45 protein-coding genes, 1 tRNA gene and 1 pseudogene (1 of these 47 running past the window's edge) are annotated in these 57,671 nt (G+C 37.6%); 35 read left to right on the forward strand and 12 right to left on the reverse strand.

From position 1 onward, the window contains the following. The 13 genes and pseudogenes from ACFIJ0_RS01805 to ACFIJ0_RS01865 all read left to right on the forward strand — a co-directional run. A pseudogene (locus ACFIJ0_RS01805) lies at positions 1 to 67 on the forward strand (elongation factor Tu); the annotation flags it as partial. A 47-nt stretch (positions 68 to 114) separates the two neighbouring features. Continuing rightward, positions 115 to 190: transfer RNA gene (locus tag ACFIJ0_RS01810), tRNA-Trp, on the forward strand. A gap of 204 nt (positions 191 to 394) precedes the next feature. Next, positions 395 to 607, forward strand: coding sequence for a preprotein translocase subunit SecE (secE, locus tag ACFIJ0_RS01815; protein WP_375622764.1), 213 nt, complete (start codon positions 395 to 397; stop codon positions 605 to 607). Between the two features lie 20 nt (positions 608 to 627). Beyond that, positions 628 to 1,158, forward strand: coding sequence for a transcription termination/antitermination protein NusG (gene nusG / locus ACFIJ0_RS01820; RefSeq protein WP_375622762.1), 531 nt, complete (start codon positions 628 to 630; stop codon positions 1,156 to 1,158). Between the two features lie 149 nt (positions 1,159 to 1,307). Next, complete coding sequence (gene rplK, locus ACFIJ0_RS01825; protein WP_375616770.1) at positions 1,308 to 1,736, forward strand: 50S ribosomal protein L11; 429 nt, start codon at positions 1,308 to 1,310, stop codon at positions 1,734 to 1,736. A gap of 4 nt (positions 1,737 to 1,740) precedes the next feature. After that, positions 1,741 to 2,445 (forward strand): 50S ribosomal protein L1, encoded by a 705-nt coding sequence (rplA, locus tag ACFIJ0_RS01830; protein WP_375622759.1) that lies wholly within the window; start codon positions 1,741 to 1,743, stop codon positions 2,443 to 2,445. A 357-nt stretch (positions 2,446 to 2,802) separates the two neighbouring features. Further along, on the forward strand, positions 2,803 to 3,321 hold the full coding sequence (gene rplJ / locus ACFIJ0_RS01835) for a 50S ribosomal protein L10 (RefSeq protein ID WP_375622757.1): 519 nt from the start codon (positions 2,803 to 2,805) through the stop codon (positions 3,319 to 3,321). A 101-nt stretch (positions 3,322 to 3,422) separates the two neighbouring features. Next, positions 3,423 to 3,794, forward strand: coding sequence for a 50S ribosomal protein L7/L12 (gene rplL / locus ACFIJ0_RS01840; protein ID WP_012755028.1), 372 nt, complete (start codon positions 3,423 to 3,425; stop codon positions 3,792 to 3,794). Between the two features lie 291 nt (positions 3,795 to 4,085). Then, on the forward strand, positions 4,086 to 8,234 hold the full coding sequence (gene rpoB / locus ACFIJ0_RS01845; RefSeq protein ID WP_375622756.1) for a DNA-directed RNA polymerase subunit beta: 4,149 nt from the start codon (positions 4,086 to 4,088) through the stop codon (positions 8,232 to 8,234). 172 nt (positions 8,235 to 8,406) lie between these two features. After that, on the forward strand, positions 8,407 to 12,618 hold the full coding sequence (rpoC, locus tag ACFIJ0_RS01850) for a DNA-directed RNA polymerase subunit beta' (protein ID WP_375622754.1): 4,212 nt from the start codon (positions 8,407 to 8,409) through the stop codon (positions 12,616 to 12,618). Between the two features lie 544 nt (positions 12,619 to 13,162). After that, the gene (locus ACFIJ0_RS01855; RefSeq protein WP_012755031.1) at positions 13,163 to 13,549 is read left to right on the forward strand and encodes a MerR family DNA-binding transcriptional regulator; all 387 of its coding nucleotides are present in this window, start codon (positions 13,163 to 13,165) and stop codon (positions 13,547 to 13,549) included. Positions 13,550 to 13,757: 208 nt separating this feature from the next. Further along, positions 13,758 to 14,447 (forward strand): nitroreductase, encoded by a 690-nt coding sequence (locus ACFIJ0_RS01860; RefSeq protein ID WP_375622752.1) that lies wholly within the window; start codon positions 13,758 to 13,760, stop codon positions 14,445 to 14,447. A gap of 344 nt (positions 14,448 to 14,791) precedes the next feature. Further along, complete coding sequence (locus tag ACFIJ0_RS01865; protein ID WP_375622750.1) at positions 14,792 to 16,183, forward strand: L-serine ammonia-lyase; 1,392 nt, start codon at positions 14,792 to 14,794, stop codon at positions 16,181 to 16,183. Between the two features lie 1,825 nt (positions 16,184 to 18,008). On the opposite strand, the gene ACFIJ0_RS01870 is transcribed toward ACFIJ0_RS01865, so the two are convergent. Both ACFIJ0_RS01870 and ACFIJ0_RS01875 read right to left on the reverse strand, forming a co-directional pair. Then, entirely contained in the window at positions 18,009 to 18,287 is a 279-nt protein-coding gene (locus ACFIJ0_RS01870; protein WP_375622749.1) for a hypothetical protein, read from the reverse strand. 32 nt (positions 18,288 to 18,319) lie between these two features. Next, complete coding sequence (locus ACFIJ0_RS01875) at positions 18,320 to 19,669, reverse strand: D-alanyl-D-alanine carboxypeptidase (protein WP_375622747.1); 1,350 nt, start codon at positions 19,667 to 19,669, stop codon at positions 18,320 to 18,322. A gap of 235 nt (positions 19,670 to 19,904) precedes the next feature. Between ACFIJ0_RS01875 and clpS the strand changes: the two genes are divergently transcribed. Both clpS and clpA read left to right on the forward strand, forming a co-directional pair. Then, the gene (gene clpS, locus ACFIJ0_RS01880) at positions 19,905 to 20,276 is read left to right on the forward strand and encodes an ATP-dependent Clp protease adapter ClpS (RefSeq protein ID WP_375622745.1); all 372 of its coding nucleotides are present in this window, start codon (positions 19,905 to 19,907) and stop codon (positions 20,274 to 20,276) included. Between the two features lie 6 nt (positions 20,277 to 20,282). Continuing rightward, entirely contained in the window at positions 20,283 to 22,634 is a 2,352-nt protein-coding gene (clpA, locus tag ACFIJ0_RS01885; RefSeq protein ID WP_375622743.1) for an ATP-dependent Clp protease ATP-binding subunit ClpA, read from the forward strand. A gap of 7 nt (positions 22,635 to 22,641) precedes the next feature. Here the strand turns inward: clpA and ACFIJ0_RS01890 are convergent, their stop codons facing one another. Further along, positions 22,642 to 23,064: an HIT family protein gene (locus ACFIJ0_RS01890; protein WP_375622741.1), complete on the reverse strand. Its 423-nt coding sequence runs from the start codon at positions 23,062 to 23,064 to the stop codon at positions 22,642 to 22,644. A gap of 134 nt (positions 23,065 to 23,198) precedes the next feature. Then, positions 23,199 to 23,660: a RidA family protein gene (locus tag ACFIJ0_RS01895; protein ID WP_375622739.1), complete on the reverse strand. Its 462-nt coding sequence runs from the start codon at positions 23,658 to 23,660 to the stop codon at positions 23,199 to 23,201. 143 nt (positions 23,661 to 23,803) lie between these two features. On the opposite strand from ACFIJ0_RS01895, the gene ACFIJ0_RS01900 reads away from it, so the two are divergent. The 13 genes from ACFIJ0_RS01900 (at position 23,804) to lpxB (ending at position 37,811) form a co-directional block, all read left to right on the forward strand. Continuing rightward, complete coding sequence (locus ACFIJ0_RS01900) at positions 23,804 to 24,640, forward strand: cell envelope integrity EipB family protein (RefSeq protein ID WP_375622737.1); 837 nt, start codon at positions 23,804 to 23,806, stop codon at positions 24,638 to 24,640. A 167-nt stretch (positions 24,641 to 24,807) separates the two neighbouring features. Next, complete coding sequence (rpsB, locus tag ACFIJ0_RS01905; protein WP_375622735.1) at positions 24,808 to 25,587, forward strand: 30S ribosomal protein S2; 780 nt, start codon at positions 24,808 to 24,810, stop codon at positions 25,585 to 25,587. A 102-nt stretch (positions 25,588 to 25,689) separates the two neighbouring features. Beyond that, entirely contained in the window at positions 25,690 to 26,613 is a 924-nt protein-coding gene (gene tsf, locus ACFIJ0_RS01910; RefSeq protein ID WP_375622733.1) for a translation elongation factor Ts, read from the forward strand. A 157-nt stretch (positions 26,614 to 26,770) separates the two neighbouring features. Further along, positions 26,771 to 27,490 (forward strand): UMP kinase, encoded by a 720-nt coding sequence (pyrH, locus tag ACFIJ0_RS01915; RefSeq protein ID WP_012755043.1) that lies wholly within the window; start codon positions 26,771 to 26,773, stop codon positions 27,488 to 27,490. A gap of 37 nt (positions 27,491 to 27,527) precedes the next feature. After that, on the forward strand, positions 27,528 to 28,088 hold the full coding sequence (gene frr, locus ACFIJ0_RS01920) for a ribosome recycling factor (protein WP_375622731.1): 561 nt from the start codon (positions 27,528 to 27,530) through the stop codon (positions 28,086 to 28,088). A gap of 654 nt (positions 28,089 to 28,742) precedes the next feature. After that, the gene (locus tag ACFIJ0_RS01925; protein WP_375644175.1) at positions 28,743 to 29,558 is read left to right on the forward strand and encodes a phosphatidate cytidylyltransferase; all 816 of its coding nucleotides are present in this window, start codon (positions 28,743 to 28,745) and stop codon (positions 29,556 to 29,558) included. Between the two features lie 15 nt (positions 29,559 to 29,573). Beyond that, on the forward strand, positions 29,574 to 30,722 hold the full coding sequence (locus ACFIJ0_RS01930) for an RIP metalloprotease (protein ID WP_375622727.1): 1,149 nt from the start codon (positions 29,574 to 29,576) through the stop codon (positions 30,720 to 30,722). Positions 30,723 to 30,920: 198 nt separating this feature from the next. Further along, entirely contained in the window at positions 30,921 to 33,317 is a 2,397-nt protein-coding gene (gene bamA, locus ACFIJ0_RS01935; protein ID WP_375622725.1) for an outer membrane protein assembly factor BamA, read from the forward strand. A 65-nt stretch (positions 33,318 to 33,382) separates the two neighbouring features. Then, entirely contained in the window at positions 33,383 to 34,429 is a 1,047-nt protein-coding gene (lpxD, locus tag ACFIJ0_RS01940; RefSeq protein WP_375622723.1) for a UDP-3-O-(3-hydroxymyristoyl)glucosamine N-acyltransferase, read from the forward strand. Position 34,430: 1 nt separating this feature from the next. Continuing rightward, entirely contained in the window at positions 34,431 to 34,898 is a 468-nt protein-coding gene (fabZ, locus tag ACFIJ0_RS01945; RefSeq protein WP_375622721.1) for a 3-hydroxyacyl-ACP dehydratase FabZ, read from the forward strand. 24 nt (positions 34,899 to 34,922) lie between these two features. After that, positions 34,923 to 35,747 (forward strand): acyl-ACP--UDP-N-acetylglucosamine O-acyltransferase, encoded by an 825-nt coding sequence (lpxA, locus tag ACFIJ0_RS01950; protein WP_375622719.1) that lies wholly within the window; start codon positions 34,923 to 34,925, stop codon positions 35,745 to 35,747. A gap of 2 nt (positions 35,748 to 35,749) precedes the next feature. Beyond that, a complete protein-coding gene (locus ACFIJ0_RS01955; RefSeq protein ID WP_375622717.1) occupies positions 35,750 to 36,622 on the forward strand; it encodes an LpxI family protein in 873 nt (290 codons plus the stop codon). Continuing rightward, positions 36,615 to 37,811 (forward strand): lipid-A-disaccharide synthase, encoded by a 1,197-nt coding sequence (lpxB, locus tag ACFIJ0_RS01960; RefSeq protein WP_375622715.1) that lies wholly within the window; start codon positions 36,615 to 36,617, stop codon positions 37,809 to 37,811. Before ACFIJ0_RS01955 ends, lpxB begins: the two co-directional genes overlap by 8 nt. Before the next feature lie 20 nt (positions 37,812 to 37,831). Here lpxB and ACFIJ0_RS01965 read toward each other — a convergent pair whose 3' ends face one another. The 7 genes from ACFIJ0_RS01965 to gltX (ACFIJ0_RS01995) all read right to left on the reverse strand — a co-directional run bounded on the left by ACFIJ0_RS01965 (position 37,832) and on the right by gltX (ACFIJ0_RS01995) (position 45,894). After that, on the reverse strand, positions 37,832 to 38,605 hold the full coding sequence (locus ACFIJ0_RS01965) for an amino acid ABC transporter ATP-binding protein (RefSeq protein ID WP_375622713.1): 774 nt from the start codon (positions 38,603 to 38,605) through the stop codon (positions 37,832 to 37,834). A 79-nt stretch (positions 38,606 to 38,684) separates the two neighbouring features. After that, complete coding sequence (locus ACFIJ0_RS01970; RefSeq protein WP_375622711.1) at positions 38,685 to 39,392, reverse strand: ABC transporter permease; 708 nt, start codon at positions 39,390 to 39,392, stop codon at positions 38,685 to 38,687. Further along, complete coding sequence (locus tag ACFIJ0_RS01975) at positions 39,389 to 40,111, reverse strand: ABC transporter permease (RefSeq protein ID WP_375622709.1); 723 nt, start codon at positions 40,109 to 40,111, stop codon at positions 39,389 to 39,391. Before ACFIJ0_RS01975 ends, ACFIJ0_RS01970 begins: the two co-directional genes overlap by 4 nt. Positions 40,112 to 40,191: 80 nt before the next feature. Continuing rightward, positions 40,192 to 40,944: a transporter substrate-binding domain-containing protein gene (locus ACFIJ0_RS01980; protein ID WP_375622707.1), complete on the reverse strand. Its 753-nt coding sequence runs from the start codon at positions 40,942 to 40,944 to the stop codon at positions 40,192 to 40,194. Positions 40,945 to 41,416: 472 nt separating this feature from the next. Continuing rightward, complete coding sequence (locus ACFIJ0_RS01985) at positions 41,417 to 42,169, reverse strand: transporter substrate-binding domain-containing protein (RefSeq protein ID WP_375622705.1); 753 nt, start codon at positions 42,167 to 42,169, stop codon at positions 41,417 to 41,419. Positions 42,170 to 42,906: 737 nt separating this feature from the next. Beyond that, positions 42,907 to 44,202 (reverse strand): citrate synthase, encoded by a 1,296-nt coding sequence (gene gltA / locus ACFIJ0_RS01990; RefSeq protein WP_375622703.1) that lies wholly within the window; start codon positions 44,200 to 44,202, stop codon positions 42,907 to 42,909. A 261-nt stretch (positions 44,203 to 44,463) separates the two neighbouring features. Continuing rightward, positions 44,464 to 45,894, reverse strand: a complete 1,431-nt coding sequence (gene gltX, locus ACFIJ0_RS01995) for a glutamate--tRNA ligase (protein ID WP_375622701.1) — start codon at positions 45,892 to 45,894, stop codon at positions 44,464 to 44,466. 113 nt (positions 45,895 to 46,007) lie between these two features. On the opposite strand from gltX (ACFIJ0_RS01995), the gene ACFIJ0_RS02000 reads away from it, so the two are divergent. From ACFIJ0_RS02000 to gltX (ACFIJ0_RS02030), 7 genes are all read left to right on the forward strand, one after another. After that, complete coding sequence (locus ACFIJ0_RS02000; RefSeq protein WP_375622699.1) at positions 46,008 to 48,272, forward strand: ComEC/Rec2 family competence protein; 2,265 nt, start codon at positions 46,008 to 46,010, stop codon at positions 48,270 to 48,272. A 482-nt stretch (positions 48,273 to 48,754) separates the two neighbouring features. After that, positions 48,755 to 49,459 (forward strand): ribose-5-phosphate isomerase RpiA, encoded by a 705-nt coding sequence (rpiA, locus tag ACFIJ0_RS02005; RefSeq protein WP_375622697.1) that lies wholly within the window; start codon positions 48,755 to 48,757, stop codon positions 49,457 to 49,459. Between the two features lie 111 nt (positions 49,460 to 49,570). Then, on the forward strand, positions 49,571 to 50,140 hold the full coding sequence (locus tag ACFIJ0_RS02010; protein WP_375622695.1) for a DUF2059 domain-containing protein: 570 nt from the start codon (positions 49,571 to 49,573) through the stop codon (positions 50,138 to 50,140). Between the two features lie 205 nt (positions 50,141 to 50,345). Further along, the gene (gene gor, locus ACFIJ0_RS02015) at positions 50,346 to 51,737 is read left to right on the forward strand and encodes a glutathione-disulfide reductase (protein WP_375622693.1); all 1,392 of its coding nucleotides are present in this window, start codon (positions 50,346 to 50,348) and stop codon (positions 51,735 to 51,737) included. A gap of 68 nt (positions 51,738 to 51,805) precedes the next feature. Further along, entirely contained in the window at positions 51,806 to 53,185 is a 1,380-nt protein-coding gene (locus ACFIJ0_RS02020; protein ID WP_375622691.1) for a class II 3-deoxy-7-phosphoheptulonate synthase, read from the forward strand. Positions 53,186 to 53,308: 123 nt separating this feature from the next. Further along, complete coding sequence (locus ACFIJ0_RS02025; RefSeq protein WP_375622689.1) at positions 53,309 to 54,970, forward strand: NAD+ synthase; 1,662 nt, start codon at positions 53,309 to 53,311, stop codon at positions 54,968 to 54,970. Positions 54,971 to 54,980: 10 nt separating this feature from the next. Further along, positions 54,981 to 56,354, forward strand: coding sequence for a glutamate--tRNA ligase (gene gltX / locus ACFIJ0_RS02030; RefSeq protein WP_375622687.1), 1,374 nt, complete (start codon positions 54,981 to 54,983; stop codon positions 56,352 to 56,354). 59 nt (positions 56,355 to 56,413) lie between these two features. Here the strand turns inward: gltX (ACFIJ0_RS02030) and ACFIJ0_RS02035 are convergent, their stop codons facing one another. Then, positions 56,414 to 57,671 carry the 3' portion of a DEAD/DEAH box helicase gene (locus ACFIJ0_RS02035; RefSeq protein WP_375644176.1) on the reverse strand. Its footprint extends 146 nt past the window's final position, so only the last 1,258 of its 1,404 coding nucleotides appear in the window; the start codon falls outside the window, past its right edge; it ends in the stop codon at positions 56,414 to 56,416.

Genomic DNA, 57,671 nt, shown 5'->3' on the forward strand with positions numbered 1-57,671 from the left:
TCGTTTTGCTATTCGTGAAGGTGGTCGTACTGTTGGTGCCGGTATCGTCTCTAAGATCATTGAATAAATAATGCTTGTTGAAGGGATGTTAAAAGTGTTTTAGTTTTGAGAGTTAGGGGTATAGCTCAGTTGGTAGAGCGGCGGTCTCCAAAACCGCAGGTCGCGGGTTCAAGTCCTGCTGCCCCTGCCAAAGGGGAATAGAATTTTACGTATAGGGGAGTGGGTTTTGCTGCCTTTTTCGCTTTTTTTGATATGGGGCTTGTTTTTTTATGTGTGAAACGGTATTGAATAGGAAGTAAGGAAATTGCATAAGTCTAAAAGTTGGCTTTTGCATTTTATCCTGTTCATTTTGTTGTATAAAACACAATAGGGCTAGAGAGAGTATAGTGTGACGATGGCATCTAAAACCAATCCGATTATCTTTTTGAAGCAGGTTTATGCAGAAACAATTAAAGTGAAATGGCCTACACGTCGTGAGACGGTTATTTCTACTGTTATGGTTTTATTGGTAACTGCATTGGCTTCAGCTTTCTTTTTTATTGTAGATCAGGTTATGCATTTTGGTGTTTGGCGGGTTATTGATCTTCTGAAATATCTTTTTAGTTGAGAATGTAAGGAAGTGTGACTGTGGCAGCTCGTTGGTATATTGTTCAGGCGTATTCAAATTTTGAAAAGAAAGTAGCGGAAGCTATTGATAAGGAGGTAAAGCAAAAAGGACTTGATCATCTTTTTGAAAAGATTTTTGTTCCAACAGAGCGTGTTGTAGAGGTTCGTCGTGGACGCAAAGTTGATACTGAGCGAAAATTTTTTCCTGGTTACGTTCTTGTTCGTGCTGAGTTAACGGATGAAGTTTATCATCTTATTAAGAATACGCCTAAAGTGACAGGTTTTTTAGGATCAGATGCGCGTCCTGTTCCCATTTCTGATCGAGAGGTTGAGCAAATTCTCAAACAAGTTCAGGAAAGGGTTGAGTCTCCAAAGTCCTCTGTATTGTTTGAGATTGGAGAGCAAGTTCGCGTTGCTGATGGTCCTTTTGTCTCATTTAATGGAATTGTTCAAGAGGTTGAAGAAGAGCGTTCTCGTCTTAAGGTTGAAGTGCTTATTTTTGGGCGTCCTACGCCTGTTGATTTGGAATTTGGTCAGGTTGAAAAACTCTGATTGAGCTTAGAGTATTTTTAATTACTTTAAGGAAGGAGTGGGAGGTGATTTATGGCTTTTGTCGGCTTAATGATCCGAACCACGTGACTGCAGCGGGTGGCGGGCAAGATAAATTGTCAGTATACCAGTGAAATTAAAGGCAGATTGTTATGGCAAAAAAAAGTATAGGTCAGCTTAAGTTGCAGGTTCCTGCAGGAGCTGCTACTCCATCTCCACCGATTGGTCCAGCTCTTGGGCAACGTGGTATTAATATCATGGAATTTTGTAAGGCGTTTAATGCAGCTACACAAGAAATGGAAAAGGGAGCACCGATTCCAGTTGTTATTACGTATTACCAAGATAAGTCTTTCACATTTTCTCTCAAAACGCCTCCTGTATCATTCTTTTTAAAGAAGGAAGCAAAACTGAAGTCTGGTTCAAAAGAGCCTGGTAAAGTGTCTGTAGGAAGCATTTCTCGTGATAAAATTCGTTCGATTGCGGAATCAAAGATGAAAGATCTTAATGCGAATGATATTGAGGCAGCAATGCGTATGGTTGAAGGTTCTGCTCGCTCGATGGGCTTGGAAGTGGTGGGCTAATATTATGGCAAAAGTAGCAAAAAGAATAAAAAATATCCGAAAAGATATTGATTTTAATGAACTTTACGCTTTAAAAGATGCGGTTTCAATGGTTAAGGAGCGTGCAGTTGCTAAGTTTGATGAAACAATCGAAATTTCAATGAATTTGGGTGTTGATCCTCGTCATGCTGATCAAATGGTTCGAGGAGTTGCTCATTTGCCTAATGGAACAGGAAGAAATATTCGTGTTGCCGTTTTTGCTCGTGGAGATAAGGCTGAGGAAGCTAAGGCGGCAGGAGCTGATATTGTGGGAGCCGAAGATTTATTTGAAAGCATTAATGGAGGGACTATAGACTTTGATCGTTGTATTGCAACACCAGACATGATGCCTCTTGTTGGTCGTCTTGGTAAGATTCTTGGTCCACGGAGTTTGATGCCGAATCCGAAAGTTGGTACTGTAACACTTGATGTCGCCAGTGCTGTCAAAGCTTCTAAAGGTGGTGCTGTTGAGTTTCGTGTGGAAAAAGCTGGTATTGTGCATGCTGGTATTGGTAAAGCTTCTTTTGGTGTTGAAAAAATCGTAGAAAATATAAAAGCCTTTGCAAGTGCAGTTATTAAAGCTAAACCGCAAGGTGCAAAAGGTGAGTATATTAAGCGCGTTGCTGTTTCTTCGACTATGGGAATTGGTGTTAAAGTTGATCCAACAACGGTTCGTTCAGAGCTAGTATAAGCTGATTTATAATTTTGTTTTGGGGTATGTGAATATCAAAATTGTATTTAAAATGCTGGTTTTGATTAGCATTTAGTTATCTAAGCTTTAGAGGGCTTAGGTTATACCGGAGAAATTCCGGAATATCCTGTCCGAGATTGTAGGTGATGCTTTTAAGTATCTTAATCAAAAAAAACCTGCATGAGACTGGGGTAAAAACTGAGAGTTAAAAGACTTAAAGGGTTTGAGCCAAGGTTGCCTTTGAACGCTGTGCGTGAAAAAGGGGACAGGATCTTCATCGGTGACATAAAGTATTTTATGTTATCAAAGGTAACCAACAGGTTTGTTTTAAGCAAATCTGTTAAATGGAGAGAGACAGTGAATAGAGCGGAAAAACGCGAATTTGTTACATGGCTTAACGAGGCTTTTCGGAAGTCTGGTTCTGTTATTGTTGCACATTATTCCGGTCTGACAGTTTCACAGATGAATGATCTGCGTTCGAAAATGGGTGAAGCTGGCGGTGCCGTTAAAGTCGCCAAAAACCGTCTTGCTAAAATCGCTCTTCAGGGCACGGAATCTGAATCGATAGTGGGTTTGTTTACTGGACAAACACTTATTGCTTATTCAGAAGATCCAATCACAGCACCAAAAGTTGCTGTTGATTTTGCGAAAAGCAATGACAAATTTGTCATCCTTGGCGGTTCAATGGGTGCAACAAGTTTAACTGTAGATGCTGTGAAGTCATTGGCTTCATTGCCTTCATTAAACGAGTTGCGTGCAAAACTTGTGGGTATGATTTCTACCCCTGCGACCCGTATTGCACAGGTTGTTAATGCCCCTGCTGGTCAGGTTGCACGTGTCATTGGAGCATATGCTCAGGAGGATAAGGCGGCTTAAGGCTGTTTGTATTCACGTTTATGGAAGAGCTTTAATGCTTTTCTGTTTTTTTAAATAAGATTGAATAATGGTTCAAATCTTTTAATTGAAGGAATTTTAAAATGGCTGATCTAGAGAAGATCGTAGAAGACCTTTCTAATCTAACCCTTTTGGAGGCCGCTGAGCTTTCTAAGTTACTTGAAGAAAAGTGGGGAGTTTCGGCTGCTGCTCCTGTAGCTGTTGCTGCTGTTGCTGGTGCTGCTGCTCCAGCTGCTGAAGAAAAAACAGAATTTGATGTTATTCTTGTTGAAGGTGGTGCACAAAAAATTAATGTTATTAAGGAAGTTCGTGCTCTTACTGGACTTGGTCTTAAAGAAGCTAAAGATCTGGTTGAAGGAGCACCTAAGCCTATTAAAGAGGGTGCTTCTAAAGAAGAAGCAGAAAAAATTAAATCTCAACTTGAAGCTGCTGGTGCTAAAGTGGAACTTAAGTAAATTTAATTTTATCGGCGGGCTTTTATGTTCGCCGATTTTCTTTCTCTTAATACAAAGAGGAAAAATAATGAGTAAAAAACCTTTTCCCAATGGTTTTGTAACAGTAATAGGATAGGTTTAGATTACTCGTCCCTTCATCATAGAGTCAAAGAGATAAATGGCTTATGTTGGTGGGGAAAGTTAATGGTGCTCATTATTTGAGTGTCAAGTGAACTGGTCTGCATATGCAGGTTAATGATATAAGGCTTTCAAGGTTGGTCTACCTTGAAGAGTAAAGATCAAGGAGCGACGATGGCTCAGACTCACGCAATGATGTCTCAATTCAATGGTCGTAAGCGCGTACGCAAATTTTTTGGTAAGATTCCTGAAGTAGCAGAAATGCCGAATCTTATTGAAGTTCAAAAAGCGTCATATGATCAGTTTCTCATGGTTGAGGAACCGAAAGGTGGACGACCAGATGAAGGTTTGCAAGCTGTTTTTAAATCGGTTTTTCCTATTTCAGATTTTTCCGGTACAGCTATGCTTGAGTTTGTAGGTTATGAATTTGATTTACCAAAATTTGATGTTGAAGAGTGCCGTCAACGTGATTTAACTTATGCTGCCCCATTAAAGGTCATATTGCGTTTGATTGTTTTTGATGTTGATGAGGATACTGGCTCCAAAGATATCAAAGACATTAAAGAGCAAGGCGTTTATATGGGCGATATGCCTTTAATGACGACGAATGGTACCTTTATTATTAATGGTACGGAACGTGTTATTGTTTCTCAGATGCATCGTTCTCCTGGTGTCTTTTTTGACCATGATAAAGGAAAGTCCCATTCATCAGGAAAGCTTCTTTTTGCTGCTCGTGTTATTCCGTATCGTGGTTCTTGGCTTGATATTGAGTTTGATGCTAAGGACATCATTTATGCACGTATTGATCGACGGCGCAAGATTCCTGTTACTAGTCTTTTAATGGCATTAGGTATGGATGCGTCGGATATTTTATCGACGTTTTATGATAAAGTGACTTATGAGCGTGATGGAGAAGGATGGCGAGTTCCTTATTCTGTTGATCGCTTTAAAGGAATGAAGCTCATTTCTGACCTTATAGATGCAGATAGTGGTGAAGTCGTTGCGGAGGCTGGTAAAAAATTAACAGTTCGTACTGCAAAATCTTTGGCAGAAAAAGGGCTTAAAGCGGTTAAAGTTAGTGAAGATGATTTGTTAGGTTGTTATCTAGCTGAAGATATCGTCAATTATGAAACAGGTGAAATCTACCTTGAAGCTGGTGATGAAATTGACGAAAAAGTATTAAAAGTTTTTCTTGATGTTAGTGCTGATCAGATCAATATCCTTGATATTGATCACATGAATATTGGCGCTTATATCCGCAATACTTTAAAGGTGGATAAAAATGAAAGTCGGCAGGATGCGTTATTTGATATTTACCGAGTGATGCGTCCAGGTGAGCCCCCAACAATCGATACAGCAGAAGCAATGTTCCATTCATTGTTTTTTGATCCAGAGCGTTATGATCTTTCGGCTGTTGGGCGTGTTAAGATGAATTTGCGTATGGATCTTGATTGTCCAGATACAGTTCGCATTTTACGCCAAGAGGATATTCTGGCTGTTGTTAAGATGTTAGTTGAATTGCGTGATGGTCGTGGTGAAATTGATGATATTGATAATCTTGGAAACCGTCGCGTTCGTTCCGTTGGGGAGTTGATGGAAAATCAATATCGCATTGGTCTTCTTCGTATGGAGCGTGCGATAAAAGAGCGTATGTCATCGGTTGAAATTGATACAGTTATGCCACAGGATTTGATCAATGCAAAGCCTGCAGCAGCAGCAGTTCGTGAGTTTTTTGGGTCTTCACAATTGTCGCAGTTTATGGATCAAACCAATCCATTGTCAGAAATTACCCATAAGCGCCGTCTTTCTGCTCTTGGTCCAGGTGGTTTGACTCGTGAACGTGCGGGTTTTGAGGTCCGTGACGTACATCCTACGCATTATGGTCGTATTTGTCCGATTGAAACACCAGAAGGTCCCAACATTGGTCTCATTAACTCCTTAGCAACATTTGCGCGAGTTAACAAATACGGCTTTATTGAAAGCCCATATCGAAAAATTATTGATGGAAAAGTTACAAAAGAAGTTATTTATCTTTCAGCGATGGAAGAAGCGAAGCATTATGTTGCTCAGGCTAATTCTTCATTAGATAGTGAAGGTCATTTTATAGAAGAGTTTGTTGTTTGCCGTCATGCTGGTGAAGTTTTAATGGCGCCGCGTGATCATGTTGATTTGATGGATGTTTCACCAAAACAGTTGGTTTCAGTTGCAGCAGCGCTTATTCCTTTTTTGGAAAATGATGATGCAAATCGTGCGCTTATGGGATCGAATATGCAGCGTCAGGCCGTTCCTCTTGTACGCGCTGAGGCGCCATTTGTTGGGACGGGAATGGAATCCATTGTTGCACGCGATTCAGGAGCTGCTGTGAGTGCAAAACGTAGTGGTGTTGTTGATCAAGTCGATGCTACCCGTATTGTTATCCGTGCAACAGAAGATTTAGATCCTTCAAAATCAGGCGTTGATATTTACCGCTTACAGAAATTTCAGCGTTCTAATCAGTCCACTTGTATTAATCAGCGTCCTCTTGTACATGTCGGTGATAGGGTAGAGAAAGGTGATATCATTGCAGATGGTCCATCCACGGATCTTGGTGATTTAGCTCTTGGGCGGAATGTTCTCGTAGCCTTTATGCCTTGGAATGGATACAATTATGAAGATTCTATTTTGTTATCCGAGCGCATTGTTGCTGATGATGTGTTTACTTCAATTCATATTGAAGAATTTGAAGTTGCAGCACGCGATACAAAACTTGGGCCTGAGGAAATTACGCGCGATATTCCTAATGTTGCAGAAGAAGCGTTAAGAAATCTTGATGAAGCTGGCATTATTTATATTGGTGCTGAAGTTCAACCAGGTGATATTTTAGTTGGAAAGATTACCCCAAAAGGTGAGAGTCCCATGACGCCGGAAGAAAAGCTTCTGCGTGCAATTTTTGGGGAAAAGGCATCCGATGTGCGTGATACTTCTATGCGTATGCCTCCTGGAACTTTTGGTACTGTTGTTGAAGTTCGCGTTTTTAATCGCCATGGCGTGGAAAAAGATGAACGTGCGATGGCAATTGAGCGAGAAGAAATTGAGCGTTTAGCAAAAGACCGTGATGATGAACAGTCTATTCTTGATCGCAATGTTTATGCGCGCCTTACCGATATGTTGACAGGTAAAATTGCTGTAGAAGGTCCGAAAGGATTTTCGGGCAGCAAAAAGCTTGATAGTACAGTAATGGGGCATTATCCACGATCCCAGTGGTGGCAATTTGCTGTTGAGGATGAAAAGCTTCAAAATGAAATTGAAGCCTTGCGCAAGCAATACGATGAATCAAAAGAAGCATTACAACGTCGCTTTATGGATAAAGTTGAAAAGGTCCAAAGAGGTGATGAAATGCCTCCTGGTGTCATGAAAATGGTGAAGGTTTTTGTGGCTGTGAAGCGCAAAATCCAACCAGGTGATAAGATGGCGGGACGTCACGGGAATAAGGGGGTTGTTTCACGTATTCTTCCCGTAGAAGATATGCCATTTCTTGAAGATGGGACCCATGCTGATATCGTCTTGAACCCGCTTGGTGTGCCTAGTCGTATGAATGTTGGACAAATTCTTGAGACGCATCTTGGTTGGGCATGTGCGGGGATGGGCAAGAAGATTGGTGATTTGTTAGAGTTGTATCAAGAGACTGGGGATATATTACCGTTGCGTCAGCGTATTGAAAATCTTATGCCTGATGATAATCATAATGAACCAGTTCGTCAGTATGATAATGAAAGCCTTTACAAATTGGCATTACAGATGAAGAAAGGGGTTTCAATTGCAACGCCTGTTTTTGATGGAGCACATGAGTCTGATATTAACATGATGCTGGAAGACGCAGGCTTAGATAGTTCAGGGCAGGTTACACTTTATGATGGTCGTACTGGGGAGCCTTTTGATCGTCCAGTAACGGTGGGATATATTTACATGTTGAAATTGCATCACCTTGTTGATGATAAGATTCATGCACGTTCTATAGGTCCCTATTCACTTGTTACGCAGCAGCCATTAGGAGGTAAGGCACAGTTTGGTGGTCAGCGTTTTGGTGAAATGGAGGTTTGGGCACTTGAAGCTTATGGTGCTGCATACACTTTGCAGGAGATGCTAACAGTAAAATCAGATGATGTGGCTGGTCGAACGAAAGTCTATGAGGCGATTGTGCGTGGTGATGATACATTTGAGGCGGGTATACCCGAAAGCTTTAATGTGTTGGTAAAAGAAATGCGCTCCCTTGCTCTTAATGTGGAGCTTGATGATGCGCGTGAGCTTATTGCACAGCGAGCATTATCTGATATCGCAGAATAATAATTCAAGGAGCGCACTAGAAAAAGGCTGCGCTCTGATTACTTTAAGAGGCTCAATAACCTTATTAAGGTTATACAGGTCATTTTTAAAAGTAAATGTGTTTTAAAGAAGATCTGTTATAAAATAAATGAGATATTACAACAGGTTCTAAGAATCTTTGAAGGAGAACAGCATGAACCACGAGGTCATGAATCTTTTCAATCCTCAAGCGCCAGCGCAGACATTTGACTCTATTCGTATTTCTATTGCGAGTCCTGAGAAAATTTTGTCCTGGTCGTATGGTGAGATTAAGAAGCCTGAGACTATTAATTATAGGACTTTTAAACCAGAGCGTGATGGTCTTTTTTGTGCACGTATATTTGGCCCTATTAAAGACTATGAATGTCTATGTGGCAAATATAAACGCATGAAGTATAAGGGCATTATTTGTGAAAAATGTGGTGTAGAGGTTACTCTTTCGCGTGTGCGTCGTGAGCGTATGGGGCATATTGAGCTTGCGGCTCCTGTTGCGCATATATGGTTTCTTAAATCATTACCAGGTCGTATTTCTACACTTTTAGATTTAACTTTAAAAGATATTGAGCGGGTTCTTTATTTTGAGAATTATATTGTAACCGAACCGGGATTGACATCTCTTAAGCTCCATCAGCTTCTTTCTGAAGAAGAATATATGCTTGCTATTGATGAGTTTGGAGAAGATCAGTTTACAGCTATGATTGGCGCTGAAGCTATTTACGAGCTTTTAGCTGGTATGGAGTTAAATAAAATCGCCAATGATTTGCGTCTCGAATTAGCTGAAACAACTTCAGAGTTAAAGCAGAAAAAATTGATTAAACGACTTAAAATCGTTGAAAATTTTCTTGAATCTGGAAATAAGCCAGAGTGGATGATTATGAAAACAATTCCGGTTATTCCACCGGATTTGCGTCCATTGGTTCCACTTGATGGTGGGCGTTTTGCAACATCAGATCTGAATGATCTTTATCGGCGTGTTATTAATCGTAATAACCGCTTGAAACGGCTGATTGAATTGCGTGCTCCTGGAATTATCGTGCGCAATGAAAAGCGTATGGTACAAGAAGCTGTTGATGCATTGTTTGATAATGGACGGCGTGGGCGTGTGATTACTGGAGCCAATAAACGTCCTCTCAAATCTCTATCAGATATGTTGAAGGGCAAGCAAGGACGTTTTCGTCAGAACTTACTTGGGAAGCGTGTTGATTACTCAGGGCGTTCTGTTATCGTGACGGGTCCTGAATTAAAATTGCATCAATGTGGTCTTCCCAAAAAAATGGCTCTTGAATTATTTAAGCCTTTTATTTATGCGCGGCTTGATGCAAAAGGCTATTCATCAACGGTAAAGCAGGCGAAGAAGCTTGTTGAAAAAGAACATCCAGAAGTTTGGGATATCTTGGATGAGGTTATTCGTGAACACCCTGTTTTACTCAACCGTGCGCCGACATTGCATCGTTTGGGGATTCAGGCTTTTGAACCTATCTTAATTGAAGGCAAAGCTATTCAACTTCATCCACTGGTGTGTACTGCTTTTAATGCGGATTTTGATGGAGATCAGATGGCGGTTCACGTTCCACTTTCTCTTGAAGCACAGCTTGAAGCCCGTGTTTTGATGATGTCGACCAATAATATTCTTCATCCGGCCAATGGTGCCCCCATTATTGTTCCCTCACAGGATATGGTTCTTGGTCTTTATTATCTTTCAATTGTTTCTGAAAAAGAACCAGGTGAAGGAATGGCTTTTTCTGATATAGGTGAGCTTCATTATGCCTTGGAAAATAAGGTCGTAACGCTTCATACGAAGATTAAAGGCCGTGTTAAGAATATCGGTAAGGATGGAAAAGAAGTTTCTAAACTTTATGATACGACACCTGGTCGTTTGATTATCGGTGAGCTTTTGCCAAGAAATTCGGATATCTCATTTGATATTGTCAATCAAGAAATGACGAAAAAGAACATTTCTAAAATGATTGATCATGTTTATCGGCACTGTGGACAAAAAGAGACGGTTATTTTTTGTGACCGTATTATGCAGCTTGGCTTTTCTTATGCTTGTCGTGCAGGAATTTCATTCGGTAAGGATGATATGGTTATTCCTGATAGTAAGTCGCGTTTAGTTGCAGAGACAGAAGCTTTGGCTAAGGAGTACGAACAGCAATATAATGATGGTTTGATTACACAAGGTGAAAAATACAATAAGGTTGTAGATGCTTGGGGTAAATGTACAGATCGCGTTGCAGATGAAATGATGAAACGTATTCAAGCCGTCGATTTTGATCCTAAAACAGGTCGTCAACGGCCGATGAATTCGATCTATATGATGTCGCATTCTGGTGCACGTGGTTCTGCTAACCAGATGAGACAATTGGCCGGTATGCGTGGATTAATGGCAAAACCATCGGGTGAAATTATTGAAACCCCTATTATTTCAAATTTTAAAGAAGGTCTAACTGTTAATGAATATTTCAATTCTACGCATGGTGCACGTAAAGGACTTGCTGATACTGCGTTAAAGACGGCGAACTCTGGTTATTTAACACGGCGTCTTGTTGATGTTGCACAGGATGCTATTATTTCAGCAGTTGATTGTGGTACCGCAAAAGGGCTTACTATGCAGCCAATTGTTGATGCAGGACAAATTGTTGCCTCCCTTGGACAAAGAATTCTTGGTCGTACAGCGCTTGTTGATATTCTACATCCTGTCTCTGGAGAGGTTATCCTTGAAGGTGGAGCAATGATTGAGGAAGCTGATGTCGCGAAGATTGAAGAAGCTGGGATTCAATCTGTTCAAATTCGTTCTGCTTTAACATGTGAAACACGTCTTGGTGTTTGTGCAAAATGCTATGGTCGTGATTTAGCACGTGGAACACCTGTTAATCAGGGAGAAGCCGTTGGTGTTATTGCTGCTCAATCCATTGGTGAGCCGGGAACACAGCTTACTATGCGTACTTTCCACTTAGGAGGAACTGCGCAGGTTGTTGATTCATCGTATTTAGAGGCATCTTATGAAGGTAAGGTGGAGATTCGTAATCGTAATGTGGTTCGTAACTCTGAAGGCCATTTGGTTGTTATGGGGCGTAATATGGCTATCCTTATCAAGGATGAGTTAGGAAAAGAGCGCGTTGTACATCGTGTTAGCTATGGTGCTCATATTTTTGTTGATGATGGTGATGTGGTTAAACGTGGCCAACGTATAGCAGAATGGGATCCTTACACACGTCCAATTTTAACAGAAGTTGAAGGCTATGTGGGTTTTGAAGATATGATTGATGGTTTATCTGTCACTGAAACAGCTGATGAATCTACGGGTATTACGAAGCGTTTGGTGATTGATTGGCGCGCTAATCCACGTGGTGCGGATCTTAAACCAGCCATTATTATCCACGCAGATAAAGAGGGTGGATCCATTGCTAAATTGTATAAGGGAGGTGAAGCCCGTTATATGATGTCAGTGGAAACTATTCTTTCTGTTGAGCTTGGTGCTCATGTTAAGGCTGGTGATGTTATTGCTCGTTTGCCAATGGAAAGTGCCAAGACGAAAGATATTACGGGTGGTTTACCACGTGTGGCTGAGCTTTTTGAAGCCCGTCGTCCAAAGGATCATGCGATTATTGCTGAAGTAAGTGGCACGATTCGATTCGGCCGTGGTTATAAGAATAAACGTCGTATCATTATTGAACCAAATGATGAAACTCTTGAGGCAGTAGAATATTTGATTCCAAAAGGTAAGTTGTTTCACTTCCAAGAAGGTGATCAAATTGAAAAGGGAGATTATATCCTTGATGGTAATCCAGCACCTCATGATATCTTGGCGATTAAGGGGGTTGAAGCTTTGGCATCTTATCTTGTTAATGAGATTCAGGAGGTTTATCGTTTGCAGGGAGTTCTTATTAATGACAAGCACATTGAAGTGATTGTTCGTCAAATGTTGCAAAAAGTTGAAATTACTGAATCTGGAGATTCTGGTTATATTCCAGGTGATAATGTTGATCGTATTGAACTTGATGAAATCAATGATAATTTGATTGCAGAAGGGAAGAAACCTGCATCTGGTAATCCCATTCTTCTTGGAATTACAAAAGCTTCTCTTCAAACGCCTTCTTTCATTTCGGCGGCATCATTTCAGGAAACAACACGTGTTCTTACTGAAGCAGCAGTTTCTGGTAAAATTGATACTTTGCAAGGACTTAAAGAGAACGTTATTGTCGGTCGTCTTATTCCAGCAGGTACGGGTGGTACGATTTCTCAAATCCGTCGTATTGCTGCAGTTCGTGATGATTTGATTGTAGATGAGCAGCGTAAGTCTAGTAATAACGAAGTGGCTAAGGCTATGTTGACAAATATGACAACCCAAGCAATTGCTGAATAATTTAAATACAACATCACATAATATAAAAACGTCTGAATAGAAAGTTCAGACGTTTTTATATCTCGAAATGCAGAAGTTACATATTTTCTTGAAAAATAGCAAAACTTATAAGGCGATAGTTATTTTAAACATCTTTAGTAGCTTATTGTTTTGTAATGATGCTTATCGTTTTTGTTACTTTATTTTAAAGTTTCTTAATTTCTAAAGCAGTATAGAATTTTTCCAAAATATGTAAAATTCAAAAGCCATATTCAAGGAAAAGAGTTGATTATCTACAAATCAAATAATGATTGATTTTGAATTTTAGAAAAATTGTTGATTGATATCTTCTATAAAGATTTAAAAGGACTTATAATGAAAGACCAATAGTCTTTTCTGTAATCTAAAAAATAATTGATTCTCTCCTATACAATACTTGTATGACAAGAATGTATTTTCTTCTAAATTAGAATGCAGGAAAGTAGTGATTAGGGTGCTCACTAAGTGTTATAAAAAATAGACATGCTTCTTATAACAATGTGATCTATGAAGACAGAATGATAAAATGTACGAATATTATTCAATTGGAAAATTAACACGTGAGTTTTCAATAACAGCTCGGACTTTGCGTTATTATGAAGAAGAGGGACTTCTTATCCCTTTTCGGCGTGGAAATACACGGCTTTATACACAAACGGATCGTCATAAGTTAAAACAAATACTGCGTGCTAAAAGAGTTAAATTTTCGTTGTCTGAAATATCTGATATGTTGACAATGGTTGGAAAACCTCCTGATGATGAGAAAAAGCTTAAGAAATTAATTGCAGGAATTCATAAAAAACGAGCTGATTTAAAGCAGATGCAGCATGATATTGATGATCTTCTACAGGATTTAGAACGAATTGAGGAGAGTTTTTTTGAGAGCTTAGCAGAGTTGGGGGTTAATCATTGATTATAAAATTTATTTTATCTGCTTTTAGACAATTTTCTTTCTATTAAAAGAGATAGGTTATACTATCTCTAAGGGAAATCTTTAACACTGCGTGAAATGTGTAAGTCATTTAAAGAAATAGAGTGTTCGAAAAAATCTGCTAAGGTATTTTCGCAGTATATTGTCCTTGATAAGCAAAAAAATATTTTTCATAAAGAAAGTAAAAACAATGGCAGTTTCTCCTATGAGTGTTTTTCAATCTATTTTGTCACGAAAGTCAATTCGTGCTTTTACTGATCAGCCAGTTAGTTTGGAAACAATCAAAGAAATCTTAAAACTTGCAGCGCGTGCACCATCTGGAACAAATATTCAGCCATGGCAAGTGATTGTGCTTACAGGAAGTGTATTACAGAAAGTAGGGCAAGAGCTTTCACAACTTGTGCTTTCAGGTGTAAAAGGAGAGCGTGAATATAGTTATTATCCACGTCAGTGGCGTGAGCCTTATATTTCAAGGCGTCGAAAAGTTGGTTTGGATCTTTATCAGAGTCTTGGAATTCAAAAAGGTGATGAAGAAAAAATACTTCATCAAAAGGCGCGAAATTTTTTATTTTTTGATGCACCTGTAGGACTCTTATTTACAATGGATCACGACATGGAAATGGGGAGTTGGCTTGATTTGGGTATGTTTATGCAAACCATTATGTTAGCTGCACGTGGATTTGGATTAGATACCTGTCCTCAAGCTGCTTTTGCTGATTATCATAAACAGATTCGTACGCTTTTATCTATTCCTTCTGATCGCCATATTATCTGTGGTATGGCACTTGGTTATCGCGATATAAGTGCTCCAGAAAACAATTTTGAAACAGAACGAGAATCGTTAGAAAACTTTGTACGTTTCATTGAAACATATCCATAAAATATCTTATATAATTAAGCGTATGTTTTGAAGAATTTGGTACATTATGAAAAATATTTCCGAGAAGAATTTCTTATTCTTATTGAATTTTAATATTGCATATTAACACTTATTTTACTACGTTTGGAACATTAAGAACAGTGAATCTAGAGGCATTGTCCGTTTTTTGAGGGTTGGCTAATGGAAAACACTATAGAAAGAAAGTGTTGGGTGGTAGCAAGACGAGCGACATTCGTGTTTATTGCTGTCATTTTTTTAGTTTATCTCGCGATTTGATTTTAAACGGGACAAACGTTATGAAAAAGCATATATGCTCAAGCTGTACTATAGTTTTGAGGTGATACGTGTTTCTATCTGTTTTTGAGCTTTTTAAAATTGGGATTGGTCCTTCTAGCTCACATACGATGGGGCCGATGACAGCTGCTAATATGTTTTTGCAAAAGATAGGAGATTTTTCTCAGTCGTCTGATATTCAAGTTTCTCGTATACGTGTTTATCTTTATGGTTCTTTAGCTTTCACGGGTATTGGTCATGCAACAGATAGGGCTATCATATTAGGACTTTTAGGAGAAAAAGCTTCTACTGTTGATCCTGATAGCATGGGGGGGTTGTTAGAAAAAGTTATCCGTGAAAAAAAAGTGCAACCAGCAGGACATCCCGCTTATCAGTTTGATGTGCAAAGTGATCTTATTTTTGAACGAAAGAAAATCCTCCCTGGACATACAAATGGATTAGCCTTTGAAGGACTTAATACTGATGGGGATGTTCTGTTGCGGCAGATTTATTATTCTATCGGTGGTGGCTTTGTTGTGACTGAGGATGAATTAAGCCATATGAATGATAATATACAACCAGAAGCATTTGAGGTGCCATATCCATTTGATTCTGCTTGTACAATGTTATCAATGGCAGAACAGTCAGGACTTTCAATTGCTGAAATGAAGCGCTTAAATGAAGAAACAAAGATAGAGCGTTTTTCTCTTGATACAGGGCTTGATGAAATTTTTTCAGCGATGACAAATTGCATTGATAGAGGTCTTTCACAAGAAGGTGAGTTGCCTGGTGGATTGCGTGTTCTAAGGCGTGCTAAAAAGCTGCATGAAACGCTTTTGGAAAATCAAAAGAAAAATCGTAATTATCCACTTTGGGCAAATGATTGGCTTTCGGTATATGCCATAGCAGTCAATGAGGAAAATGCAGCAGGTGGTCGTGTTGTTACAGCCCCAACAAATGGGGCAGCTGGTGTTGTCCCAGCAGTTTTGCGTTATTATCTTCAATTTAATGATGATTCAGATCGAGAGGGAATACATAATTTTCTATTAACGGCAGCAGCTATAGGCGGTGTTATCAAACATAATGCCTCTATTTCTGGTGCAGAAGTTGGGTGTCAAGGTGAAGTTGGAACAGCATCTTCAATGGCCGCAGCAGGGTTGACTGCAGCGTTAGGTGGAACACCAGCTCAAATTGAAAATGCGGCAGAAATTGCGCTTGAACATCATTTGGGGATGACATGTGATCCTGTTGCAGGTCTTGTACAAGTTCCTTGTATTGAGCGTAATGCAATGGGAGCTGTTAAGGCGGTAACGGCTTCTTCTCTTGCATTATATGGTAATGGAGATCATTTTGTTTCTCTTGATGCTTGTATAGAAACAATGCGCCAGACTGGTCATGATATGAGTGAACGCTATAAAGAGACAAGTAAAGGTGGTCTTGCAGTCAATGCAATATCTTGTTAGGAGCTGGAACATTTTTCAGTCCATAACTGGACTTTTTGGAGAGGGATCGTATTTCCTGATAAAGCTTATATTTTTTTGTTACTTATAAATCAAAATTCCACTTTAATGCAGCAGCAGCTTGAAATAAATTTGAAGATGGTTCAGTGTTTTCTTAACGAATAATAGCTTTAGCATGCAAGTTTGGAGGGAGAGTATTTTATATCTGTCTGATTTGTCTCTATAATGGGAAAAAACTCTAATTTGGAAAAAATAAAAAAAGCGCAAAGTAAAATTAGTGATCAATCTGCCATTATTTTTTAGCTGGGTTTTATGGCTTTTAAAAGTTTCTATAGTCATATCTTTTAAGTGATGGAAGATTATGCTTGAGTATCCAAGGAAAATTTGTTTAAAATCTGAATAATTATGATGAGGAGAGAGAGTTTTAAAGATTTTAATTTTTTAAAAGTGAAGATTTTTGGGTACCTAGTATGGTAAAAAATACCTTGAAGAGAAACACTAATTTACAATAATTAAGAGATATATTGGAAATATCTTTTTTATTTATAAATTCTGTACCGTCAAAAAATTAAAATGAATAATAACGTATACATTAAAAAATATTTATCAAAATTCTCATGAGAATAGAATGCACACGATAGAACATCATCGTGTTATTCATTAATGAGTTTGTTTTAAAGAAATATCTCTCGACGCTCCCAAACTCATTTCGCGATGGCACCTGTGGATGGTATAACGGTAAATCCATTGAGCTGTCCCCATTCTTTATGCTTAATAAAAAGAATACGCTGGCACGATTACACACTTTGCCAGCTCCCCCTTGTACAGGGACCAAAGTCCCTTGGCATTTGAAACGGTTCATTATAGGCATTTTGAGTCTTTTTGGTATAGTTTCACGCCACACACTAATCTCACTCATAACATGCAAGAGAACTGTTTTGATTGATTCAACATAAATAGATTTCAAATAAGAGAATCTTACGCTATTAGAGATTCTCATATAACATGCAAAATAATGAACTATCTTTATAAATCAGCATCTTGCATATGAATAGTATAATGTAAATTATTCCATGAATAGTATAAAATCTATAAAGTATTAGCATCTTTATTTATAAAGGAAGAAAACCAGCACTATCATCCTTTTTTCAACGTTCAATAATACAAAAGATCTTAGTACTTGAAATGATTCATAAGAGATATTTTGATTCCTTTTTTTAATAGTTTATATGCTAATCTTGCTCGTGATGAGCAAGCGAACGATTTTGACCGATTCAATATAAGAAGGAAAATAAGAGAATTTTACGAAAATCTCTTATTGAATATGCAAAAAATAAATTTTAATTATAAATTAAAGTCTTATGAAAATCCTTATCATGATATTTAATCTGATAATTTCTTTTACGTTTTTTCATCGATAGTATTTGTATTTTCCAATTTGCTTTGTCTGTTGAAAGAAATACAAGTAAGAGGAGTAGATTATTTTACAGCGTTTATGTTGTAGGGGAGATCGTTATTAAGAGGGACTTTCTTTATTGAACTTTTACAATAATCCCTAAAATGATAAGCTTTCATGCAATGAAGCTATTTATTTTTTCCAGAAAGATATTAAGGATAATTTTTTATATTAAATCCAAAAGTGGAAAAATATTGGGTGTTTTTTATGTCTTTAACAATGGTTTTATTGAAAGCTTGGAGGTATTGGATAGTTGGAAAAGCTGTCAGCACAATTCCATAATTTAAGAAAAAAGTACGTTTATCAAAGGGTTTTCTAAGGCTGTAGATAATGGTTAATAATAAAATAATTTTTTAGAGCTGGTCTATAGAATTAAATATTTGTTGCTCCTAGACGGATTTTAATAGGTACACTACCAGTTTGGCTTGCAACGCGTAAATGAATGCGTACAGGAGGCATTATGAGACGACGGTTGCGCATTGTTTGGCAAATGAGAAGGTTAACAAGAGATTGTGTATCTAATGCAGTTGAATTATATTTTAAACCAGTAAGTTTTGCAGCAGCCTCGTGAAGGGAACGCAATGAAAGGAGGGATGATTGCTTCAATAAAATTTCTTTTTTATGAAATGAAGCAAAAGCATTATCTGTCATAATACTATCCTTAACACAGAATTTAAAATTTTTTAGTAGGCTACAGTATAGCAGTTAAAATTTGCTTTCTTTAATGTAGAGCAAGCATCAAATGCAGCTTTTTTTGATTGAAACCCCGTAAAGCGCGCTCGGTAATAACGCTGCCCACTTTTTTCAAACAGTTGCATGTGTGAAGATGCGTGCTTTAAAGTAGAAAAAGCTATGTTTTTTGCTTTTAAAAGTAGAGTTTTTGCTTGTTCTTCACTAGGAAGAGAACCAATTTGGATAGCCCATCCGGCATTTGCGGACAAAGAGGCTGTTACAATTTTATGAGTCTCAACCGGTATAGTTTTTTGAGGGTTTGGTATCGGTATAATTACCTTATTTACAGCCGTTATTGCGATATTGGAGTTTTTAGGTTGTTCTGCAAATGCTGTCAACATAGTCGAAATTTCATCGTCAAAATTACTTGAATCAGCTTTAATGGTCGGTACAGGAGTATTAGCCCCAGTGGGTAAGTGATAGCGTACAGAAGCCATTAAACGTTCACCACTTTTCATTTGGTTTGCTTTGGGCAAATATTGCTTCAATAAGCTAGCCATATGCTCGTCACGTGCAGTAGATGATTTACCTCCCATAACAACAGCGACAACAGAGCGCCCCTCAAGACGCATTGACGTTGCTAAATTAGAACCTGACATTTGTGTGTATCCTGTTTTAATTCCATCGACACCTTTCATTATTTTAACGAGTTTATTGTGGCTGTTAATTTTATGTCCACGGAAATTAAAACTTTTTATTTTGAACAGTTTATATTGTTTTGGAAAATGTTTACGTAAAGCTAATGATAAAGTCGCTATATCTCGTGCTGTAGAATAATTGTGCACATCCGGAAGTCCTGAAGCATTTGCGAAATGTGTATGTTTCATGCCAAGTTTACGAGCTTTTACTGTCATCATTTGAGCGAATTTCTTTTCACTACCTCCAAGATATTCTGCAATGGCAGCAGCAACATCATTTGCGGATCTTGTAATGAGTGCTTTAGCTGCTGATTCTGCAGAAATTGTTTGTCCTGCTTTAAAACCAATTTTTGTCGGTGGACGCGTTGCTGCATAATGTGAAACAGGAATTGGTGTATTTGGTGTCACACGACGCATCTGCATAGCTTCAAAGAGTAAGTACAATGTCATCATTTTTGTTAAAGAAGCAGGATAACGTTTCAGTGTTGCATTGGCTTGAAATAGAGTTTTCCCCGTAGTAGCATCTATAACAATAGCCGCATACTTATCAGGATAGGCTCCTTGAGGTGTGGCTGATGCCGAACAGTAAGAAAAAGCTAACATAACAAAAGAAATTGCTATTTTTTTACAGTAGCACATAATTTTTTGATCATTAATATACACTTGCAGTATCCTATTTCTCCATTTATCCTGAAAAACTTCTATAAAGTGTCCTTTTCTGTAATTTGTTGATGCAGTTTAGACGAATGGTATTACTAATTTGTTTACATAAATTATTTTATGAGTGAGGGATTGAAGTCTAACCATAGAAAGAAATTTTTGTCTAATACATACAGGTATTGCAATAGTTATAAAAGAATTTAAAATTAATAAAAAATACGCTGCATGGAAAACGCTAATGGAACAGACGCTCATAATAAACTCTATAGCTCATATTATGCATAATGAAAAGGGCAAGAATTGGGATGAAGTTAGGCATGGTGCGGTTATAATGCCTAAGGCTAGAACAAAACTCGAAAAACCTAAATTATGTCGAGTTTTTTTGCTTAATGATGATTACACACCTATGGAATTTGTTGTTTTCGTTTTGAAGAACTTTTTTAAAAAAAGTTTTGAAGAGGCAACGCGGATAATGTTAACTGTTCATCACAGTGGGATAGGAGAATGTGGAACTTATACTTATGAAGTCGCTGAAATGAAAATATTACAAGTGAGAGAATGTGCGCGTCAAAATGAACATCCGTTACAATGTGTAATGGAATGGAAGTGAGGAATTATGCCGTCTTTTACACCTAGTCTTGAAGAGGTTTTGCATCGTGCATTAACAATTGCTACTCAAGCACGGCATGAATATGCAACATTAGAGCATCTTCTACTTGCGCTGTTAGATGATGCCGATGCAAATTCCGTTATTCAGGCTTGCCAGGTAGATGTGGAGGAATTGCGAGAGCGCTTAACCAATTATCTTCGCTCAGAGTTAGATGAACAGATTAGAGCTGATGAGGATACAAAGCCTACAGCTTTTTTCCAGCGTGTTATCCAACGTGCGGTGATTCATGCACAATCAGCTGGAAAAGATGAAGTATCGGGGGCAAATGTTCTTGTTGCAATTTTTTCTGAACGTGAAAGCCATGCAGCATATTTTCTTCAAGAGATGGGAATGACACGCTATGATGCTATACGTTTTATTTCACATGGTATTACGCGTGATGATGGGTTATCCATGTTACTTGAAGGACTTGAAGAGCAATTAGACCAGCAGATTTCGGATAATGTTGAAAGAGGAACAAGTATTTTAACGAATTATTGTGTTGATCTCAATTGTAAAGCACGTAATGGAAAAATTGATTTATTAATTGGCCGTGAAATAGAAATTTCACGCATGATTCAGATTTTATGTCGAAGGTCAAAAAACAATCCGCTTTTGGTTGGTGATCCTGGAGTGGGGAAAACCGCTATAATTGAGGGATTGGCAAAGCGCATTATTGATGAGCAAGTGCCTGAAGTTTTATCAAATGCAACAATATTTTCTCTTGATATGGGGGGACTTGTTGCTGGTACACGTTATCGCGGTGATTTTGAAGAACGCTTAAAGCAAGTTATTAAAGAGTTTGAGCTGTATCCGGATGCTATTTTATTTATTGATGAAATTCATACCTTAATTGGAGCAGGAGCGACATTAGGAGGAAATATGGATGCAGCAAATCTTTTAAAACCTGTTTTATCTTCTGGAACTATGCGATGTATTGGTTCGACGACTTACAGAGAATATCGCAAATTCTTTGAACAAGATCGTGCTTTAGAGCGTCGGTTTCAGAAGATTGATATTAATGAACCTTCTATTACAGATGCGATTAAGATTTTGCAGGGGATGAAGCCTTACTTTGAAGATTTTCATCAGATTAAATATACAGATCAGGCGATGAAGGCATCCGTAGAATTATCTTCACGCTATATAATTGATCGTAGGTTACCTGACAAAGCAATTGATATTATTGATGAAAGTGGCGCAGCGCAAAAGCTTTTGCCACAAAAACAACGCAAGAAGAGTATAGGTGTTAAAGAAATTGAAGCGACTGTTGCTACAATTGCAAGAATTCCACCAAAAACAGTTTCTCGGAATGATCAGAAGATACTGAGTAAGCTTGAAAGAGAACTCAAACATGTTGTTTATGGGCAAGATCAGGCAATTTCCGTCTTAGTTTCATCCATAAAATTGGCGCGAGCAGGTTTACGCGAACCGGATAAACCAATAGGAAGTTATTTATTTTCAGGGCCAACAGGTGTGGGAAAAACTGAAGTTGCAAAACAGCTTGCTTTATCTTTAGGCATTGAATTATTGCGTTTTGATATGTCAGAATATATGGAACGGCATACGGTAGCGCGTTTAATCGGAGCTCCTCCAGGTTATATAGGGTTTGATCAAGGAGGTCTCCTTACAGATGCAGTTGATCAGAAACCTCACGCAGTCCTATTGCTAGATGAGATTGAGAAAGCGCATCCAGAGTTATTTAATATTTTATTGCAGGTAATGGATTATGGTAGATTAACAGACCATAATGGTAAGAAAATTGATTTCCGCAATGTTATTTTGATTATGACAACCAATGCTGGTGCTTCAGATATGGCAAAATCAGCTATTGGATTTGGGAAAGTACATCGTGATGGTGAGGATATAGAAGCAATCAATCGGTTATTTACACCAGAATTTCGTAATCGGTTAGATGCAATTATTCCGTTTGCACCTTTATCTAACTTAATCATCAACCAGATAGTGCAAAAATTTATTTTTCAGCTTGAAGCACAATTAGCTGATCGGGGAATTTGTTTTGAATTAAGCCCTTCTGCAACTTTATGGCTTTCCAATAAAGGATATGATTCTCAGATGGGAGCACGTCCATTAGGGCGTGTTATACAAGAATATATTAAAAAGCCATTAGCTGATGAAATTTTATTTGGAAAGTTACGCAACGGTGGCATTGTTCGCGTATTGACACAAAAATCAAATGGCAAAAAAGAAAGCTTACAGTTAGAAATTTCATCTTCCAATATATCTGTAAGTTCAAAGAAAAGTAAAACGGAAAATTTTACAAAAAAACGTGTAGGAAAAAAAAGCAAAACAACTTAAGAGTGTGTTATAAAGCTGCACGGATTTTTTTTGCATTCTCTTCAAGTATTTCTGTAGGCGTTATCATATCATTATGAGGGGTAAGTTCTATTCCCTCCATACGTGGTATAATATGGAAATGGAGGTGATAAACGGTTTGTTGACTAGCTGCTTCATTAAATTGCAAGACAGTTATGCCATCTGCTTGAAAGGCTTTTTTGATGGCATTTGCAATTTTTTGAACTGCTTTAATAACAGAAAATAATGTTTCAGTATCTGCATCAAGCAAGTTTCTAGAGCCTTTTTTAGGAATGACCAGCGTATGACCTGGTGCTTGTGGCATGATATCCATAAATCCAATAACATCATCATCTTCGTAGACACGAACAGAAGGGATTTCATTGCGAATCAATTTAGCAAAAATATTGTTATGATCATAAGCTTGTTTCATACAAATATTTCCTTTTATTGTAAGTTTAAAATTTTAATTTAAAAACGAAAAAATGCAACGTTTATCAGAGTTTAAGACAAAGAAGTATTTTGACTTCAGTTATATTTAAGATGGTGCACTGTCTTAATGAAGGTTTAGATTTCTATGATGGCTTCAACTTCTACAGGAACATCCATAGGAAGAGAGGCAACACCGATAGCAGAACGGGCGTGTTTTCCAATTTCACCAAGGATATTGACAAATAAATTAGAAGCTCCATTGGCAACGAAAGGAATATCGGTAAAATGAGAATCTACAGCCACAAAAACAGTGATTTTTACCACACGTTTTATTTTATTTAAGTCACCTAGAGTTGCCTTGAGTTGAGCGAGAATATTAAGAGCACAAGCTTCGGATGCTTTTTGGGCTTGTTCGATATTCACAGTTGCACCAACTTTACCGGTGGCTATTGGTTTTCCATTAATAAGAGGGAGTTGTCCAGAAATAAAGAGTTGATTGCCACTTTGTGAAGTGGTGATATAATTGGCAAGGGGAGAGATTACTTCAGGAAGAGTAATTCCAAACTTCTCTAAGTTTTTTTCAATCATATTGGTCATAATTTAACTCCATAGCGGCTCTATAATATATTCTTGCATAATATATTTTTTGATTTAAGAAAATGTGTGGTTAATTGAGAAATTAGCCTTTTTTGCCTTATTGTATGATGTTATGCAACGAGGATAAAGTTCGGAAGTTGGGAATGATTAGATCATTATTTATAATAATTTTATATATTGTTTTTTTATGTACTGCGAGAGCTGAAGAGCCCATTTTTATTATACCTCATCGAGCAATTTATGATTTTCATCTCGATAGCGTTTCTCATGAAATGACAATTTCTGCGATGTCAGGGCGAATGGTTTACGAGCTTACTGGTTCGGCATGCCAAGGCTACAGCACACGTTTTCGTTTCATTAGCCGTGTTCACATTGAAGATATGCCAGTACGTTTGACGGATCAACAGACGACGAGTTATGAAACAGGAGACAGCCGTACATTTCGTTTTAATATTACAGATCAAGAGGGAGAAGAGGTTGCGCATCGTGCCGAGGGGGTTGCGGAACGTACCCAAGATGGTATTACAGTTACCTTAAAAAAGCCGAAGGAAAAAGAGTATAAGCTTGCAATGGCTGAATTTCCAATGATGCAACTAAAAAATATCATCCGCCATGCAAAAGCAGGACATCATTTTTACAATGTTACTGTATTTGATGGGACAAATAAAGCAGATAAAGTTATAAAAGAAAGTATCGTCATAGGGGAAAAGAAGACGCTTTTATCTGATAGCGAAACGGAAAAAGTGAGAAAGTTGGATGAGGAAGAATATTGGCCTGTTACAATTTCTTATTTTGATGATGGAGAAAATAAAGATGGTTTGCCGGTTTATCGTAGCAGTTTTCTCTTAAATGAAAATGGTGTCATGCGTGATCTTCATATAGATTATGGAACTTTTTCAGTGCGTGCAAAATTGAACAGTCTCGAATTCTTGGAACTTGGAAAAGATCTTAATCAATGTAAAAATGTAAATATTAAATGATTAAAGAAAATGACTTGAAAAAGAATCAAATATTAGTATGTTTGCGCTATTCCACACGCGGAGTTTGGGTGTTTGAAAATGATTTGTGAGAAAATTCTAGCAAGCATCCGCCGGTAGTAGGTTTTCCTGCTTTTTCCGCGGAGGTTGAACCGGAAAGGATAAGATTTATGGCACTACCCGATTTTACTATGCACCAGCTTTTAGAAGCAGGTGTGCATTTTGGTCACCAGACTCATCGTTGGAATCCCAAAATGACTCCCTATATTTATGGTCAGCGTAATAATATCCATATTATTGACCTTTCTCAGACCGTTCCGCTTTTACACCAAGCGCTTAAACTTGTTTCAGATACTGTTGCGCGTGGTGGTCGTATTCTCTTTGTTGGTACGAAACGGCAAGCATCTGACATTATCGCTGATGCAGCGAATCGTTCTGCCCAGTATTACGTTAATGCACGTTGGCTTGGCGGCATGCTCACGAACTGGAAAACGATTTCCAATTCGATACATCGTTTACGAAAGCTTGACAAAATTCTTGCTGCTGAGGCGCAAGGTTTTACCAAAAAAGAACGTTTAAATCTTGAACGTGATCGTGAAAAGCTTAATCGTGCGCTTGGTGGTATTAAAGATATGGGATCTGTTCCAGATCTTATATTTGTTATCGATACGAATAAAGAAAATATTGCCCTCCAAGAAGCAAAACGTTTAGGCATTCCAGTGATTGCTATTATTGATACCAATTGCGATCCTGATGACGTAACGCATCCGATACCAGGTAATGATGATGCTTCACGTGCAATTTCTCTTTATTGCGATCTTTTTGCTCGTGCCGCTCTTGATGGTATAGCGCGCCAGCAAGGAGCAATGGGTGTCGATTTAGGAGCTCAAGTTGATGCGCCTGTGGAGCCTATTTTGGAAGAAAACGCGGGTTCAGAAGTTTCCGAATAATATAAAACGCCTAATTAAGGTACTTTTATTGTCTAAAGAAGAAGTTATAGGCGTGCAGAGAGATTTTACACGCTTTCACTGTTACAAAATAAAGAGGCAAATATGAGCATTACTGCTGCACAAGTAAAAGAACTTCGAGAACTATCTGGCGCTGGTATGATGGATTGTAAAGCCGCTCTAGCTGAAACCAGTGGTGATATGGAAGCTGCTGTTGATTGGCTTCGTAAAAAAGGAATAGCTAAAGCAGATAAAAAGGCTGGTCGTACAGCGGCTGAGGGATTAATCGGAGTCGTATCAAAAGATTTAAATGCGGTTTTGGTTGAGATTAATTCTGAAACAGATTTTGTTGCACGCAATGCCGGATTCCAAGACATCGTGCGCAATGTAGCAACTGCTGCTTTAGATACGCCAGGTGACGTTGAATCTGTTTCTGTTTCTCTTTATCCAGGTTCTGAGAAGACTGTAGAGCTTACGATTAAAGATGCAATTGGTACAATTGGCGAAAATATGACATTTCGTCGTTCCGCTAAATTGTCTGTTGAGAATGGTGTTGTTGCGACTTATATACACAATAGTGTAGCTGATGGTCTTGGTAAGCTTGGTGTTTTGGTTGCGATTGAAACAACAGGAAATAAAGAAGCAGCTCTTGCTTTTGGTCGGCAGATTGCGATGCATATTGCGGCAACCAATCCGTTAGCGCTTACAGCACAAGATGTTGATGCTGCTGCTGTTGAACGTGAAAAAGCAATTTTTTCAGATCAAGCACGTCAGTCTGGAAAGCCTGAAAATATCATTGAAAAAATGGTAGAAGGACGTATGCGTAAGTTTTTTGAAGAGGTTGTTTTACTTTCTCAAGCTTTCGTTATGAATCCTGATATGACTGTTGAGGAAGTTTTAAAGGATGCTGAGAAATCAATTGGTGCACCAACAAAAATTACAGGCTTTATTCGTTTTGCATTAGGTGAAGGTGTGGAAAAAGAGGAGTCTGATTTTGCTGCAGAGGTTGCTGCTGCTGTAAAAGGCTAGTTATTGCAAACCCTTGATCAGAGATTTAAAATCATATCGTTGGTTGTAGAATCTCTGATGGGAACAATGTAATTGTTGAGAGGGCGTCACATGAAAAAAGTGGTGCCCTTCGTGATGTCAAAAGCAAAAAGTAAATGTGCTTTTGGGGAGATTATTAATGGCATTAGCACTTCCGTATAAACGTATTCTTTTGAAGGCTTCTGGTGAAGCTCTTATGGGGGGGCAGAGTTTTGGCATTGATGTTTCTGTTGTAGACCGTATTGCCGCTGATATTGCAGAAGTGCGCACAATGGGGATAGAAGTTGCGGTTGTTATCGGTGGGGGAAATATTTTTCGTGGCGTTGCTGTTGCTTCGCATGGTGGGGACCGAGTGACAGGTGATCATATGGGAATGCTTGCAACTGCTATTAACTCTTTAGCATTGCGAACATCTTTGACAAAATTAGGGGTTGAAACTGTTGTACTCTCTGCAATTGCTATGCCACAAATTTGTGAAAGTTTTTCGCAACGTAAAGCAATAGCTTATATGAATCAGGGAAAAGTTGTTATTTTTGCGGGTGGTACAGGAAATCCATTTTTTACCACTGATTCTGCTGCTACTTTACGTGCAGCAGAAATTGGTGCAGATGTCCTTCTTAAAGGAACACAAGTTGATGGTATTTATTCAGCAGATCCAAAGATAGATCCTACGGCTAAGCGTTTTGATCAATTAACACATGTTGAAGTTTTGCAATGGGGATTATCTGTTATGGATTCAACGGCGGTCACTTTAGCACGTGAGAACAATGTACCGATTATTGTGTATTCCATTCATGAAAAAGGCGGTTTGGCTAAGGTCTTGAATGGAACAGGACGCTTTACAATAGTATCGGAATAAGGGTAAGCTTCAAAGGACAATTGAAGGAGACAGAAATATGAATGTTACATCAATTATGGCTGATCTGAAACGTCGCATGGATGGTGCTATTACGGCTTTTAAACATGAATTAGGTGGTTTGCGGACTGGACGTGCATCGGCCAGTTTATTAGAACCGTTGACTGTTGAATCTTATGGTTCTGTTGTGCACATAAATCAGGTTGCTAATATTTCTGTTCCCGAACCTCGGATGCTTTCTGTTTCTGTATGGGATAAAACGATGGTCGGAGCTGTAGAGCGCGCTATTCGCGATTCTGGTCTTGGTTTAAATCCCATAACTGATGGTACGACTTTACGTATTCCTTTGCCTGAGTTGAATGAAGAGCGCCGTAAAGAACTTGTAAAAATTGCGCATCACTATGCAGAGCAAGCGCGTGTTGCTACACGTCATGTTCGTCGGGATGGTATGGACGATTTGAAAAAGTTAGAAAAAGATGGTCAAATTGGACAAGATGAAGCACATAGTTTGTCTGAAAAAGTTCAAAAACTCACAGATGAAACTATTGCTGATATTGATAAAATTTTAGCCGTAAAAGAATCTGAGATTATGCACGTTTAAGACGGTTTTGTTGCTAGAAAAAGGGTGTTATATTCCCAGCCTGTAAATTGCTTCTATGGATAATAGTAGGGAGTGGTGTGTTCTGTGATAGCAAGGTGTGATGCAGAAAGGTATTTTATCGTTTTATCATCTTGATATGGTAGAGATTGATTTGAAAGGGCAGATGTTTTAATTTTTAAATCTGCGTGGTAAGCCATACCCTTTGCTGGAAGACACTATTTAACAGCATTGGGAGGGCTTTTAGTTTAGCATGTTTTTGTTAAACGGCATAATGAAAGCGTTATTAGAAATTATTTCAATATTCTAAGATGAGGGTTAGGGAAAGAATATAACGCAAAAATAAGCCTAAACTTTCTCTTATTTCCCATTATAAAACATGTGAGTATAATCGATCAAGCAGATATTATGTGGCGTAATTCATTTTATATTTGAGAAAATATTAAAAAAATATTTTAGGATTAATCTTGACGGAGATTTTTGAAGCTGTTTTCATTGATTATTAGTCTTATAAGCGCTATCTTGGTAGACTGAATTGTTTACAGTAAATTATAAGAGAAATTTATACAAGTATGAAATAAAAATACTGCGTAGGGAGGTTTTTCTTGCGTCAATTTTAGAGCTTGTATTTTCTATTTTTATCGTTTGGATGTTGTTTTGTCTAATTTGGTTTATCGTGTTCTGACAGCTTTTGTGTTTGGCTTTATTGCGTTGTATCTAACATGGTTGGGAGGAATCTTCTTTTTTTTATTTGTATGGTGTATTGGCGGTTTTGTTCTTTATGAGTGGATGAGTATTACTAAAGAGAAATGGTGTATTTCACAAAAAATATTAGCAAGTATCTTTTATTTGATCTTTGGCTTTTTTTTAGTGTTGAGTGTATCTGCTTCATTGATTTTTTGTGTTTTAATCGTTTTGGCTGCGGTGTTGGCTATTATATCTATAAAAAAGGGTGGTTGGGTTTTTTGTGGTTTTTTATATGCATCTTTCCCTGTTGTTGCTTTATGTTTTCTACGGGATCATGAAATGTTGGGGTTTCAAGTTGTTATTTTCTTATTTACGATAGTGTGGGGAACAGATATTGGTGGGTATTTTATCGGACGTGCATTAGGGGGTCCTAAATTAGCACCACAATTTTCTCCTAATAAAACATGGTCAGGAGCACTTGGTGGTACATTTTTCGGAGTTTTCGGTGGTATATGGGTTGCTTTTGGATTTTTTGATATAAATTTAGTAAGTTTTTTTGTGCCACTCCTTACACTTGTTTTGTCAATTGTTTCACAATTGAGTGATTTAGGGCAGTCATGGCTCAAAAGACGGTTTTCTGTTAAAGATTCTAGTTCTTTATTGCCTGGACATGGTGGTTTTATGGATCGTATAGATGGATTGGTAGGGGCAGCTTTTCTTCTTTATTTAATTGGTTCATTTATGTCTGATATGGATGCGCCTTTTAATCTTTTTAGTATGATCTAATTGGGAGAAGATAGTTTGGGACTTTTAAATCATATCGTCACTATGGGTGATTTTCTTTTAAGAAGTTTGAGTATTCTTTTCATCATTATGATTATCATTTTTGTGCACGAATTTGGGCATTATCTCATTGGTCGGTGGTGTGGTATTAAGGCGTTAATTTTTTCGCTTGGATTTGGGCCAGAAATAGCGAGTTATACAGATAAGCATGGCACGAAGTGGCGTTTAGCACTTATTCCCTTAGGAGGTTATGTAAAATTTGTTGGGGATGAAGAAAAAATCGATACGGGATCATCCCAATCATCTCTGATTGTTGATGGTTCATTTGCTAGTGCGCATGCTTGGAAAAAAGCAGCAACTGTTTTTGCTGGTCCTTTCTTCAATGCCCTTTTTACTGTTGTTATTCTAACATTTTTTTTCTTTATCTATGGTCGTGTAGCCATTGAGCCCGTTGTTGGTTCTTTGGTAAAAGATAGCCCTGCTCTTCAGTCCGGTTTGGAATTAGGTGATCGTTTTGTTGAAATGGATGGACGACGGGTTGAAAGTTTTGAAGATTTGATGAATTATGTAACTTTTCACGGAAGAGAACCCATAGAGTTTAAAATAGAACGCATGGGGCGATTCTTTACAACGGTGATTACCCCGAAAGTCGTTGAGCGAGATGATGGATTTGGTAATCGAACACGAAGTGCTATGATAGGTGTGGGTGTTCCTGTTGATTTAAATAATCCTGCACATTTAGATCCGGCTTATATAAAACATATTCGCTATGATTTTGTAACAGCTGTAAGAGAAGCGTCAGACCGTACTGTGTTTATTACTACTCAAACTGTTCTTTTTATGAGTCGTTTAATAGGAGGAAAAGAGGATCGTTGTCGGCTAAGTGGACCTTCTAAAACCGTTAAAATTGCTTGGAAAGTGAGCGAGACAGGTTTTATCTCTTTGTTGAATTTGGCAGCTTTTCTTTCAATAAGTGTTGGGCTTATTAACCTTTTTCCGATTCTACCGCTTGATGGGGGACATCTTTTATTGCATGTCATTGAGGTCATTACTGGGAGGAAAATATCAGCTAAGATTCAGGGAATTGTTTTTCGTTTAGGTTTTTCCATTCTTCTCCTTTTTATGATCTTTGTCTTTTTTAATGATTATTTTTGTAGATTTAGCTAATTAAATTATAGAAAACGCTTTATAAATTGAGTAATAATAGCAAAAACAAATTGAGGGTTGTTTACCATGTCTGCAAAATGTTGTGGCGTCGTACATTATAATGAGTAATTAAGGAATGAAAAGTCTCGCTAAGGTTATTATGGCAGTTAGCTTTTTAAGGCATCATGTCCAAGGAATAAGAGTAAGGTAAAAAAGCCAATGACTACGAATTCAAAGTTTTTAAATGCAGCATCTGTATTGGTGTTAAAGATGGGGATGATTGCCTCAGCAACGGTTTTTATGTCAATTGCTGCGGTTGGAGAAATACAAGCGTCTGTAGTCCGTTCTATTGAGGTTCGTGGGAATAAGTTTGTAAGTTCTCAGGCGATTCGAGACAATATGGGGATTAAGGCTGGACAAGGGGTTTCCAGTGGTGATGTCGATAATGCTGTAAAGAATCTTTTTGAATTGGGTTTATTTTATGATGTTAAAATAAATCCGGTAGGTGATAAATTGGTTGTATTCGTAAAAGAATATGAGGTTGTCAATCAAATATTGTTTCAGGGAAATAAATCTTTTAAAGATCCAGATCTTAAGCGGTTTATTTCTTTAAAACCGAATGAGCCTTTTAATTCTGCAAAGCTTTCTGCTGATATAAATACAATTCGTGAAGCCTATAAAACTCTTGGTCGTAATAATATCACTGTTAACGTTCAAACGATTAACCTTGGAAAAGGGCGTGTTAATGTGATATTTAATGTTATTGAAGGGAAAAAAACAAAGATTGGTGATATTACTTTTAAGGGAAATAGTGTCTTTGGAAGTCGCCGTTTGCGTGATGTGATTTCAACAAAAACTTCAGGAATTTTTTCGAAGTTGTTGGGAGGTGATGTTTACAGTGAAGAGCGCCTCGCTGCTGATGAAGAAGCTTTACGTCGCTTTTATTATAATCGTGGTTATGCAGATTTTCGTATAGTCTCTTCTAAAGCGACTTTTGATGCAGCAAGCAATACGTATAAAATTTCTTTCGTTCTTGATGAGGGTGCGCGCTATAAAATTAGTGATATTCAGGTTGAAAGTGATGTTGATGGAATTGATGTTCAATCTGTGAAAAGGGTTCTTAAAACCCAGCCAGGTGATGTTTATAATGCAGAAGATATTGAACAGTCTGTTGCAATTATTAATAACAAGGTTGCTGATTCGGGATATGCTTTTGCTAAAGTTGAACCGCGGGGAAATCGTAATTTAGCAAATCATACAATTTCAATTTTATATAATATTGAACAGGGTACACGTGCTTATATTCAGCGTATTGATATACGTGGCAACGAGAAAACGCGTGATTACGTCATTCGCCGTGAAATTGATTTAAACGAAGGGGATGCTTACAATCAAACTTTATTACAGCGGGCAAAACGTCGTCTAGAAAGTTTAGGTTTCTTCAAAGCCGTTAATATTTCAATGGTTCCCACAGATCAATCTGACCAAGTTATTTTGGTAATAGATGTCGTTGAAGCTTCAACAGGAGATCTCTCTCTTTCTGGAGGGTATACAACAGGAGGAACAAGTCCTGGTATGTCACTTGAAGTTTCTGTTACTGAACGTAATCTGGGGGGACGTGGTCAATATGTTCGTTTAGGATTAGGTGCGGGGCAAGAAAAATCTCGTAATTATAATTTATCATTTGTTGATCCTTATTTCTTAGGGTATCGTTTATCTGCTGGCATTGATATTTTTCGTAGTACTTATCGTGCTGATAAAGCCTATGATGTACGACAGACAGGTGGATCGCTGCGGTTTTCGTTACCTATTAATAATCAATTATCTGCTAATGTAGCTTATTCTTATGTGCAGGAAGAATATGATTTTGGCGGAGAGTATGATTTTGACAAAGAGAGTGATGTAATAGAATTATATGGGAAATATTCTGGTGCTATTGTTCAAGCTGCAAAACAAAGCCCTTGGAAACGTTCATCAATTAGTTATGGTTTTACCTATAATACGATTGATGATATGAGATCCCCCCATGATGGGTGGTACGTGCATCTTCTTCAGGAATATGCAGGGCTTGGTGGAAGTGCAAAGTTCTTGAAGACCACGGGTAAGGCGATGATGTACAAGACTCTTTCTGATCAGAAGGATATTGTTGGTTTGCTTTCCTTTGGGGGTGGTTATATCCATGAAATAGGTAAAGAAGGTGTTCGTATTTTCGATATGTTTAAAGCGAATACTGATATGATTCGAGGGTTCAAATATAATGGAATAGGTCCACGTCAGGTTTCCAGTAAGGGTGAGGTTTATTTCTTGGGGGGAACGACATATATGAATGCGACTGCTGAAGTACAGTTTCCTATCCCTGTTGTGCCTGAAGGGTTCGGGTTGCGCGGTGCTTTATTTGCGGATATTGCTACGCTTTATGGCAATAATTATAAAGCCGTTTTTAAAGGTGAACCGTCTGTTACCAATACTAAAAGTGCTTGGCGTTCATCTGCAGGTGTAAGTTTGATGTGGGATTCTCCGTTTGGTCCTTTGCGTTTTGATTATGCTTGGCCAATAATGAAGCAGGAAGGTGATCGTTTGCAACAATTGAACTTTGGTATTTCTACGAAGTTCTGATTGGAGCGATTTTAAGAAGGAAAAACGCGAAGAGAATAGCTTAAGCGGGGAGAGAAAGTGTTTTGATGGCGGATACATTTTTTTTTACGCCGTCCCGGCGATTGACAGTTGCAAATGTTGCTGAGTTGACGGGTGCAAAGCTTCTTAATCCAGAGTTTTCTCATAAAGTTATCAATACTCTTTCTTCACTTGAGAGTGCTGTGGAAGGTTCTCTTGTTTTTGTAGAGCATCGGAAGTTTTCTGATGCTTTACTGGATAGTTCTGCTGTTGCTGTTTTTTGTACGAATGAGATTGTTTTTAAAGTTCCCGAAACTATGGCAATTTTGGTGACATCCACGCCACAGCGTGACTTTGCTCAGATTGGTCGTATTTTGTTTCCAGATTCTGTCAAGCCAATGCCTTGGTTGGGACCGAAGGGGATTTCATCTCATGCGCATATTCATCCAACGGCTAAGTTGGCACATGATGTGTGTATTGAAGCGGGAGCTGTTATTGGTAGAAATGTTGAGATTGGTGCAGGAACTCTTATTTCATCCACAGCTGTTATCGGTGAAAATTGCCGTATTGGATGTGACTGCTATATTGCTCCTAAGGTAACAGTTCAGTGTTCTATAATAGGTGATAAGGTTCAGCTTTATCCTGGTGTTTGCATTGGGCAAGATGGTTTTGGTTATGTTGGCAGCGTTTCTGGAATCGAGAAAATTCCACAGCTTGGTCGCGTTATTATTGAGGATGGTGTAGAAGTTGGTGCGAACACGACAATTGATCGTGGGACATTTCAAGATACTGTTATTGGTGAAGGAAGCAAGATTGATAATCTTGTACAAATTGCCCACAATGTAAAAATTGGCCGCTATTGTCTTATTGCCGCTCAATGTGGCATTGCGGGAAGTACATCTATAGGGGATATGTCTCAGCTTGGCGGATGTGTTGGAGTAGCCGATCACATCATAATAGGTAAATGTGTTCAGATTGCTGCTCGTAGTGGTGTTATGAATGATATTCCGGATGGCGAAAAATGGGGAGGTAGTCCAGCGCGACCATTTAAACAATGGTTTCGTGAAGTAGCGACGTTGCGCAGTATGGGAAAAGTTAAAAAGGAGAAACGCTGATATGATCAGCAGTGAGAAGACTAAAAACTTAGAGGCTGTCGATATTGAAAAACTATTATCAATATTACCGCACCGTTATCCATTTTTATTAATCGATCGTATAGTTGATATTGATGGTGAACAAGGAGCTATTGGTATTAAAAATATAACGATTAATGAGCCGCATTTTACAGGACATTTTCCCGCAAAGCCTGTTATGCCTGGAGTTTTGATTTTAGAAGCTATGGCACAAACGGCAGGAGCAATAGCACTTTTAAATTTAGGCAATAAGCAAACAAATTTAGTTTACCTTATGACGGTTGATAATGCGAAATTTCGTAAACCGGTTATGCCTGGTGATCAGCTCAAGATTCATGTTCAGCTTTTGAAAAAAAGATCTGGTATAAGACGTTTTTCGTGTGTTGCAAAAGTAGAAGATGTCCGAGTCGCTGAAGCAGAAATTGCTGCGATGATTGTCGAAGAAGAATAAACGATATTTGATGGGAATTTAAAAATGTCCGGTACGAAAATCCATCCAACTGCTCTTGTGGAAAAGGGAGCGCAGCTTGGTGAGAATGTACGCGTTGGACCATTTTGCCATATTAGTTCAGAGGCTGTTATTGGTGATGAATGTAGTTTGACAAGTCATGTTGTAATAATGGGAAAGACAACGTTAGGAGCCAAGAGTAAAGTATTTTCTCATGCCGTTTTGGGAGCAGATCCGCAAAATAATAAACATAAAGGAGGGGCTACGACTCTTTTTATTGGTAAGAATTGTACGATTCGTGAAGGTGTAACAATGCATAGGGGTTCCGATTCGAGCGTGGGAATGACAGTTGTTGGTGATAATTGCCAATTTTTTTGTTATGCGCATATCGCTCATGATTGTTATGTAGGCAATCATGTAACATTTGCCAATAACGCAATGATTGCTGGTCATGTTACTATTGGTGATTATGTAATTATTGGTGGTGGTGCTGCTGTTCATCAATTTGTTCGTGTCGGACATCATGCATTTATCGGCGGCGTATCTGCACTGGTTGGTGATCTGATACCTTATGGAACAGCTGTTGGTGTGCAGGCGAAACTTGCTGGTCTCAATATTATTGGCATGAAGCGTGCAGGACTTGAGCGTCAAGATATTCATGCACTCCGTCATGCGGTTGCCATGCTTTTTGATCATAGCAAACCATTTAAAGAACGTGTCAGTGATGTTGCTTCTTTCTATTCTTCTTCTCAGTCTGTTGCTGACGTTGTTAATTTTATTAAAGAAGAAGGAAAGCGTTTTTATTGTACACCAAAATTTGAAGGCGATAGAATAAAAAAACAAAAGGATTAAAAATGCCTATTTGGGGAGCCAGAAGTTTTTTTTCCGGCCGTACTGCTGTTATAGCAGGAAATGGTGTTCTACCGATTACTGTTGCGCAGGCTCTTGAGAAGAATGGAGAGAATCCTTTTCTTGTGCTTTTGCGTGGTGAGGCAGATTCGGTTCTTTATCGCTATGAGCATTGCGAGCTATCAATTGTAGAGTTAGCGCGACTCATTAAAATCTTAAAAGAGGCTAGAGTTTATAATGTTGTTTTGGCAGGTGGTGTGAAAAAGCGCCCACTTCTTAAACAATTGCGACTGGACTGGACAACATTTTTAGCTCTTCCTAAGTTAATCGGAGCTTTGAAGAGAGGGGATGATGCGTTATTAAAAGCTTTTATACGGGTTATTGAAGCACACGGTTTTTGTGTTATTGGTGCTCACGAAATAGTCCCAGATCTTTTAGCTCCTATAGAATTTAATTTAACAGTACGGCGTGCTACTCCAAAAGAGAAAAAAGATATTTTTTTAGCAGCAGAAGCAGCAAAGCTTTTAGGTCAATTAGATATCGGGCAAGCCGTTGTCATTGTCCAAGGAAGGGTGGTTGCACTGGAGGGCGCTGAGGGAACTGATAATATGTTGTGGCGTGTTTGTGAAATGCGAGAAAGAGGGCAAATTCCCCTTAAAGGTGGCGTTCTTGTAAAATGTGCAAAACCACAACAGGATAATCGCGTTGATTTGCCATCAATTGGGCCTACGACAATAATGAATATTGCAAAGAGTGGTTTATCTGGTGTTGCGGTGGAGGCAAATAGAAGTCTAATATTATCGGTGAAAACAACAATAGAAAAAGCTAACAAATATTCTCTATTTATAGAGACATTTGAAAAGTTTGGTCATGAATAATTGTTTCTTAAAGATTGCTGTGGTTTCAGGTGAGGAATCTGGTGATTTACTTGCGTCTGATTTAATTTCTTGTTTATCACAACAGATAGGAAGCAATATTCGTTTGATTGGTGTTGGGGGGAGGCATTTAAAGGCATTGGGTTTAAAAAGCTTTTTTGATTCCCATGATATTACTTTAATAGGTTTAAAGGAGGTGTTAAAAAAACTACCATTGTTGTTGCTACATATTCGCAATTTATCCAAATTTATTGCACAAGAACAACCTGATTGTTTAATTATTATTGATAGTCCTGATTTCACACATCGTGTTGCACAAAAGGTACATGCTTTAGCGCCTTCTATTCCTATCATTAAATATATTGCACCAACCGTTTGGGCATGGAGGCCAGAGCGTGCAAAAGCTATGTGTGGATTTATTGATCATGTTTTAGCGGTTTTTCCTTTTGAAGAAAAGGTTATGCAAGATTTGGGAGGTCCTGCCACGACCTATGTTGGACATCGTCTTTTGACATATCCTCCCCTTTTGAGAGTTCAATCAGAAAAAGAGCGCCAATCAGAAAAAAAACACTTGTGTGATAAACAAACATCATCGCCTACATTAGTTATCTTACCAGGATCACGCAATTTAGAAATTCGTTCCTTAATGCCTATTTTTCAAGAAACAGTAGAGATTCTTGTACAACGTATTCCTCATTTACGTATTATTTTACCAACCTTACCACGTTTAGCGAATAAAATTCGTCATTTTGTACAAGCCTGGAAAAGCAAAGTGGAAATTGTAGTTGGTGAAGATGCAAAATGGCGTGCTTTTGCACAAGCAGATGTTGCACTTGCAGCATCTGGAACGGTTTCACTTGAATTAGCATTAGCTAAAATTCCAATGATCCTTTGCTATAAACTTGATCGTTTTTCTAAATTCTTTATTTTCCCTAAAATAATGTTATGGAGTGCAGCTCTTCCCAATATTATTTCTGATAAGCCTATTGTACCAGAATATTTTGATGAATTTTTACGCCCAGGCATGTTAGCAAGACAAGTAGAACAACTTTTGTATAATCCTTTGATACGACAGGCACAACTCGATGCCTTTCAGATGGTAGAACAGAAAATGAAAATTGAAGTATCATCGGGGGTTGTTGGCGCACAAACAATTATCGCTCTTTTAAAAAGCAGGAATAAAATTGTATAAATAAAGCAATATTTTAATGGTTAATATTTAATTTTAGCAAGAAAATTACAAGCACGTTTGCTTTTAGGATTGGTAAAAAATTCTTCAGAGGCTGTATCTTCAACAATTTTTCCATTTTCTAGAAAGAGTATTCTTTCTGAGACTTTGCGTGCGAAGCCCATTTCATGGGTAACACAAAGCATTGTGATCCCTGTATCGGCCAATCGAGCCATCACTTCCAAAACTTCTCCCACACTTTCTGGATCAAGAGCAGAGGTTGGTTCATCAAAAAGCATGACTTCAGGTTCCATACAAAGTGCACGGGCAATCGCAACACGTTGTTGTTGCCCACCAGAAAGTTGTAAAGGATATTTTTTACAGTGTTTTTCAATACCAACATGCGTTAAGTAACGAATTGCCCGTTCTTGTGCTTGTTGTTTGGAAAGCCCTTGAACTGTCATAGGTGCTAAAATACAATTTTGTAGAACACTCATGTGGGGAAATAAATTAAAGTTTTGAAAGACCATTCCTATCTTACGAAGAACATTTTTTTGCTGTTGTACAGAAGCGGTATGGATATCAACGTTATGGATACAGATTGAACCTTTTTGGGCTTGTTCTAATTGATTAATACAGCGAATTAACGTTGATTTTCCTGATCCGGATGGTCCACAAATAACGATATGTTCACCAGCTTGAACATTAAAGTTGATATCATGTAGGACCTGAAAGTTTCCATACCATTTATTTAGATTTCGAATAGAGATCACAGGGTTTTTACTGGGGGAGATCGATTTATTATTTTTCAAATTCATCTTATTTTATTCTTTCATTGATGAATAACTTGATTAATTTAACATTTTGGTTTGGTAAAGTTTTTTATAATCATTTTATTTACCGTAAATATCGAGTGAGGCGCTGTTCGATAAAAACAATAAAACGATGAATGAGTTCAACGATAAAGAGATAGATAAGAGCAGCCCAAACGTAAACTTGAAAATCGAAAGTCCGTGAATAAGTGAGTTTAGCAACCCCCATTAAATCATAAACAGTAATAAGTGAGGCAATAGCACTGGATTTAATCATTAAAATCAACTCATTTCCTAGGGGGCGTAATGCTACAATTATTGCTTGTGGAAGAATAACTCTAAAAAATGTGACAGAATTACTTAGACCTAAAGCTTTTGATGCTTCACGTTGCCCAGTTGTTACGGATAGAAAACTTCCTTTCAAGATCTCAGATTGATAGGCAGCAGAATTGAGTGTAAAAATAAAAAGACAACAATACCACGCGTTTTGAAAAAACCACCATAGTCCCACCTGTTGCCAAAAACTGTTCATTGAACCAAGCCCATAATAAAAAAGGAAGAGTTGAGCTAATAAAGGAGAGCCACGGAAAAAATAGACATAAGCATTTGCACAATATTGTAAAAATGTATTTTTTGATACACGTGCAAAAGCGATAAGCATACCAAGAAAAAAACCAAGAGAACAAGAAATAGAAACAAGCTCAACAGTAACAATAAAGCCATTAATAAATTTTGGTCCATAATGGCTTAAAAGATCAGGATTGAAAAGGAAATAAAGCCACTCAGGAATCATTGACGTAGCACCTTTTTATAGCCTATTTGAGTGTATATTTCCAAATGGCGTAAGATTGCAGCAAAAAACGCTGAAAATAACAAATAGAGCAAGCATGCTACAAGATAAAATAGCATGGGTTTATTGGTAGCAGCGACAGCTAAATTCGTTTGTCGCATGAGGTCAACAAGTGCGATGGTTGAAACAAGGGATGTATCTTTCAGTAAAGTAAGCCAATTATTAGAAAGTCCTGGCAAGGCATTTTGGATGAGCTGAGGGAAGACAATACGAAAAAATGTGGTTGACCGTGAAAGTCCTAAAGCTTTAGCCGCTTCATATTGACCTTTATCAAAAATATTAAATGCTCCAAGCCAAACTTCACAAGAAAAAGCTGCAAGAACCATACTAAGCGCAAGAACACCAGCAACAAAAGCATTGATACTGAACATGATTTCAAAATTAAAATAGTCAAAGACATTTTGAATAAGGCTTTGTAACCCGTAGTAAACTAAAAACAAAGTTAAAAGCTCTGGTAGTCCACGAAATACCGTTGAAAAGAGGCGTGCCATAGCTTTGGCCATCTTAATATTAGATCGAATCATCACTGCATTTAGAAGACCTAGAGGAAGTCCTAGAAGTCCACAACATAATGCCAATGACAATGTCATTCCTGCACTAGAAAGTATAACCGCTCCCCACCCACCATTGCTAAATGATAGCAATGCTAAATTTTCAATCATTCTTGTGTTCCTCATGAAAGAGTTAGATAATATTTTTTAGAAATAACCAACAGGTTTCATTTAAATTATCCTATTGATATTTAATAGACATCACTTGTAAAATATTTTCTCATAATTTTCTCATAAGTTCCATCCAAACGGATTTCTTTTAGCGCCTTATTGAACTTATTTTTAAGATCATTATTATTTTGACGGAGTGCGATTGCAACAGGAAATTTTGTTTCTTCTAGAGTTCCTAGGAGGAGACAGCAATCTTTTCCTTCATTTTTAAGCCAATTTAATGCTTGTAATTTATCAACAATAATCACATCAAGTCGATGATTTAAAAGGTCACGATTCACTTCTATTATGGAAGGGTAGAGTTTGATTTTCACCTCTTTAGAAGCATAATGATCTTCTGCATAGAAAGCTTGTGTTGTATTCGATTGTACACCAAGATTTTTACCTCTAAAATCTTGGGTCGAGATTGCTTTAATTCCCGAAGCTTTGGTAACAATAACAGCCAGTGCTGTATCGTAGTAAGGATCTGTGAAGTCAATTTTTTGTAAGCGGTCTTTTGTGAGAGAGAGGGAAGCAATGATAGCATCATATTTTTTTGCAATAAGTCCAGGGATCATTCCCTCGAAGTCTTGTGTGACAATAGTACACTCAACATTCATTTTTTTACAAAGCGCATAAGATATATCAATATCAAGTCCCTGCAATTTATTATTTGAGTCAATATAACTAAAGGGAGGGTAGGTGCCTTCACTCGCAATTTTTAATGTTTTCGCATCAGTCAATTGGGTGAATAGTGCGGCGCTTATTATAAGAGCTCCTGCTAATAGTTTCATGATGTTCTCCTATTGGATAAGCAGGCAAATATGAAATCGTTATGTTTTTATAATCTATAAGCTTTTTTGGAGCAATTCAAAAATTTATTGATGCTTATTTTAGATCATTATGTTGGACATTATTATCAAAAAAATTATCTTTTTTATTGATAAAAAAAGAATAAATATCTTATTGCTTATATGATAACTTAAGTTTCATGAAATGATTGATTTGGATCATTTTATGAATAAAAATAAGGATTATTTCTTGAAAATAAGGCTATTCAATTTGAACATAAAGAAAAAATTAGATTTTGATACGATAAAAATACAACCTTATTGTTGTGATTAGATTCTATAAAATGTTTAAATATCGAGGAACAATTAAAATTTTTTTATAAAAATGCTAAATTTCCGATTATACTTGCATGCCCAATAAAGAGTTTAAAATACGCCTTAAATATAAAGACTGAATTTTAATTCATAGTGATATCTAATCAATATCAAAAGTAAAATATTTTCTCATAATTTTCTCATAGGTTCCATCGGTGCGGATTTCTTCTATTGCTTTATTAAAACTGTTTTTAAGATCATTATTATTTTGACGGAGTGCAATTGCAACAGGAAAATTTGTTTCTTCTAGAGTTCCTAAGAGGAGACAGCAATTCTTTCCTTCATTTTCAAGCCAATTTAATGCTTTTAATTTATCAAAGATGATGATATCAAGCCGGTGGCTTAAAAGATCACGATTAACTTCTATTGCTGTAGGGTAAAGTTTGATATTCACTCCTTCAGAGGCGTAATGATCTTCCGCATATGCAGCTTGCGTTGTATTCGATTGTACTCCAAGATTTTTACCTCTAAAGTCTTGTGTTGAGATTTCTTTAATTCCCGAATTTTTAGTCACGATAATAGCAAGTACATTATTGTAGTAAGGATCTGTAAAATCAATTTTTTGTAAGCGCTCTTTTGTAGGAGAAAGGGAAGAAACGATAGCATCGTATTTTTTTGCAAGAAGACCGGGAATCATCCCCTCGAAGTCTTGTGTGACAATAGTACATTCAACATTCATTTTTTTACAAAGCGCATAAGATATATCGATATCAAATCCTTGAAGTTTGTTATTTGAGTCAATATAACTAAATGGCGGATAAGAAGCATCGCTTGCAATTTTCAGCGTTTGAGAATTGGTCGATAGGGTAAACAGTGTCGAGCTTATTATAAGAGCTCCTGCTAATAATTTCATGATGTTCTCCTATTAGATAAGCTGGCAAATATGAAACCATCATGAACTTTTATAATCTGTAAGCTCTTTTGGAGCAATGTAAAAAATTTATCTGTATTCATTTTGCTATCATTATGCTGGATATCATTATCAAAAAATGATTTATTCTTATCAAGTATGGGAATAAAAAATACAGGAAAGAAGTACACCTCTTGTTGATTATATGATGATTATTTAATAATTTTATTTAAAAATCAATAAGTTATTTTTAATAGAAAAGCTATTAACTTAAGTACAAGGAAAATTTCAGCTCTTAACAGGAAAAAATGTAAAGTATTTTTATTCTAATCTACTTGAAGAGGGATAAGAAGGTTTTGGCATCTTAAAGAAGCACTTAATGTAAGCCTTTTGCAATTTTATCTGGAGAAGATAGAAAGTAAAATTCTGACATTGCTAGATTTTAATATGTAATAAGGCTTTTAAACATGAGGGAATGATAGGGAATACTCTTCCATTAAAGATAATGAGAATTATAAGGTAAAATTTTCAATTTCTTTTTGCTAAATGTTTGGCTAATTTGCAGAAGAGTATTCTCAATTTATTTACAGAGCTAAAACTTAGAATTTTTTTAGTAAATTTTTATGATGATGTTACCTCTGTAGAAAGAGCTTTAAAATCACGTTTTATAAAAATTCGTAAAGGATGTTCTTTGATTATTCTCAATAAAGCTTCAGTAAATTGAAGCCTTATTGATTTTTTTAATTTGCACGTTCATCCATAGGAACATAGTCACGCATAGCATAGCCTGTGTAGAGTTGTCGAGGACGACCAATTTTTTGTGCAGGGTCTTCAATCATTTCTTTCCATTGTGCCACCCACCCGACACTGCGCGCCAATGCAAAAAGAACAGTAAACATTTCAGTTGGAAAACCTAGAGCTTTTAATGTAATGCCGGAATAGAAATCAACATTGGGATAAAGCTTTTTTTCAATAAAATATTCATCACTTAAGGCAATTTTTTCAAGTTCTATTGCAATATCAAGAAGCGGGTCATCTTGAATGTTGAGTTCTTTTAAAACTTCGTGACAGGTTTTTTGCATGATTTTTGCACGTGGATCATAATTTTTATAGACACGGTGCCCAAAGCCCATAAGGCGGAAAGGATCATTTTTATCTTTTGCACGTGCAATAAATTCAGGAATTCTTTTAATAGAACCTATTTCTTGTAGCATTTTTAGACATGCTTCATTGGCCCCACCATGTGCTGGTCCCCAAAGGCATGCAACGCCTGCTGCGATACAGGCAAACGGATTAGCACCCGAGGATCCAGCAAGACGTACCGTAGATGTAGAAGCATTTTGTTCATGATCTGCATGAAGGATAAAGATTTGATCCATCGCCCGAGCAAGCACAGGGCTTGTTTTATATTCTTCACAAGGAACAGCAAAGCACATACGGAGGAAATTTGCAGCATAACTAAGATCATTACGTGGATAAACAAATGCTTGTCCGATACTGTATTTATAGGCCATCGCAGCAAGCGTTGGAACTTTTGAGATAAGACGAACAGAAGCAATCATTCTCTGGTGAGGATCTGTAATATCGATAGAGTCGTGATAGAACGCAGACATAGCACCAAGGCAGGCAACCATGACGGCCATAGGATGAGAATCACGACGGAAGCCATGGAAGAAGCGTGCAAACTGTTCGTGTACCATGGTATGCTGCATAATACATCGATCAAATTCATTTTTTTCTTGCTGTGTTGGGAGTTCACCGTAAAGTAAAAGATAACAACTTTCAAGAAAGTCTCCTTTTTCAGCCAATTGATCAATAGGATAACCACGATAAAGCAATATGCCTTTATCACCATCGATATAAGTAATTTTTGATTCACAAGAAGCTGTTGAAGTAAAACCAGGATCATAAGTAAAAATATCGGTTTTTTTGTAGAGAGAAGCAATTTCAATGACTTCAGGTCCACTCGTGCCTTTACGCAAGGGAAGCTCTACTTTTTTATCATTCACAATAATATATGCGTTATTCTCAGACATTCGGTATTCCTTTCAGATCCTTCACTTCTAAAAATTAAGACTCTGCTTCATCAGAGTGGGGGATGTATAACTGAAGCTTTTTTTACTTATATTAAGGGTAGATTGCCTCTAACAGTGAGTACATGCAATCTAAAAATATTTCCTTATTGATCATTATTACTCAATAAAAAATGTATTTCAATGATATAACACAAAAAACTCTTTTAGGGTGGGTTGAGATATCTGTATAGATCCCTATTTGAGGAAATATACTCAGTACCATCATAAGCATATTGTTGTGATAAGTTGGTCTTTGATGCGATGAAGGGATTCATCGCGTCCTAATAAAATAAGAACATCCAAAACACCTGGTGATGTTGCACATCCTGTAAGAGCTGCGCGAAGTGGTTGGGCGATAGATCCAAATTTGAGATTCTGTGTTTGTATACAAGAGCGAAGTGTTTCATCTAGTTTTTTTGTATCCCAAGAGGGGCAAGCTTTCAGGGCAAGATAAAGATCGTTTAAAATGGTTCGTCCATTTTTATCTAAGAGCATTTGTGCTTTTTCATCAAGTTGTAAAGGTCGTTGCGTAAAAATGAAGGAGGCATTGTCAATCAGTTCGCACAGTGTTTTTGAACGTTCTTTCAAATGCGGGATTGCTTTTAAAAATTGAACACGGCGTTTTTCATCAAGTCTTTCAATAAGTTGTGCTCCCTTATCAGTTTCTGGTAGAATATTAAGAGCGGCATCAAAAAGTTCTTGATCATTACTCATGCGCATATAGTGTCCGTTGATGGAATCGAGCTTTTTGAGATCAAAACGAGCAGCACCTTTGTTAATATCCTCAATGTCAAACCAAGAAATCATATCTTTAAGTGACATCAGTTCGTCATCACCATGACTCCAACCTAAACGGACAAGGTAATTGCGCAAAGCAGCAGGAAGATATCCCATTGTTCGGTAGGCGTCAACACCGAGTGCACCATGTCGTTTTGATAATTTTGCACCGTTTTCACCATGGATAAGAGGAATATGTGCCATAACAGGAATGTCCCATCCCATTGCTTTAAAGATGATCATTTGTCGGGCTGCATTAGTAAGATGATCATCACCACGTATAATATGTGTTATGCCCATATCATGATCATCAACGACAACAGCATGCATATAGGTAGGCGAACCATCAGAACGCAAAATAATAAAGTCATCGAGATCTTTATTAGGAAAACGAACATCACCTTGAACACAATCATGTACAATCGTTTCTCCATCTTCAGGGGCTTTGATGCGAATAACAGGCTTAACACCTTTAGGAGCTTCAGAACGATCACGGTCCCGCCATCGTCCATCATAACGTGGTGGGCGCCCTTCTGCACGGGATTTTTCACGCATTTCAGCTAACTCCTCAGGTGAAGCATAACAATAATATGCTTTGCCGTTTTTGACCAACTGTTCGGCGATTTGGCGGTGACGTTCAGCACGTTCAAATTGCGAAATAGGGACGCCATCATAACTAAGCCCCATCCAGTGCAAGCCATCTATAATAGCTTTTACAGCTGCTTCTGTTGAGCGCTCTCGGTCTGTATCTTCAATTCGTAAAAGCATTTTTCCACCGGTATGTTTTGCATAAAGCCAATTAAAAAGAGCAGTACGAGCGCCACCAATATGAAGGAAGCCAGTGGGTGAAGGGGCAAAACGAGTAATAACAGACACGAATATTTTCCTTTAAACTAAGATATTACTTATGGAACTTTATAGAAAAGTTATGTTAGCATAGGTGACGGGGTATGCAATAGCCGTATTGCGAGTTAAAGTGGGGGGGACGGATGTTTTATCAAAGTAAAGTTAAAGAGGGTTTATCCGAAAAATCTGTTACAGAAAGAAAAAAGCCATGTCAAATAGGGAAGAATGTTTTTTCTAGATATGATGATGCAAAGAATGGCAGTTATGATCAACAAAAACTTTTTTTATTGACACTCTTAAAAGAAGCAATCATTCGTTTTCGTAAATGGTTAGAAGATTGTATCAATAAAGAAGTTTCTTTTGGTATCCTTTTTTCGCTGATTTTAGTCTTTTTTGCCCTAGGAATCATTTTTTATTTTCATTTAGAGTGCGAGCCAAGTTGGGGACAATTGGGGGCGTTGGTCAGTATTTTTCTAGGAATATTCTATGTTGTACGTTTTTATCGAAAAATATGGATTCCTATGGGATTTTTATTTTGTATTATATTGGGTGCTTTGGCGGCAAAAATAGAAACGTGGCGTATTGCAACACCCATGTTAAGCAGTGACATTGTCACCACCTTGACGGGAAGAATTGTTTCTATTGAGTCAGGCGCCAAAGGGGGATTTCGTTTAGTTTTGGATATTTTGAGTACAGAAAAGCCCATATTATGCCATAGTCTTCATCGTATTCGTTTATCGGCAAGATATTTGCCATCTGGCTTAGCGATTGGTGATGGCCTATATGGGAAAGTTAAGATTCGTGCATTTTCTGGGCCGGTGCGTCCAGGAGGCTACGATTTTAGTTTTCATAATTATTTTAAAAGAATTGGGGCACAAGGCGTTTATTTAGGAAAACCAAGAAAAATATCGGTTTCGCAGCCTGATGGAATATTCACTATCATTCTACAGAAAATTGAAAATTTACGCACGAAGATGACACAAAGAATCCGTATAGCCCTTGAAGGAGAAAAGGGGAGTGTTGCTGCTGCTCTCATAACAGGGCAGCGTGCTGGCATTTCAAATGAGACAAATGAAGCATTACGTACGGCTGGATTAGCCCATATTTTATCAATATCAGGTTTACATATGGCGTTGTTAAGCGGCATAGTTCTTTTGAGTATCCGTAGTTTTTTAGCATTTTTTCCAGTTTTTTCTTCCTATTATTCCAGTAAAAAATTTGCTGCTATCGTTGCGTTTATGATAACAGCTTTTTATTTGTTATTGTCGGGCTTAGCAATATCAGCGCAAAGAAGTTTTGTGATGATTGCTGTTATGTTGGTTGCTATATTGTGTAATCGCTCTGCTATAACAATGCGTAATTTTTCTATTGCAGGGTTGATAACTCTGGCGATGACACCCCATGAAATATTAGGTCCTAGCTTTCAAATGTCCTTTTCTGCGACGGCTGCTTTGATCGCTTTTTTTGATTGGTGGAGTGGAAGGTCATTTTTTCGTAAAAGAAAAACAACTCCCTCTTATGTTGGAGGAGGAGTGATAAATTTTGCTTTCTTATCGATGCTTTCAACATGTGCGTCTTCCCTTGTGGCAGGGAGTGCAAGTGGAATTTATGCTGCTTATCATTTTTCTAATACGGCATTTTTGAGCATTCTCAGTAATGCTTTTGCTTTGCCTGTCATCTCAATTTTTGTCATTCCTTCTGGATTAATTGCAGTCCTCGCAATGTTAGGAGGATTTGAATGGCTCCCCCTTCAAATTATGGGGTTTGGTGTTGATCTTGTGATAAAGATTGCGCACGCTATCAAGGCTATTTCTCCTGATTTAAATCCTGGTTTTATGCCGTTATCTGCGTTGGTTTTATTGAGTATAGGCTTGGTTGGACTGACTTTTTGCAAAACACTCATCCGGCTTTTTTTTAGTTTGTTTATTTTGGCTGGTATTTCTATTTGTGTAATGCATTCACCTATACAACTGATTATAGCAGATAATATGCGTCTCGTGGGCGTTATCCATGATAAAAAATTATATATTGATCGTTACCATATTTCTAAGTTCACGACATCTATATGGAAAAAGTCATTTCGTGTGAATGAAACGATTAAACCAACAAAATATGGTCCTTCGTTGCACGGACAATTTATTTGTGATTATCATGTATGTACGTCATTATTAGAGAATGGACTAAAAGTGATTGTTTTACAGAGAGAAACAGATCAATGTGTAGAGGCAGATATTCTCATTCAGACATTTATAATGCGTAATCCAACATGTCACAAAAAGGCAAAAATAATATTTACGCCTCAACAATTGTTATCACGAGGAAGCGTTATGATGACCAAAGGTGGAGATATTATTTGGTCTTCGCTAGGGTTTCATAGACCATGGAATATGCACAGACAGCATTCATAAAAATATACAATCTATCATATTTTGCTTCACATTTGGATAATGACAAAACAAAAAATAATAGAAGGCTTTTCTGGTAATATTTTGCGGTATTTAAATTGGTAAGTCTATCAATGTCATTGAAACGAGATAATAATCTACAGTTTTCTAGAAATAGATGATTATTTATATCTGTTCATTTTAAATTTTTCAAAAAAATTGATATGTGCATCTTTGTACATCCTATTGATAGCAAAAGATAAATCAAAAATTCTTATTGAATAAGAAAAATACTAACAAATTTTCTCAAAGAAATAAAAAAGATAATTGTTGATTATTCTATTTTATTCGTATCATATATTTCTATAACGAGTAACATCTTTCCAAGCAAAAGATGATGGTAAATTTAAATAGATTGTGTCAAGAGGTTATCTTTTATTATCATTATTATCGGTGGTGATAGGGGTGATAAATGCTGCTTATACGGATAAAAGGCAAAGTCATTCATGAATGTTCAGCAGTTAAAAAAAATGGCAGCTATTAAAGCGCTTGAATTTATTGAAGATGATATGCGGCTTGGTATCGGATCTGGTTCGACAGTCAATGAATTTATTCGTCTTCTTGGTGAGCGTGTTGCAGATGGTTTGCGTGTGACTGGTGTTGCTACTTCACGATATTCTGAACAACTCTGTCGTAAGTTTGGAGTGCCTGTTAGCACTCTAGAACAAATACCTGAACTGGATCTTGATATTGACGGAGCAGATGAAATTGGTCCTGAGATGATGCTTATTAAAGGGGGAGGGGGAGCATTGTTGTATGAAAAAATTGTAGCATCGGCATCTCGTGCAATGTTTGTCATAGCTGATGAAACAAAGGTGGTAAAAAGACTTGGTGCTTTTGCACTACCAATTGAAGTTAATCCATTTGGTATCCATACAACATGTAGAGCCATCGAAAAAGTCGCTGATGATTTAGGGCTTTCTGGAGAAATTGCATTGCGAATGAATGGAAAAAATCCTTTTGAAACAGATGGTGGCCATTTTATTCTTGATGCATTTTGGGGCTGCATTTTGCAACCAAAACCATTATCGGATGCACTTCTTGCCATTCCTGGTGTTGTTGAGCATGGACTTTTTTTGGGGTTGGCTTCACGTGCAATTGTCGCTATGGCTGATGGTCAAATAAAAGTTTTAGAATCTTTTGATTTTTAGAGAAGACAGTTTCATGACGATATGTTAGCACAATACAATAAATCAAAGAGTATTGAAACTTTGAATAAATAACGCATTTGAATTATAATTAATTATCGGGGTAATCATTAAATGAAAACAATATTTTCTTTTCAGCGTTTTGTCGTATATTTAGGTGTAGTTGCCGTTTTTGTTGTGAATATTGGAATGGTTTGTGCACAAGGTGTGAGTGATCAACATTTAGATTCAGCGCGAAAGGCAATCAGAGCTATTCATGCAACGGATCAGTTCGATAGTTTTTTACCAAATGCGGTAGATGATCTTAAAACTGCACTGATGAGGGATGATCCGAATTTGGCAGCGGCTATTTCTGATATTGTTGATAAGCACGCGCTTGCTTTAATTAAAAGGCGCTCTGATCTAGAAAAAGAGATTGCTCATGTGTATGCAAAATATTTTACTCAAAAAGAGCTTGATGCAATAACAACATTTTATAATTCTGATACAGGTAAAAAGTTTTTGACAGAAGTCCCCAATATCGCACGTGATTCTTATTCAGCATTTGATATATGGCGTACTGCTTTTACGCAGGATCTTGTAGAAAATGTGAAAAAAGAGATGTCTGAAACACTTAATTTGAATAATTCTACTATGCCTACAAATATGCCTATAAAATCAGAATCTTCAGAAAATAAAAAATAGCTTGATTGATATCATAACAACCAATGGGCAATTTCTGATTTTTTAAATAGCGGCGATTTTCCCGCCGTTTTTAATATTTTAATGAGAGTAGGTCTTTCTGGAATACGGCTTTATAAAAAAATGCTTCTTCAAAAGAAAAAAAGACTTTCATTTGATAATAAATGATCTTAGCCTATTCTTGCAGATATATAAGAAGGAATAATTTGTGGGCTCTTTTGACTTTGATTTATTTGTTATTGGAAGTGGTTCTGGTGGAGTGCGTGCAGCACGGCTTGCTGGGGGGCTTGGCAAGCGAGTCGCTATAGCAGAGGAATATCGTATAGGGGGCACTTGTGTTATTCGTGGTTGCGTTCCCAAAAAACTTTATGTTTATGCATCACAATATGTAAAAGAATTTAAGAAAAGTGCTGGTTTTGGGTGGAAATATGCGGATCCAATTTTTAGCTGGGAACAGTTGGTTGCAGCTAAAAATAAAGAAATATCAAGGTTAGAAGGGCTGTATCGTAAGGGATTAGAAAATAACAATGTGCATATTTATGAAAGTCGTGCTACTTTTATAGATGATCACACATTAGAGCTTTCTGCTACGGGTGAGCGGGTAAGTGCAGAAAAAATTTTGATTGCGACAGGGGCAAAATTTGCACCAAATACTTCCATAGAAGGCGGTGGATTTTGCCTTACTTCTAATGAGATTTTTGACCTTGATCAACTCCCAAAATCAATAGTTATTGTTGGTGGAGGGTATATTGGTGTTGAATTTGCTAATATTTTTCATGAGTTGGGTGTAAAAACAACACTACTCCATCGGGGTGATTTAATTCTTCGTGATTTTGATCATGATTTGCGGCAATTGCTCAGCGATGCAATGATTGAAAAGGGGATTTCTATTCTCTATGGCGTAACAATTTCTAAAGTGCAGGTTGCAGAAAATTGTTATGAAGTTGTTTTATCAAATGAGAAAATAATCAGTGCCGATCAGATTATGTTGGCTACGGGGCGTGTACCAAATACAACGGGTTTAAGACTTGAGCGGGCAGGTGTTCAAGTGGATGAATTCGGTGCAGTTATTGTTGATGAAAGAATGACAACAAACATACCCCATATTTGGGCTGTTGGTGATGTAACAGGTCATATTCAATTAACACCTGTTGCGATTCATGATGCAATGTGTTTCGTTAAGACTGCGTTTGAAAATATTCCCACGACACCTGATTATGATTTAATTACGACGGCAGTTTTTTCTCAACCAGAGATTGGAACAGTTGGTCTTTCAGAAGAAGATGCGGTACGCTGTTATAAGCGTCTTGAAATTTATCGTACAGTTTTTCGTCCTATGCGTAATGTTCTTTCTGGTAGTTCAGAAAAAATGCTTATGAAACTCATTGTTGATGCTGAAAGCCGTATTGTTGTGGGCGCTCATATTTTAGGAGAAAACGCTGGTGAGATGGCACAGCTTATAGGGATATCTCTCAAGGGTAAGCTGACGAAGGATATCTTTGATGAAACGATGGCAGTGCATCCAACGATGGCAGAAGAATTGGTAACGATGTATAAACCAAGTTATATATATGAAAATGGGAAGAAAATAGAAAGTTAAACAGCATATATTGTGGTAAAAAATTTTTGATATGCCAATCTGTAAGATTAATCTTTAGAGAGAGTGTAATGATAAAAGAATGGGCACCTGACTCTTGGAGAACAAGGCCAATTAAACAAGTTCCGACTTATCCGGATAAGTCTATGTTAGAAGATGTTGAACGAAAACTGAGAAGCTATCCTCCTTTAGTTTTTGCCGGTGAAGCACGTGATTTAAAAAATGAATTAGCAGCCGTTGCACAGGGACAGGCTTTTTTATTGCAAGGTGGTGATTGTGCCGAAAGCTTTGCAGAACATGAGGCTGATAATATCCGTGATTTTTTTCGTGTATTTTTGCAAATGGCGATTGTTTTAACCTTTGGTAGTTCTAAACCGGTTGTTAAAATTGGTCGTATTGCTGGTCAATTTGCAAAGCCCCGCTCTTCTGATATCGAAAGCAAAGAGGGAGTTGAATTTCCTGCTTATCGGGGGGATATTATTAATGGCATTGAGTTTGAAGCCGATTCTCGTATTCCAGATCCGCAACGGATGTCTATGGCTTATCGCCAATCTGCCGCAACACTTAATCTATTGCGTGCCTTTTCACAAGGTGGCTATGCTAATTTAGAAAATGTACACACATGGATGTTGAGTTTTGTTTCTAACAGTCCGCAGGGGGAACGTTATGAATTATTGGCAGAGCGTATTTCTGAAGCAATTGATTTTATGCGTTCTATAGGGATTACATCCAAAACACATTCTTCATTGCGTGAAACATCTTTTTATACCAGTCATGAAGCACTTTTGCTTGGTTATGAAGAGGCTTTGACTCGGATTGATTCAACTTCAGGAAATTGGTATGCAACATCCGGTCATATGTTATGGATTGGTGACCGTACACGTCAGATTGACCATGCTCACGTTGAATATTGTCGCGGCATTAAAAATCCTATAGGATTAAAATGTGGTCCTTCCATTGCATCTGATGAGCTTTTAAAATTAATTGATATTTTAAATCCTGAAAACGAGCTGGGGCGACTTACTCTCATTACGCGCTTTGGTTATGATAAAGTTGAAAGTTATCTGCCTAAACTCATCCGTGCCGTTGAACGCGAGAAGCGTGCGGTTATATGGTCATGTGATCCAATGCATGGCAATACAATTACTGCCAATGGTTATAAGACGCGTCCCTTTGATTATGTTTTAAAAGAAGTAGAGAATTTTTTTGCAGTGCATCGTGGAGAGGGAACTTATCCGGGAGGCATTCATATTGAGATGACAGGTCGTGATGTTACTGAATGTACAGGAGGGGCGCATGCCATTTCTGTAGACGATTTATCTGATCGTTATCATACGCAATGTGATCCAAGGTTAAATGCAGATCAAGCGTTAGAATTGGCTTTTCTTGTTGCTGAACTCCTTAAAAAAAATCGGGTGACTGACTCGTTAGCAGTTGCTGCTGGTGGGTAGGCAAACATTTGCCTAATATATTTTTAGGTCATCATGGTAGAAGAGAATTTTTAAAAAAGTGATATTTCCGATGATGAAGAATAAAGTTGTGGTTGCTAAACTGATGAAATGATACAAAGGCTTATGAAAAATGATTTTCGGATATCAATTGCCCAATTAAATCCTATTGTCGGTGATATTGAGGGAAATTTTTCTTTAGCTGTCATGGCACATCAAAAGGCCAAAGAAGAGGGCGCTGATCTTGTTTTATTCACAGAACTTTTTATAAGCGCTTATCCGCCGGAAGATCTTGTTCTAAAACCTGCTTTTACAAAAACATGTGAAGAGACTGTTGAGAAATTAGCAAAGATAACCGTAGGCGGACCAGGAATTGTCATTGGTCTTCCATTAAGACGCAATGGCAATATTTACAACGGTGTCATGCTTCTTGATGAAGGGAGAGTCATTGCTGAACGTTTGAAGTTTGATTTACCTAATTATGCTGAATTTGATGAAAAGCGTTTATTTTCTTCAGGTCCACGTCCTGAGCCTATTGTTTATCATGAGATCAAATTAGGAATAGTCATCTGTGAGGATCTTTGGAATGATTTCTCTCTTAGTACAGAGCTTAAAGATAAAGGAGCGGAAATTATTCTTGTCCTTAACGGATCTCCCTACTATCGGAATAAAACTTTAAGACGTATAGACGTTGTTCATATGCAAGCTTTACGATCTGGGGTACCAATTATTTATGCTAATCAAGTTGGTGGTCAAGATGAGCTCGTTTTTGATGGTGGGTCTTTTGCCTTGAATGGACAAGGGAAAAGGATATTTCAAATGAAACACTTTGATAGCCATATTGCTTTAAGCCATTGGCAAAAAACAACGACGGGATGGCACTGTATTTCAGGTCCTAATGAAAGTCTTCTCAATGGATTAGCGGCCGATTATCAAGCTTGTGTTTTAGGTTTGAGAGATTACGTCAATAAAAATCGCTTTAAGGATGTTATTCTTGGTCTTTCAGGAGGAATTGATTCAGCCCTGTGTACGGCAATGGCGGTGGATGCTCTTGGTGCTGAGAGGGTTCGCACCATTATGATGCCCTATCATTATACTTCGCAAGAATCATTAAAAGATGCTAAAAAATGTGCACAACTTCTAGGATGTCGTTATGAAATCATATCGATTGAGCAAGCTGTTAAAGTTTTTTTAAAGACAATGGCACCTATTTTTTTAGGGTTACCCTCTGATATAACAGAAGAAAATCTTCAAAGTCGTATACGCGGTACACTTTTAATGGCTCTTTCAAATAAATTTGGTTCAATGGTGGTAACGACAGGCAATAAATCAGAAATGGCTGTGGGATATGCGACACTGTATGGTGATATGAATGGCGGGTTTAATCCTCTTAAAGATATTTATAAAATGCAGGTTTATGCATTAGCTGAGTGGCGTAATAAAAATCACTTGCACAATTTGAGAGGACCAAAAGGAATTGTCATTCCATCCAATATTATAGAAAAAGCACCTTCTGCAGAGCTGCGGGAAAATCAAAAAGATGAAGATTCTCTTCTACCTTATCCTATTCTAGATGATATCTTGCAATCTCTTGTAGAAAATGACATGAGTATTTGTGATATTATTAAACGTGGGTATTCACGGGAAACTGTTGAGAAAGTTGAACAGCTTCTTTATGGTGCCGAATATAAAAGACGACAATCTGCACCCGGTGTAAAAATTAGTTACAAGAATTTCGGACGCGATCGTCGCTATCCCATAGTCAATCATTTTCGCGATAAAAATTGAGTATTATTTTATGGTTAAAGTTCGTTTTGCTCCCTCTCCAACAGGTTATATTCATATTGGCAATATCCGTATTGCGCTTTTCAATTGGCTTTATGCGCAAGCGTATAAGGGAGAATTTATTTTACGCTATGATGATACAGATGTTGAACGTTCTAAACAAGAATATATCGATGCTATTGCTGCTGACCTTGAATGGCTTGGTATTCAACCAGATGCAATTTATTACCAATCTAAGCGATTTAATCGATATGATGAAGTTGCGGAAATTCTTAAACAACGCGGGTTTCTTTATCCCTGTTATGAAACTGCAGAAGAATTAGAGCGGCGTCGTAAAATCCAGCTTTCACGCAAATTGCCTCCTATTTATAACCGTGCAGCATTAAAATTGACGGCAGAAGAGAAAAAAAACTTTGAATCACAAGGTCGTAAACCACATTGGCGTTTTCTTCTTCCTAATTTTAAAAATGATCCTCTACAAACAAAGCGAACAGAAGTTTGCTGGAATGATGCAGTAAAGGGAAAGCAGACGATTGATTTGGCTTCTCTTTCAGATCCTGTTCTTATTCGTGAAGATGGAAGCTATCTTTATACATTGCCGTCTGTTGTTGATGATGTAGATATGGCTATTACGCATATTATTCGTGGGGATGATCATATTACAAATACAGGTGCTCAACTTGCTCTTTTTAAAGCTCTTAATGCAGAATTACCGGTTTTTGGTCATATCAATTTATTGGCGACAGTTTTAGGAAAAGGATTTTCAAAACGTAATAATGATCTTTCTATTCGCTCTCTACGAGAAGAAGGATTTGAATCTATAGCTGTTCAATGCCTTGCCGTTTTGATTGGGACATCGCAAAATGTGCATCCCTATCCAAATCAAGCAGCGCTTTTAGAGCATTTTAATCTCAAAGATACGTCAAGATCTGTTGCAAAATTTGATATTGCTGATCTTCTTGCTTTGAATAGTCATCTAGTCCATGAGTTAACCTATGAAGAAGTTCAAATGCGACTTAAAAGTCTTTCTATTGATGGAGAAAAGGCGGGGTGTTTTTGGAACGCAATAAGAAGCAATATTGATAAAGTAAATGATGCTGTTTTGTGGTGGAAAATTATTCATGATAAACAGAGCTTTGATACAGTAGCGCTTGAGGATCGTGCTTTTGTGCGTCAATCACTCGATTTCTTACCTGAAGGAGCTTTGAATGAGGAAAGTTGGAAAATTTGGACAACAGCATTAAAAGAAAAAACAGGTCGAAAAGGAAAAGCTTTATTTATGCCATTACGTCAGGCACTTACAGGCTTGGATCATGGACCTGAAATGGGAAAAATTTTACAGCTTTTAGGGCGTGAAAAGGTAGCAGAAAGACTCTCTAGGAAATAAGAGCGACTTTTTAAAAAGCATTTCGCTCATTTCACTCTTAAAGAGAGTAAAGAACGGGTTTATTTACACGTTTTTATAAGCATGAAAGCAGGAATATCATCACCAAATCCAAGGGGCGTGTAATTCTTATTTTTTCGTGGGCGTTGTTGTTCAGATGGCTTCTCTTTATTATTTGCATTTTTGATATATTCTGTTTTATTCTCTTCCACAGATTTTTTAGTGTGAGCAACAGGCTTTTTTGGAGCAGTTTTTTTTGATGATTTTGAAGATTTTTTCTTTACAACAATATCTTCTGTTTGATCATCGGCTATTAAAGTCGAGAGATCGCTGTTGAGCCATTCAATTTTTTCATTACTCATTTCCTCAATGGCATTGATATATTTTTGATCAGCTTTTGTGACAATTGTAAAAGCTTTTCCGCTACGGTTTGCACGCCCTGTACGACCAATTCGATGGATATAGTCTTCAGCATGTGTAGGAACATCATAGTTAAATACATGACTTACAGCTGGAATATCGAGTCCACGGGCAGCAACATCAGAAGCAACAAGAAGTGTAAGTTTATTATTTTTAAAATCAGCTAGGGTGTTCATGCGCGAATATTGGTCCATATCTCCATGGAGTGCTCCTACATTAAAGTTATGTTTGATGAGCGATCTAAAAAGTTCAGAGATATCTCTCTTTCGATTACAGAAAATAATTGCATTTTGAAGCTCTGCACCTTCATTTTGGATCAGCTCTCGTAAAACCGCTCTTTTATCCCATGATTTATTTCCAGATTTGACAAGCCGTTGTGTAATTGTGGTAGCTGTTGAGGAAGCTTTTGTAACTTCAACAGATACGGGAGCATGTAAAAATTGTTTCGTTAGTTTTGTAATTTCTGGCGCCATTGTTGCAGAAAAGAATAAAGTTTGACGCGTAAAAGGGGTTAGCTTACAGATACGTTCAATATCAGGAATAAAGCCCATATCCAACATGCGATCAGCTTCATCAATCACAAGGATTTCAACGCCCATTAGGAGCAGTTTACCGCGCTCGCAATGATCAAGAAGGCGCCCTGGAGTCGCTATAAGAACATCAGCTCCCCGTTCAAGTTTGCGATCTTGGAGTTCAAAAGAAACTCCACCAATCAAAAGAGCAACATTTAAACGATGATTTATTCCGTATTTATCGAAATTTTCTTCAACTTGAGCTGCAATTTCCCGTGTTGGTTCTAAGATGAGCGTACGGGGCATTCGTGCTCTTGCACGACCTTTTTCAAGGAGAGTGAGCATAGGCAATACGAAAGAGGCGGTTTTACCTGTTCCCGTTTGGGCG

Source organism: Bartonella sp. OC68QHHN (assembly GCF_042193875.1).
GTDB classification, from domain to species: domain Bacteria; phylum Pseudomonadota; class Alphaproteobacteria; order Rhizobiales; family Rhizobiaceae; genus Bartonella; species Bartonella grahamii_A.

Coding starts and splice junctions, on each gene's coding strand:
- lpxA (WP_375622719.1), top strand. CDS start 34,923: ATGTCCGGTACGAAAATCCATCCAACTGCTCTTGTGGAAAAGGGAGCG.
- rplK (WP_375616770.1), top strand. CDS start 1,308: ATGGCAAAAAAAAGTATAGGTCAGCTTAAGTTGCAGGTTCCTGCAGGA.
- ACFIJ0_RS02025 (WP_375622689.1), top strand. CDS start 53,309: ATGAAAAATGATTTTCGGATATCAATTGCCCAATTAAATCCTATTGTC.
- ACFIJ0_RS02020 (WP_375622691.1), top strand. CDS start 51,806: ATGATAAAAGAATGGGCACCTGACTCTTGGAGAACAAGGCCAATTAAA.
- ACFIJ0_RS01900 (WP_375622737.1), top strand. CDS start 23,804: ATGATTAGATCATTATTTATAATAATTTTATATATTGTTTTTTTATGT.
- ACFIJ0_RS01965 (WP_375622713.1), bottom strand. CDS start 38,605: ATGAATTTGAAAAATAATAAATCGATCTCCCCCAGTAAAAACCCTGTG.
- ACFIJ0_RS01870 (WP_375622749.1), bottom strand. CDS start 18,287: ATGACAGATAATGCTTTTGCTTCATTTCATAAAAAAGAAATTTTATTG.
- ACFIJ0_RS02000 (WP_375622699.1), top strand. CDS start 46,008: ATGTTTTATCAAAGTAAAGTTAAAGAGGGTTTATCCGAAAAATCTGTT.
- pyrH (WP_012755043.1), top strand. CDS start 26,771: ATGGCATTAGCACTTCCGTATAAACGTATTCTTTTGAAGGCTTCTGGT.
- ACFIJ0_RS02010 (WP_375622695.1), top strand. CDS start 49,571: ATGAAAACAATATTTTCTTTTCAGCGTTTTGTCGTATATTTAGGTGTA.
- rpoC (WP_375622754.1), top strand. CDS start 8,407: ATGAACCACGAGGTCATGAATCTTTTCAATCCTCAAGCGCCAGCGCAG.
- bamA (WP_375622725.1), top strand. CDS start 30,921: ATGACTACGAATTCAAAGTTTTTAAATGCAGCATCTGTATTGGTGTTA.
- ACFIJ0_RS01975 (WP_375622709.1), bottom strand. CDS start 40,111: ATGATTGAAAATTTAGCATTGCTATCATTTAGCAATGGTGGGTGGGGA.
- ACFIJ0_RS01970 (WP_375622711.1), bottom strand. CDS start 39,392: ATGATTCCTGAGTGGCTTTATTTCCTTTTCAATCCTGATCTTTTAAGC.
- ACFIJ0_RS01895 (WP_375622739.1), bottom strand. CDS start 23,660: ATGACCAATATGATTGAAAAAAACTTAGAGAAGTTTGGAATTACTCTT.
- fabZ (WP_375622721.1), top strand. CDS start 34,431: ATGATCAGCAGTGAGAAGACTAAAAACTTAGAGGCTGTCGATATTGAA.
- gltX (WP_375622687.1), top strand. CDS start 54,981: ATGGTTAAAGTTCGTTTTGCTCCCTCTCCAACAGGTTATATTCATATT.
- gltA (WP_375622703.1), bottom strand. CDS start 44,202: ATGTCTGAGAATAACGCATATATTATTGTGAATGATAAAAAAGTAGAG.
- lpxD (WP_375622723.1), top strand. CDS start 33,383: ATGGCGGATACATTTTTTTTTACGCCGTCCCGGCGATTGACAGTTGCA.
- clpS (WP_375622745.1), top strand. CDS start 19,905: ATGGAACAGACGCTCATAATAAACTCTATAGCTCATATTATGCATAAT.
- rplA (WP_375622759.1), top strand. CDS start 1,741: ATGGCAAAAGTAGCAAAAAGAATAAAAAATATCCGAAAAGATATTGAT.
- ACFIJ0_RS01985 (WP_375622705.1), bottom strand. CDS start 42,169: ATGAAATTATTAGCAGGAGCTCTTATAATAAGCTCGACACTGTTTACC.
- ACFIJ0_RS01890 (WP_375622741.1), bottom strand. CDS start 23,064: ATGAAACAAGCTTATGATCATAACAATATTTTTGCTAAATTGATTCGC.
- ACFIJ0_RS01860 (WP_375622752.1), top strand. CDS start 13,758: ATGGCAGTTTCTCCTATGAGTGTTTTTCAATCTATTTTGTCACGAAAG.
- tsf (WP_375622733.1), top strand. CDS start 25,690: ATGAGCATTACTGCTGCACAAGTAAAAGAACTTCGAGAACTATCTGGC.
- lpxB (WP_375622715.1), top strand. CDS start 36,615: ATGAATAATTGTTTCTTAAAGATTGCTGTGGTTTCAGGTGAGGAATCT.
- ACFIJ0_RS01980 (WP_375622707.1), bottom strand. CDS start 40,944: ATGAAACTATTAGCAGGAGCTCTTATAATAAGCGCCGCACTATTCACC.
- rpsB (WP_375622735.1), top strand. CDS start 24,808: ATGGCACTACCCGATTTTACTATGCACCAGCTTTTAGAAGCAGGTGTG.
- rplL (WP_012755028.1), top strand. CDS start 3,423: ATGGCTGATCTAGAGAAGATCGTAGAAGACCTTTCTAATCTAACCCTT.
- ACFIJ0_RS01855 (WP_012755031.1), top strand. CDS start 13,163: ATGTACGAATATTATTCAATTGGAAAATTAACACGTGAGTTTTCAATA.
- rpiA (WP_375622697.1), top strand. CDS start 48,755: ATGAATGTTCAGCAGTTAAAAAAAATGGCAGCTATTAAAGCGCTTGAA.
- frr (WP_375622731.1), top strand. CDS start 27,528: ATGAATGTTACATCAATTATGGCTGATCTGAAACGTCGCATGGATGGT.
- secE (WP_375622764.1), top strand. CDS start 395: ATGGCATCTAAAACCAATCCGATTATCTTTTTGAAGCAGGTTTATGCA.
- clpA (WP_375622743.1), top strand. CDS start 20,283: ATGCCGTCTTTTACACCTAGTCTTGAAGAGGTTTTGCATCGTGCATTA.
- rpoB (WP_375622756.1), top strand. CDS start 4,086: ATGGCTCAGACTCACGCAATGATGTCTCAATTCAATGGTCGTAAGCGC.
- ACFIJ0_RS01955 (WP_375622717.1), top strand. CDS start 35,750: ATGCCTATTTGGGGAGCCAGAAGTTTTTTTTCCGGCCGTACTGCTGTT.